This window comes from Streptomyces sp. NPDC030893, assembly GCF_055571535.1.
In genome coordinates this window covers 113362-169576 of record NZ_JBVIFC010000014.1, presented here as the reverse complement: position 1 = coordinate 169576, position 56215 = coordinate 113362, and the positions used below count along the sequence as shown (strand labels likewise).

Sequence of the window (56215 nt, the reverse complement as noted above, 5' to 3'; positions counted from 1 at the left end):
GCCAAGGCCGGTGACGAACTGGCCCAGCAGCTCGACCGCGCGCCGACGGTGGCCGAGCTGGCGGAGCGCCTGGGCATCACCGAGGACGAGGTCGTCGAGGGCATGGCGGCGTCGAACGCGTACACCGCCTCCTCGCTGGACGCCCAGCCGGAGGAGGACGACGCCGAGGGTGCGCTCGCGGACCGGATCGGTTACGAGGACCACGGACTCGAAGGCATCGAGTACGTCGAGTCGTTGAAGCCGCTGATCGCCGAACTGCCGCCGCGCGACCGGAAGATCCTCTCCCTGCGTTTCGTCGCCGGCATGACCCAGTCGGAGATCGGCGAGGAGCTGGGCATCTCCCAGATGCACGTCTCGCGTCTGCTGTCACGGACGCTGGTGAAGCTCCGCAAGGGGCTCACCGTCGAGGAGTGACGGGCCGGACCCGTGCGACCGCGCCCCGTGCCCTGCGGGCGCCCGGTGCCCCGCGAGGGACATCGGCGCCCGCCGGGCGCGGGGCGCGCCCCGTTACCCATGGTCACCCCTTTCCCCGCGGACGTTCTTCCTCCACTATGGGCGGCCGAACTGGCCGGTAGGTCAGGAAGGCCGGGCCGGGCAGGCCCACGGGTGCCGGGAGGCTGCGGATGGCTCGGGGGGACGCGAACACGGGCGGCGACGGAGCCGGCGACGGAAGTCCGGGGACGCACTCCGCCTGGTCCGACACACGGCTGACCGAGTCGCTGCGCGGTGACACCCCGGCGGCGTACGCGGCCCTGCGGGAACTGCGCGCCCGGCACGGGCCCGCGGTCCTCGCCTACGCCCGCCGGTGCGCCACGGGTGATTCCGCCGCACGTCAACTCGGGGCGGAGGCCTTCGCGCTGGCCGCCCGTCAGACCGCCCGCGGCACCGACCCCGGGGGCCCGCTCCGCCACCATCTGCAGTTGCTGACCGTCCAGGTGGCCGCGTCCTGGGCGCAGGACGGACGGTCCGGCAGCCTCGACCCGGGGCTGCACCTCGTCCTCAGCTCCTCCGGCCCCGACGGCCCGGTCCCGACGATGCTCGCGGCCTTCCGGAAACTGCCGTACCGGGCGCAGGGCCTCCTCTGGTACGGGACCGTGGAGCGTGAACCGGCGGACCGGACGGCGGCCTTCCTGGGCATCACCCCCGGGGACGTGGCCCACGGCACGGACTCGGCGCTGCAGACGCTGGGCCAGGCCTGTCTCAGGTCACGGCTGGCCGCCTCCGACGATCCCCGCTGCGGCGACTTCCGCCGGCTCATCGAGGAGGCGGTGCGGCCGGACCACCCCCGCGACAGCGCCGATCTGCACACCCACATGGCGCGGTGCGCGCACTGCGCCGCGGCCCACGCGGAGTTGTGCGCCCTGCGGGACGATCCGCGGACCACCCTCGCCGAGGGACTGCTGCCGTGGGCCGGCACGGCCTACGCCGCCGCCGGCACGGACGTGGCCGAGCCGGACCCCCGCTTCGGAGCCGCTCCCGCCCCCTGGCCCCGGTCGCGGCGCCTGGCGCTGGCCTCGACGGCACTCGGGGTGGCCGTCGTACCGCTGCTGCTCTTCCTGCTGTCGCCGGCCGACACGCCGTCCGAGCCGGCCGCGGGCTCGACCGTTCCCTCGCCGTCCGTCCCGCCGCCGGTGACGGTGACGGCCACTCCGCCGCCGCCCTCCCCCACGGCGTCCCCGACCCGGGAGTCCCCCTCGCCCTCGCCGTCCCGGACGGCGAAGCCCCGCCCGACGCACACCCCGCGCCCCACGCCCACGCGCACCCCGCCCACGTATCCGCCGCCGGGTGCCGCCTACGCCCAGGTGGTGAACCTCGGCACGGGACTGTGCCTGGACATCGACGGCGACCTGGAGAACCGCACGGACGTCGTCACCGCCCGCTGCACCTCCTCCGCCACCCAGTTGTGGCGGGTCGACGCCGGGCGCGGGGTGCTGCAGTCCGCCGCCGATCCCGACTACTGCCTGGACAGCCGGGGCGCGGTGCACCGGGGCGTCGGCATCTGGGAGTGCGACTCGGTGGACGGGCGCAACGGACAGAACCTGCGCTTCGCCGTCGACGCGCGCGGGGTCATCCGCCCGGCCGTCGCACCGGACCACGCCGTGACACCGGGCGGTGACGGCGGACCGGTGGCGCTGGTCCGGGAGGCGGGCCGGGCGGACCAGCGCTGGCGGGCCGGGGCGAGCTGACCCACGGAGGCCGGGGCGTGACGGCGCGCGCCGGGACGGACGGCGCGCGCGTTTCACCGCCGGGCCCCGGTCCTGCGTCCCTTCTGCCAGACCGTGTCCACCAGCGGCACACCGGGACGGTAGGCCAGGTGGACATGGGACGGAGCGTCGAGGAGCAGCAGGTCCGCGTACGCGCCGGGGGTGACGCGGCCGATGTCGTCCCGGCGCAGGGCCCGGGCCCCGCCCGCGGTGGCCGCCCACACGGCCTCGTCCGGCGTCATGCCCATGTCCCGCACCGCGAGCGCGATGCAGAAGGGCAGGGAGGACGTGAAGGACGAGCCGGGGTTGCAGTCGGTGGACAGGGCGACCGTCGCCCCGGCGTCGAGCAGCCGGCGGGCGTCCGGCCACTCGGCGCGGGTGGAGAACTCGGCCCCGGGCAGCAGGGTGGCGACCGTGCGGCTGTGCGCGAGGGCGTCCACGTCGGCGTCGGTGAGATGGGTGCAGTGGTCGGCGCTGGCCGCGTCGAGCTCGACGGCGAGCTGCACGCCGGGGCCGTACGAGAGCTGGTTGGCGTGGACGCGCGGGTGCAGGCCCTTCGCCTTGCCGGCGGTGAGGATCGCGCGGGCCTGGTCGCCGTCGAAGGCGCCCTTCTCGCAGAACACGTCGATCCAGCGGGCGTGCGGCGCGCAGGCGTCCAGCATCTCGCCGGTGACCAGGTCCACGTAGGCGGCCGGGTCCTCGGCGTACTCGGGGGCGACGATGTGGGCGCCGAGGAAGGTGACCTCGTCGGTGTGGCGGGCGGCCAGGCGCAGGGCGCGGGCCTCGTCCCCGGTGGTCAGTCCGTAGCCGGACTTGGTCTCGAAGGTCGTGGTGCCCTGGCGCAGCGCCTCGGCGAGGAAACGGGTGAGGTTGGCCTCCAGTTCCGCGTCGCTCGCGGCCCGGGTGGCGGCCACCGTCGTACGGATGCCGCCCGCGCTGTAGGGGCGGCCGGACATGCGGGCGTTGAACTCCTCGGTGCGGTCGCCCGCGAAGACCAGGTGGGAGTGGGAGTCGACGAAGCCCGGCAGGAGCGTCCGGCCCGCCGCGTCGACCCGATTGTCAGTGGCGGGTGCTTTGCTTGATTCACCGGTCCACACGACGCGGTCGCCCTCGATGACGACGGCCGCGTCCCGGACCAGACCGAGGGGAGAGGTGTCACCCAGGGAGGGGTCGTTGGTGACCAGCGTGGCGATGTTGCTGATGACGGTGCTGCTCATGGTGTCCTCATGGGTGGTCGTCAGGCGCGCAGGGCTTCGACTGCCCGCGCGAGGGCTCCGGGCACATCGGGGACGAGCGTGTGCGCCCCGTCGCGTACGACGTGCCGGCCTGCCACGATCGTGTGGCGTACGTCGGCCGCGGTCGCGGCGAATACGGCCGTCTCGGCGCCGAGCCCGGGCAGCGGCCCCGCTGTTCTGACCGAGTCGAGGGCAACGGTGACGAGGTCGGCGCGCGCCCCCGCCTCGATGGTGCCGGCGCCGTCCCAGCCGAGGGCGGCGTGGCCGTCGGCGGAGGCGGCCCGCAGCAGCGCGACGGCCGTCCAGTGGCCCCGGGTGCGGGTGCGCAGCCGCTCATTCAGCTCCATCGCGCGTGCCTCTTCGAACAGGTCGATCACGGCGTGGCTGTCGGAGCCGAGGGAGAGCGGGGAGCCCTCGTTCTGCAGGGCGGCCGCGGGGCCGATGCCGTCGGCGAGGTCGCGTTCGGTCGTCGGGCACATGCAGGTGCCGGTGCCGCTGCCGCCGATGAGGGAGATGTCCTCGGCGGTGAGATGGGTGTTGTGGACGCCGGTGGTGCGTGGTCCGAGGACGCCGTGCAGGGCGAGCAGCTGGGCCGGGGTGCACCCGTGGATCTCCCGGCAGGCGTCGTTCTCCGCGGTCTGCTCGGACAGGTGCACATGGAGCGGGGCCCGCCGCTCCTCGGCCCAGCGCGCCACGGTCGCCAGCTGCTCCGCCGGTACGGCCCGGACGGAGTGGATCGCCGCCCCGATCCGCGCGTGATCCCGTTCCTTGAGAACTGAACAGCGTTCGGCCCAGGCGTCCGCGTCGCCGTCGGAGAAGCGGAGCTGAGGGGTGGTGGGCGGCTGTCCGAAGCCGGAGGAGAGGTAGGCGGTGTCGAGGAGGGTGATCCGGATGCCGGCTTCGGCGGCGGCCGCGACGAGCGCCTCCCCCATGGCGTTGGGGTCGGCGTAGGGCGTGCCGCCGGGGGCGTGGTGGACGTAGTGGAACTCGCCGACGGTGGTGATGCCGGCGAGCGCCATCTCGGCGTACACGGCCCGGGCGAGGGCGTGGTAGGTGTCCGGGGTGAGCCGGCCGGCCGTCGCGTACATGGTCTCGCGCCAGGTCCAGAAAGTACCGAAGCCCGCCTGGACGGTGGAGCGCAGGGCGCGGTGGAAGGCATGCGAGTGCGCGTTCGCCAGTCCCGGGAGGGTCAGTCCGCGCAGGACCTCGGCGCCGGGTGGCGGGGCGGGGACGTCCGGGCGGACGGTGGTGATGCGACCGTCCCGGACGTCCAGGGTCACGCCCGGCTCGACATGGGTGCCGAGCCAGGCGTGCTCCAGCCAGTACGTCCGCGGGGTGGCAGTCACGTGCGGGCCAGTCCTTCCAGTACGTCGGCGAGGGCGAGGACTCCGGCCACGCAGTCGTCCTCGGTGGCGTGCTCGGCCGGGGAGTGGGAGACGCCGGTGGGGTTGCGCACGAACAGCATGGCGGTCGGGACGCGTCCGGAGAGGATTCCGGCGTCGTGTCCGGCGCCGGTGCCGAGGACGGGCACCTTGAGGTCGGTGTCGCTGCCCAGGATGCGGGCGAGTTCGTCGCGCAGGGCGTGGTCGAACTCGACGACGGGGGTGAAGGACTCGCGTTCGACGTCGAGGGAGACGCCGTGGGCGGCCGCGTGGGCGCGGGCGGCCTTCTCCACCCCGCCGACCGCGGCGTCCAGGCGCTCCTGGTCGGCGGCGCGGGAGTCGAGCCAGCCGCGCACCAGGGAGGGGATGGCGTTGACGCCGTTCGGCTCGACGGAGATCTTGCCGAAGGTGGCGACGGCGCCGGCGAGTTCGGCCTCGCGGCGGGCGGCGAGGACGGTCTCGGCGTAGGACAGCATCGGGTCCCGGCGGTCGGCGAGCCGGGTGGTGCCGGCGTGGTTGGCCTCCCCCCGGAAGTCGAACCGCCAGCGGCCGTGCGGCCAGATGGCGGACGCGATGCCGACGCGGTCGCCGGACAGGTCCAGGGCGCGGCCCTGCTCGACGTGGAGTTCGACGAAGGCGCCGATGCGGTCGAGGCGTTCGGGGTCGGGGCCGAGGGCGTCGGGGTCGTGGCCGGCGGCCTCCATGGCCTGCGGGAGGGTGATCCCGTCGCCGTCGGTGAGCCGGTGGGCCTGTTCCACGGTGAGCGCGCCCGCGGTGAGCCGGGAGCCGACACAGGCGAGTCCGAAGCGGGCGCCCTCCTCGTCGCCGAAGTTGACGATGCCGAGGGGTTTGGCGAGCCGTACGCCTCGGCGCCGCAGTTCGTCGAGGGCGGCGAAGGCGGAGACGACTCCGAGGGGCCCGTCGAAGGCTCCGCCGTCGGGTACGGAGTCGAGGTGCGACCCGGTGACGACGGCGTCTCCCCGCGCGGGGTCCCCGAGCCAGGCCCACTGGTTCCCGTTCCGGTCGACCTCGTAGGCCAGGCCACGGCCACGTGCCTGGTCCCGGAACCAGGCCCGGCAGTCGGCGTCGGCGGGGGTCCAGGCGAACCGGCGGTAGCCGCCGGACGCGGAACTGCGCCCGATGGGCGCCAACTGCCGCCACATCTCATGAAAGGAGGCCGCACTACCCACCGGGACCGACCCGGACTGCGGGCCGCCGGTCCCACCAGGCTGTGGGCAGTCGTTCCGCAGGGCGGTGGGGGCACCTCCCATGTCTTCCGGGCCATGGGGGAGGGTGGGATCAGCCGGGCCCGCGGACGGCGACGACCCGCCCGCCCCCGCCGAGGAGTTGCCGTCCCTCACGCCGACTCACCCTCCCGCATCGGCACCCGCACGCCCCGCGAGCCCGCCACCGACTCCGCGATGTCGTACCCGGCGTCGACATGCCGGATCACGCCCATGCCGGGGTCGTTCGTCAGCACGCGCCGGATCTTCTCGCCCGCGAGCGCCGTCCCGTCGGCCACCGTCACCTGCCCGGCGTGGATCGAGCGCCCCATGCCGACACCCCCGCCGTGGTGGAGGGAGACCCACGACGCCCCCGACGCCACGTTCACCATGGCGTTCAGCAGCGGCCAGTCGGCGATCGCGTCGGACCCGTCCAGCATCGCCTCGGTCTCCCGGTAGGGGGAGGCGACCGAACCGCAGTCGAGATGGTCCCGCCCGATGACGACCGGCGCGGACAGCTCCCCGCTCGCGACCATGTCGTTGAACCGCTCGCCCGCCTTGTCGCGCTCGCCGTAGCCGAGCCAGCAGATGCGCGCCGGCAGGCCCTGGAAGTGGACCCGCTCCCCCGCCATCCTGATCCAGCGGGCCAGGGACTCGTTCTCCGGGAAGAGCTCCAGGATCGCCCGGTCGGTCCTGGCGATGTCGGCCGGGTCACCGGAGAGCGCGGCCCAGCGGAAGGGGCCCTTGCCCTCGCAGAACAGCGGGCGGATGTACGCCGGGACGAAGCCGGGGAAGGCGAAGGCGCGGTCGTACCCGGCGAGCCGGGCCTCGCCGCGGATCGAGTTGCCGTAGTCGAACACCTCGGCGCCGGCGTCCTGGAAGCCGACCATCGCCTCGACGTGCCGGGCCATGGACTCGCGGGCGCGGGTGGTGAAGCCGGCCGGGTCCTTCGCGGCGGCGTCGGCCATGTCCTCGAAGGCGATGCCGGTGGGCAGGTAGGCCAGGGGGTCGTGCGCGGAGGTCTGGTCGGTGACGATGTCGATGGGCGCGCCCGTGGCGAGCAGGTGCGGGACCAGCTCGGCGGCGTTGCCGAGCACCCCGATGGACAGGGGCTCGCGGCGGTCCCGGGCCTCGACGGCCAGCCGGAGCGCGTGGTCGAGGGAGTCGGCCTTCACGTCCAGGTACCGGTGCTCGATGCGGCGGTCGATCGCGCGCGGGTCGCAGTCGACGCAGATCACGACGCCCTCGTTCATCGTCACGGCGAGGGGCTGGGCGCCGCCCATGCCGCCGAGGCCGGCGGTGAGGGTGATGGTCCCGGCGAGAGTCCCGCCGAACTTCTTGGCGGCGACGGCGGCGAAGGTCTCGTAGGTGCCCTGGAGGATGCCCTGGGTGCCGATGTAGATCCAGGAGCCGGCGGTCATCTGCCCGTACATGGTCAGGCCGAGGGCCTCCAGGCGGCGGAACTCCTCCCAGGTGGCCCAGTCGCCGACGAGGTTGGAGTTGGCGATGAGGACGCGCGGGGCCCACTCGTGGGTCTGCATGACGCCGACGGGCCTGCCGGACTGGACGAGCATCGTCTCGTCCTGCTTGAGGGTCTTCAGGGTCCGCACCATCGCGTCGAAGGAGCGCCAGTCGCGGGCGGCCTTCCCCGTCCCGCCGTAGACGACGAGCTTGTCGGGGTGCTCGGCGACCTCGGGGTCGAGGTTGTTCTGCAGCATCCGCAGGGCTGCCTCCTGCTGCCAGCCCAGGGCGCTCGGTTCGGTGCCGCGCGGCGCTCGGACGGGGCGGGGTCCGGCCATGGTGTGCCTCCTGGGGGCTGCGGATGATTACTGCGGATATTCATATCCTCAAGCTCTGAATAGGGCTAGTCAAGACGGGGGGTGTGTCGGCACCGCCGGGAGCGGGATGTTTGGCTGGACGCATGCGCGCGAACATGGAGAACGCCGAGCGGACGGGGGACACGGTGGCTGACGACAACGGCCTGGCGGACGAGGTGGACCCGCAGGGCGCCGGACGGGCGGCCCGGCGGGACGCGGCGGTGCGGGCCGCCGTGGAGCAGGGGCTGCTCGACGACGGCACGCCCCTGGTGGGCCTGCTCGACGTGACCGGCATCCGGGAGTCGGCGGCGGGGCTGCGGGCGGCGTTCGACGCGGTGACGGCGCCCGGCACTCCCGTGCTGCACGCCTTCGCCGTGAAGGCGAGCCCGCTGGTGCCGGTGCTGCGGCTGCTGCGCGAGGAGGGCATCGGCGCGGAGGTGGCGAGCCCGGGTGAGCTGGCGCTGGCGCGTGCGGCGGGCGTGGAACCGGAGCGGACGGTCCTCGACTCGCCCGCCAAGACACCCGCGGAGCTGCGGGAGGCGCTGGCGCTGGGCATCGCGGTGAACGCGGACAACCCGCAGGAGCTGGAGCGCATCGACGCCCTGATGGCCGCCTCCGGCTCCCGCTCCCCCATCGGCATCCGGGTCAACCCGCAGGTCGGCGGCGGCTCCATCGAGGCGCTGTCCACGGCGACGGCGACCTCGAAGTTCGGGGTGGCGCTGCGCGACGAGGGGGCGCGGGAGTGGGTGGTACGGGCCTACCTGGACCGGCCGTGGCTGACCCGGCTGCACGCCCACTCCGGCTCCCAGGGCATCGCCCTGTCGATGATGACGCGGGGGATCTCGGAGACGTACGCGCTGGCGGAGGAGATCAACCGGCGTGCGGGGCGGCAGCAGGTCGACACCATCGACATCGGCGGCGGGCTGCCGGTCAACTTCGCGTCCGAGGCGAGCAGCCCGACGTACGGGGAGTACGCGCGGCTGCTGAGCGAGACGGTGCCGGGACTGTTCGACGGGCGGTACGGGCTGGTCACCGAGTTCGGCCGGTCACTGCTGGCCAAGCACGGCACGGTGGTCGCGCGCGTGGAGTACGCCAAGAGCGCGGGCGGGCGCCCGGTCGCGGTGACGCACGCGGGTGTGCAGGTGGCGACGCGGACGGTGTACGCGCCGGCGTCGTGGCCGCTGCGGATCGCCGCGTACGACGCGAAGGGGCGGCCCAAGGAGGGGCCGGCGGTGGTGCAGGACGTGGCGGGACCGGCCTGCTTCGCGGGCGACCTGCTCGCGCAGGGGCAGGAGCTGCCGCTGCTGGAGCAGGGCGACTACGCGGCGGCGCTCGACACGGGCGCGTACTACTTCGCCCACCACTACGCGTACAACTCGCTTCCCCGCCCGGCCGTCCACGGCTTCACCCCGGACGGCGAGGGGGGCGTCATCTTCGCGACCGTACGCACCGCCCAGACGATCGAGGAGATCGTCACCGAATCCGGCGCCGCCCACACCGACGCCCTGCTTTTCTGACCCTGGGAGAAGGCGCCCCGAAGGGGCGCGGGGAACTGCGCGCCCAGCCACACCCCACCCGCAGCGCCCCGCGCCCCCCACACATAGGGGCGCGGGGCACTGCGCAAACAGCCGCGACCAGCCCCGCAGGGACCCGCGGGACCCCTCAGACCGTCGCCGCGTCCCTCCGGCGGGAGCCGCCCGGCGCGGCATCCCCCGCCGCGATCCCCGTGGTGCGGTAGGCCTTGACCGCGGCCCCGGCGGGCCGTCCCGCCCCCGCGCGCAGCCAGTCGACGCGCACCCACAGCAGCGCGTCGCCGTCCTGCTCCAGCCGGCCGATCCACGCAGCCTTCAGCCACAGGCCGACCCCGCAGCCGGCGAGCAGCAGCCCGCCGGTCGCGGGTGCGGCGAACGCCGTGCCCACGGCGGCGAGGAAGGCGAGCAGCAGCCACCACCGGTGCGCCCGGCGCCAGTTGCGCACGGTCACCGCCCGGTCCTGGAGGACATCGTGCCGGCCCGCCCGCACCGCCTGGCCGGCCGGAACGCGGTACCGTCCCCGTCCCGCGTACGCCACGACGGCCGCCGTCACGAGGAACAGCGCGGCGCCCGCCAGCACACCGATCCGGCGCCCGGTCAGCCCGGGCAGCAGCGCTCCGGTGCCCGCGGCGACGACTCCCAGCCACCACAGTGGCGCGGCCCCGGCCCGTACGACGACGGCCACCCTGGCCAGCCCCTGTCCTCCGCGCGTCACGTCCAGCCTCCCGTCTCCGACGCCGATGAGGACGGGAGGGTAGCCGCACAAGGTGAGACGAGTCTGAGAACACTCCGCGGGAGCGGCCCCGCCGTCAGTCCACGAACAGCCCCCGCGCCGCCGCCTTCACGTCGAACTCCTCGAGCCGTGCCTGCGCGTCGGGCAGGTCGTCGCACATCGCCTCCAGCAGCACCCGGCCCAGCAGCATCGGCGCGCACGCCGTGTCGAAGGCCAGCCCGGTGCCGACGGCGGCGGGCAGCAGCAGGTCGGACACCTTGGCGACCGGCGTGAACGGGGAGTCGGCGACGGTGACCACGGTCAGTCCCGTCTCCTTGGCGTGGGCGAGGGCGTCGACGACCTCCCGCGGATGGCGGGGCAGCGCGAAGCAGAGCAGGGCGTCCGCCCCGGCCCGGGCGGCGGCGTCGATCCGGTCGTGGAGCACGGTGCCGCCCTCGTTGAGCAGCCGGACGTCCGGGTGGACCTTGGCGGCGAAGTAGGCGAAGCCGTGCGCCTGGGCCGCCGCGGCCCGCAGCCCCAGCACGGGCAGCGGCCGGCTGCCCGCGAGGACCCGCCCCGCCCGCCGCACGGGCCCGGCGTCGGCCAGCGCCTCCGCCAGGTGCCGCAGGTTCTCGATCTCGGCCTCGACGGCCTGCTGGTACTCGTTGTACGAGCCGGCCTCCGGCGCGGGCCCGGCGGGCGCGACCTCCCGCAGGTGCCGGCGCAGGGCGGGGTAGCCGTCGAAGCCGAGGGCGACGGCGAACCGGGTCACGGACGGCTGGCTGACCCCGGCCAGCTCCGCCAGTTCCACGCTGGACAGGAACGGCACATCGGCGGCCCGCCGCACCATGCTGTGCGCGATGCGCCGCTGCGTCGGCGTCAGCCGGTGCCCCTCGAAGAGCGCCTGGAGGCGCGCGGCAGGGCTCTCGGTGCCGCTCATGACGTGACGTCCCCCTCGGACCCCGGACCCGTCGGCCCATTCACCCATCGCAAGTTCTGCATGCCGTTATACAACCGAACGGGACATCGTGCTGCACACGCGTCGTGACGGGCGGAGATCACCCACTGTGCCCGGTCGGGGACAGATCCGGACCTCGACGATTTTGCTACGACGTCGGCGCATCCCGAACGGGCCGGATAGCGTAACGCATCGAACAATTAAGCGCCTTGAAACCCTGGCGACCCCCGCGGCCGCCCGACGGAGGACTGGTAACAAGCGTGGATGCGCCAAGTCGTGGACAGGCGGACGGGACCGATCCCGCCGATCAGTGGGTGCTCAACCCGCACACCGGTGATTACGAACTGCGACCGAACGGCGCCCCGGACCGTCCGGCCGTTCCCCGCCCGCGCGGCGGCTCCCGCCCCGCCCCCGCCGCACCCGGCCGCGTGCCCGGGCAGCGTGGCCGCGGCACCGCACCCGCTCCCACCCCCGCCCCGTCCCCCGGTCCCGATGCCGCGCCGGACTCCGGCCACCGCAGGCGCCCGCCGCGGAAGAAGCGCGGCGCCAGGAGGAAGGCGCTGATGTGGACGGGCGGCGTCCTCGGTGTGGTGCTCGTCGGCGGCTCGGCGTTCGCCTACTACTGGTACGACCGTCTGGGCGGCAACATCAACACCGTCGACATCGGTGACGTCGGCAGCGACAAGGTCCTCGCCGACGGCCCGGTCAACATCCTGGTCATCGGCAACGACGTCCGTACCGGCAAGGGCAACGAGGCCTACGGCAACCGGGACAACGTCACCGGTCACGCCGACACCACCCTGCTCTTCCACATCGCCGGGGACCGCAGCAACGCGACCGTCATGAGCATCCCCCGGGACCTGATGACCACGATCCCGGACTGCGAGACCAGGAAGCCCGACGGCTCCACCGAGGTCATCCCCGGCTCGACGCGCCCCACCAAGTTCAACGAGTCCTACGGGGTGAACGGCCGCGACCCCGGCTGCACCATGCGTACCGTCGAGGAGATCGCCGGCGTCCAGGTCGACCACTTCATGATGTTCGACTTCAACGCGGTCAAGACGCTGTCCACCGCCGTCGGTGGCGTCAAGGTGTGCCTGGAGAAGCCCCTCAAGGACCTGGAGGGCGGCACGAAGCTCGACCTCCCGGCCGGGGAGAGCACGATCGAGGGCGAGGAGGCGCTGTCCTTCCTCCGCAACCGGCACGGCCTGAAGAACGAGAGCGACCTGGACCGGATCCAGATGCAGCAGAAGTTCGTCGCGTCGATGATCCGGCAGCTCAAGGAGGACACGCTGGACAGCCCGTCGAAGATGCTCGACGTGGCGGACGCGGCCACCAAGTCCCTCACCGTGGACAAGGGCATAGGCACCCCCGCCAAACTCCTCACCCTCGCCCGGGAACTGACCAGGATCGACCTGAAGAACATCACGATGATGACGCTCCCGGTGATCGACAACCCGGCCGAACCCACACCCGTCACCGTCGTCCCGGACCCCGTCAAGGCCCCGCAGGTGCTCGGCATGCTGCGGGACGACGTCTCCTTCACCGAGGTGAAGAAGAAGGAGAAGGCCGCCAAGGACAAGCAGGCCGCGCTCCTGGAGGGCCCGCGGGCCGAGGCGTCCGCCGTGCACGTCGACGTGTTCAACGGCGGCGGCCCGCAGGGCGCCGCGCAGGAGACCCTGGCCTGGCTGCAGACCGGCGAGGGCGTGTCCCGGTCCACGAACAGGGGCAACGCCCCGGCGAAGGTCGGCAAGACCCGGCTGGAGTACGCGCCGGAACAGGCGGACCAGGCGCGCAAGCTCGCCGACCTGATGGGCCTGCCCGCCTCCGCCCTGAAGCCCGGCGGCGAGGACTCGGACGCGGCCCAGCCGATGACGCTCACCCTCGGCCCCGACTTCGTCAAGGCCGGCGTGCCCGTCGCCGCGCCGAAGAAGGTCGACGTCGGTCAGTCCCGCGCCGACGAGAAGATGTGCGCCAAGTAGCGGCGCGGCGAACCCGAATCGGAGACGGGGGTTACCCCCAGTGTCAGCGGCCGGGCGCCTGCCTACCGTGGAGCCCATGACCGGAATGGACGCGCGGGACGCCGAGCTGAAGAAGGAACTCAACGCCTCCCTGCAGGCACGCAGGGAACTGGGCGAGGAGTACGAGTCCGCGCTGGTGGACTCGTTCCTGGAGAAGGTCGACCAGCGCATCGACGGCGCGGTGGAGCGCCGGGTGCGCCGGCAGTTCGCCGAGCGGCAGCTGACGGTGGCCCGGGACGCCCGGTCGCCGAAGGTCACCGACTCCTGGGGTGAGCGTTTCGGCTTCGGGATCGTCTCGCTGGTGCTGGCGGTGCCGCTGTCCGCGATCGGCGGGGGCGTGGGCCAGCTGCCGGGCCTGCTGATCACCTGGCTGGGCATCGTCGGCGTCAACGTGGTCCAGGCGGTGCGCACCAACCCGGGCCTGTTCGGCCGCCGCACGTCCTCACGGGACGGCGACGGCGACTGGGAGGACTGAGGAGGGCCACTGGGAGGACCGACGAGGAGGTCGCGCGGGGACCGCCACACCCCCGGTGGCCCGGGGGTCGGGACGACGGCGGTCCCCGCGGGGGACGCGCGCCCGGTGAGGGGGCCGCGCGTCCGGGCGTCCATGGAGGTCCGGGAGCCGCTCCGGAGGTCCTTCGACGCCGCTGGCCGCCGGCCGGGACGGGGAACCTCCCCGGTGCCTCACGCCCGGGTGGTGGGCCACCGTCCCGCCGACACCCACCACTGTGCCGGAGCCGTGTTAAGCGAGTGCTGCGCGGACGTGACACCCTCGTACCGCTTCCGCGAAGTCCACGAAGATCACGTACGCGGCAACACCCGCCCGTTCAGCGGCGGTTCACCCCCGCTTCGCCCCGACGCGCCGTCACTTCCCGGTCCTGGCGAGGAAGGACAGCAGGTCCTGGCGGCTGACCACACCGGTCGGCTTGCCCTCGACGAGGACGATCGCCGCGTCGGCCTCGCCGAGCACGGCCATCAGGTCCGCGACCGGCTCGCCGGAGCCGACCTGCGGCAGCGGCGCGGACATGTGCTTCTCCAGCGGGTCGTCGAGCGAGGCGCTCTTGCTGAACAGCGCGTCCAGCAGCTCCCGCTCCACCACCGAGCCGACGACCTCGGCGGCCATCACGTCCGGGTGACCGGCGCCCGGCTTGACCACGGGCATCTGCGAGACGCCGTACTCGCGCAGGACCTCGATGGCCTGGCCGATCGTCTCGTCGGGGTGCATGTGGACGAGGGAGGGGATGTGGCCGCCCTCCTTGTCGTTCAGGACGTCGGCGACACGGGCGCTGGGGCCGGCGTCCTCCAGGAAGCCGTAGTCGGCCATCCACTCGTCGTTGAAGATCTTGCTGAGGTAGCCGCGTCCGCTGTCCGGCAGCAGGACGACGACCACGTCGTCCTCGCCGAGCCGCGAGGCCACCTCGAGCGCCGCCACGACCGCCATGCCGCAGGAGCCGCCGACCAGCAGGCCCTCCTCCTTGGCGAGGCGCCGGGTCATCTGGAAGGAGTCCTTGTCGGAGACGGCGACGATCTCGTCCGCGACCTCACGGTCGTAGGCGGTCGGCCAGAAGTCCTCGCCGACGCCCTCGACCAGGTACGGCCGCCCGGAGCCGCCGGAGTACACGGAGCCCTCGGGGTCGGCGCCGATCACCTTCACGCGGCCGTCGCTGGCCTCCTTGAGGTAGCGGCCGGTGCCGGAGATGGTGCCGCCGGTGCCGACGCCGGCCACGAAGTGGGTGATCCTCCCCTCGGTCTGCTCCCACAGCTCGGGGCCGGTGGAGTGGTAGTGGGAGAGGGGGTTGTGGGGGTTGGAGTACTGGTCCGGCTTCCAGGCGCCCGGCGTCTCGCGGACCAGCCGGTCGGAGACGTTGTAGTAGGAGTCGGGGTGCTCGGGCGCGACGGCGGTCGGGCAGACGACGACCTCGGCGCCGTAGGCCCGCAGTACGTTGATCTTGTCCGTGGACACCTTGTCGGGGCAGACGAAGATGCACTTGTAGCCCTTCTGCTGGGCCACGATGGCAAGACCGACACCCGTGTTGCCGCTGGTCGGCTCGACGATGGTGCCGCCCGGCTTCAGCTCCCCGCTCTTCTCCGCCGCCTCGATCATGCGCAGGGCGATGCGGTCCTTCACGGAACCGCCGGGGTTGAAGTACTCCACCTTGGCCAGGACGGTCGCCCTGATGCCCTTGGTCACGCTGTTGAGCCGCACCAGCGGGGTGTTGCCGACGAGGCTGATCATCGAGTCGTGGAATTGCACCGTTGTCTCCGGATGCTTGCAAAAGATGTGGTCGTAGTGGTGGAACCAGCCTAGGTCCTCCCGGGCCGGAACCCGCCCGGGTCGTTCACTCCCCGTTGGGATTGGACCACCGTCCGTACGGGGCAAGCACTGGGTGTACGGCTTCGAGGAGGTGGCGGCGGGCATGACGGGCATGTCGAGGGCACGGGTGGCCCGGCGGATCGCGGCCGGTGCGGCGTACGGCGGCGGGGGCATCGGCCTGGCCGGCGCGGCCACCGTGGGCCTGCTGCTGGCGGAGGCACAGCTGGCGCGGCGCCGCGTGGGCAACGGCACGAGCCCGTACGTCCCGAACGCGGACGGTCTGTACGGGGCGGCCTACACGGTGCCCGGCGAACCGGCGCTGCGGCTGACCATGCTGGGCGACTCCACGGCCGCCGGGCAGGGCGTGCACCGGGGCGGGCAGACACCGGGCGCGCTGCTGGCGTCGGGGGTGGCGGCGATCGCGGAACGTCCGGTGGGGCTGAGCACGGTCGCGGTGCCGGGGGCCCGGTCGGACGATCTGGACCGGCAGGTGACGCAGGCGCTGGCGGATCCGTCCCGGGTCCCCGACATGTGCGTGATCATGGTCGGGGCCAACGATGTGACCCATCGGATGCCGGCCACCCAGTCCGTACGTCATCTGTCCTCGGCGGTACGCCGGCTGCGGACGGCCGGCGCGGAGGTGGTGGTCGGGACCTGCCCCGACCTCGGCACGATCGAGCCGGTGCAGCAGCCGCTGCGCTGGCTGGCCCGGCGCGCCTCGCGGCAGCTGGCGGCGGCGCAGACGATCGGGGTCGTCGAGCAGGGTGGGCGGACGGTGTCGCTGGGGGATCTGCTGGGGCCGGAGTTCGCGGCGAATCCGCGGGAGCTGTTCGGGCCGGACAGCTATCACCCCTCCGCCGAGGGGTACGCCACGGCGGCGATGGCGGTGCTGCCGACGGTGTGCGCGGCGCTGGGGCTGTGGCCGGCGGAGGAGGAGCGTCCGGACGCCGCCCGCCGCGAGGGGTTCCTGCCGGTGGCCCGCGCGGCGGCGGAGGCGGCGTCGGAGGCGGGTACGGAGGTCACGGCGGCGATGCCGACGGGGCCGCGGGGGGCGTGGGCGCTGCTGAAGCGGCGCCGCCGGCGCCGGGTCCCGGAAACCGAACCGGAGCCGTCGACCCAACCGTCACGCTGACGGCACTGGGGGAGGCACGACTGCCCGCGGAGCGGCTCACCGGTGACCAAGCAAGCGCTTAGACAGTTGCGGTCGATGTCACACCGCGGGGGCCGTGACCCGGGCCATACGGCCGGGTAACTTCCCCAGGGAGCCGTGCACCAACCAGCCGGTATGCCGTCCCGTGAACGAGGCGCTGCGCGCCGCCCCTTCCTCTTGGAGCCGTGATGCCCGAAGCCGTGATCGTCTCTGCCGCCCGTTCCCCCATCGGCCGTGCCTTCAAGGGCTCCCTGAAGGACGTGCGTCCGGACGACCTGACCGCCACGATCATCCAGGCCGCCCTCGCCAAGGTCCCCGAGCTGGACCCGAGGGACATCGACGACCTGATGCTCGGCTGCGGCCTCCCCGGCGGCGAGCAGGGCAACAACCTCGGCCGCGTGGTCGCCGTGCAGATGGGGATGGACCACCTCCCCGGCTGCACCGTCACCCGCTACTGCTCGTCCTCGCTGCAGACCTCCCGCATGGCCCTGCACGCCATCAAGGCCGGTGAGGGCGACGTCTTCATCTCGGCCGGCGTCGAGACCGTCTCGCGCTTCGCCAAGGGCAACTCCGACAGCCTCCCGGACACCCGCAACCCGCTGTTCGCCGAGGCCGAGGCCCGTACCGCCGCCGTCGCCGAGTCGGAGGGCTCGACCTGGCACGACCCGCGCGAGGACGGCCTGCTGCCCGACCCCTACATTGCGATGGGCCAGACCGCCGAGAACCTGGCCCGCCTCAAGGGCATCACCCGCCAGGACATGGACGAGTTCGGCGTCCGCTCGCAGAACCTCGCCGAGGAAGCCATCAAGAACGGCTTCTGGGAGCGCGAGATCACCCCGGTGACGCTGCCCGACGGCACGGTCGTCGCCAAGGACGACGGCCCCCGCGCCGGCGTCACCCTGGAGGGCGTCCAGGGCCTCAAGCCGGTCTTCCGCCCGGACGGACTGGTCACCGCCGGCAACTGCTGCCCGCTCAACGACGGCGCCGCCGCGCTCGTCATCATGAGCGACACCAAGGCCCGCGAGCTCGGCCTCACCCCGCTCGCCCGGATCGTCTCCACCGGCGTCTCCGGCCTCTCCCCGGAGATCATGGGCCTCGGCCCGGTCGAGGCGAGCAAGCAGGCCCTCGCCCGCGCCGGCCTGACCGTCGACGACATCGACCTGGCCGAGATCAACGAGGCGTTCGCCGCCCAGGTGATCCCCTCCTACCGCGACCTCGGCATCCCGCTGGAGAAGGTGAACGTCAACGGCGGCGCCATCGCCGTCGGCCACCCCTTCGGCATGACCGGCGCCCGCATCACCGGCACGCTCATCAACTCCCTCCAGTTCCACGACAAGCAGTTCGGTCTGGAGACGATGTGCGTCGGCGGCGGCCAGGGCATGGCGATGGTCATCGAGCGCCTCAGCTGACCACCGCGGTCGTCGCGGCGACCGCACCGTAGCCGCCGCGGCACGGTGCGTGAGCCGCGGGCCCGGCACCCCGGCCGCCCCGGGGTGCCGGGCCGTTTTGTGATCCAATCTCCCCCAGGATGTGACCTATCCCTCCCGCCGGGGGGATCCCCGCAGGTCAGCGTCGCTCCCCCACCGGACCCGAAACCAAAGAGCTGTCCGTTTCGTGACGTTACGCACTGACAGAAGGTCAGTCCGCCCTTCAAGCTGATGTAGGAAGTCGGGGGTCGACTTTGAACCGGGAGTACGTCAGTGAGCGCCATGCCGATCGCCCTGTTGATCACCACGGCCGCCACCGGCGCCGTGGGCGTCGCTGTGCTGCGCAGCATCATGGTGCTGCGCCGACAGGTCGCGGCCCTGCACACCGAGCTGGCCAGGAACCGGGCGGCCGACGCGCGCCCGCACGTTCCCTCCGCCCTTGCGGCCGACGCCGACGAGATACGCGCGGCCGTGGCGGACGCGCTCGCCGAGGAGCGGGAGCGTGAGCTCGCGGAGGCGCGGGCCTTCTGGGCCGCCCAGGAGGCGCGGGACGCCTCCGACGCGCCGTCCCTGCTGGGTCTGGCCGACAGCGAGCTGTTCCTGCCCCGGCAGGCCGATTTCGCGGGGCTGGAGCCGGTGAGCGAGCCGGGCACCGACACCGAGGAGCACCCCGGGGACTCCCCCGAGCTGGCCGCGGCCCGCCGCCGTCACCCCTCGCACCCGGACTTCGTGCCGAACCCCTCGCCGGTCGTGAACGACCACGAGCGCACCGTGACCACCCTGGAGGAGCTGGCCGGCTCGCGCACCGAGCTGACCGATGTCCGCCCGGGCCCGCTGGGCACGCTGGACGTCTACGTGTTCGCCGACGGGACGACGCTGTGCATGACGCCGGGCCACCGTGAGACCGCGGAGCGCCTGGCCGCCGCCCTGCGCGCGGGCGAGGCCCCGTTCCTGCTGGGGGGCTCCGGCATCTCGGGGGCGTACACGCTGACGTTCTCCTGCGGCGAGGAGAGCGTCTACATCCTGGCGGACCGCGTCATCGCGTCCCTCTGATCCCCCGGGGACCGCGGGAAGCCCCGGGCCGGCTACACCCCGGCGCGTTCCCGCGCCTCCCGCACCAGCCGTAGGGCCTCTCCGACCTCCTCGTCGTTCTTCAGTACGAGGGCGAAGTCGTGCCCGGCGACGGTGATCTGGTCGGCGGCGGCGAACATGCCCGCGTCGGGCATCTCGCGCGGCTGGGTGCCCGGCTCCTCGGCGAGCTGGGCGCGCCGCGCCAACTCCCTGGCCAGGGCGAGCGCCTCGGCGGCCCCGCCGCGTTGCAGCCGGCTCTGCGGCGCGGCCCGCAGACGGTCGGCGAAATCATCCACGGCACGGGTGAAGGGCGTCGTATCAACCACGCGGCGAGCGTACGCGGCGCGGCAGGACTGTTGCCAACGCGGGAACGCTCGGGCACGGTGACCTGAAGGACCGGCTTACATCCCCAGCGTCCGGAGGCGCCGATGTCCCAAGTCTTCTCCGCGGAGACCCATCGCAACATGCTCGCCCGCATTCCGCACTGCACCGGTCGTGAGATCTCCGACTGGCTGCGCACCGTCGAAGAAGGACCGTCGCTCGTCCGTTTCGAGGAGAAGGTCAGCTGGCTCCGGCACGAGTACGACCTGGCGTACGGCCACGCCAAGGCGATCGTCCACGAGTACGACCTGAGAAGGGCCGCGCGCAAGCTGCTCTGAGCGGTGCCGCGCACGGCGAAGGGCCCCGGTGGGAACCGGGGCCCTTGCCTGTGCGGTCGGTGGCGTACGGGACGACGCCGGCCGGCGTCAGTCGCTGCTGTTGAAGATCGCGATCAGCCGCAGGAACTCCATGTACAGCCACACCAGCGTCAGCGTGAGGCCGAAGGCGGCGAACCAGGCCTCCTCGCGCGGCGCACCGTAGGCGATGCCGTCCTCGACCTGCTTGAAGTCCAGGGCGAGGAAGCAGGCACCGAGGATGATGCCGACGATGCCGAAGACGATGCCGAGCGGGCCGCTGCGGAAGCCGAGGCCGTCACCGCCGCCGAACACCGCGAACAGCAGGTTCACGGCCATCAGCAGGATGAAGCCGAGCGCGGCCGCCATCACGAAGCCGTAGAAACGGCGGTTGACGCGGATCCAGCCCGCCTTGTACGCCACCAGCACACCGGCGAAGACCGCCATGGTGCCGAGCACGGCCTGCATGGCCGCACCGTCGGCGATGCGGTTGTCGACGACGCTGGAGACGACGCCGAGGAAGACACCCTCGAACGCGGCGTAGGTCAGGATCAGCGCGGGCGTGGGCTTGCGCTTGAAGGACTGGACGAGCGCCAGCACCATGCCGATCAGGCCGGCACCGATGGCGATGCCATAGGACCGGCCGATGTTGGCGTCGTCGACCGGCAGCAGCGCCCAGGAGAGCGCGGCGGTCACGATCAGCAGGCCGAGCGTGCTCGCCGTGCGGACGATGACGTCGTCGACCGTCATCCGGCCGGTGGTGGCCGGAGCCTGCGGCGGTGCGCCGTACTGCAGGTCCTGCTGGGCGTAAGGGTTCTGCGCGTACGGGTTGCCCGTCGGCTGCGCGTACGGGTTGGCCTGCGTGGCGACAGCGGGACCCCCGGCCTGCGGCGCGGTGTTGAAGCCCGCGTAGCCGTTGTCGCGGCTGAACCCCCGTCGCGAGAAGACCGGGTTTCTGCTCCTCATTTCACTCCTCCATGGCCACTCAGTGCGGCCTTGGCTCAAGAGTAATAGGTAGGCAAAGGATTGACCCTAATGCTTGGGGAGGATCTTTCCCTCGTGATGCTGCGCAACACGCTACGCGGCTCGGTGATTCCCCTCACCACGGGGGACCCGGCCATGACCGACCCGGTACCTGCCCGGAACCGGCCGGAGACCATCCGCTTACCGCAGGGGGAAGCCCGTGTAGGCCTCGGCGAGGTCGGTCTCGGCGGCGCGCGAGGAGGTGAGGCGGTCCAGGCGGGCGAGCTGGAGGCGGCTGTCGAAGGCGGTGGCGTCCGGGGCGCGGTGCAGCAGGGCGGTCATGTCGTGGGAGAACCGCTCGGCCTGCCACACCCGGCGCAGGCAGTCCGCGGAGTAGGTGTCGAGCAGTGCGTCCGAACCGGTCTCCACGCGGTGCGCCAGCGCCCGCGCGAGGACCACCACGTCCCCGACGGCGAGGTTCAGCCCCTTGGCCCCGGTGGGCGGCACGATGTGGGCGGCGTCACCGGCGAGGAAGAGCCGCCCGTACCGCATGGGCTCGTGGACGAAGGAGCGCATGGGGGTGACCGACTTCCCGGTGACGGGGCCGCGCCGCAGCGTCCAGCCGTCGGCGGTCTCCAACCGCAGTTCCAGCTCGCGCCAGATCTCCTCGTCGCTCCACTCCTCCGCCCTGGTCCCCTCGGGCACCTGGAGGTAGAGGCGGGAGACGGCCGGGGTGCGCATGGACAGCAGGGCGAAGCCGCGCTCGTGGCGGGCGTAGACCAGCTCATCGTGGGAGGGCGGCACATCGGCGAGGATGCCGAGCCAGCCAAAGGGGTACGTTCGTTCGAATACGCGCCCGATCCCGGCGGGAACGGCCGGACGCGACACCCCCCAGAACCCGTCGCACCCGGCCACGTAGTCGCATGCGAGCACCTCGTCGCGCCCCCGGTGCCGGAAGCGGACGCGCGGGGACGCGGAGTCCGCCCCCTCCACGCCCACCGCCTCCGCCCCGAACAGCAGCGGCCCGCCCTCGGCGAGCTGGAGGGCGATGAGGTCCTTGCAGACCTCGGTCTGCGCGTAGACCGTCACGGACCGCCCGCCGGTGAGCCCGGGGAAGTCGATCCGGTGCCGGCGCCGGCCGAAGCGCAGCTCGATCCCGTCGTGCCGCAGGCCCTCGCGGTCCATCCGCGCCCCGGCCCCGGCGGCCCGCAGCGCCTCCACGGTCCCCTGCTCCAGCACCCCGGCCCGCTGCCGCCGCTCGACGTACGCCCGGTCCCGCGCCTCCAGGACGACGGAGTCGATCCCCGCGGTGTGCAGCAGCCGGGCGAGCAGCAGCCCGGCCGGTCCGGCCCCAATGATCCCCACGGTGGTCCGCATCGGTCGCCCCTTCACCACGCCGGAGGCGAGTTTCCAGCGGCACGTGCCCACTGTCAACGATCCCGCACCGCCGCCCGGGGAGGCGGTCACTCGGTGGTGGAGAACTTCTCGCTCAGGATCCGGGTGATCGGGACACCCGCTTCCTGGGCGACCCTCTCGACCGCGTCGATCATGCCCGGAGGGCCGCAGACATAGAGGTCGGGCAGTTCCTCGTCCCGCTCCCTCACCGCCGCCAGGTCCTCCGCCAGCGCGATCACGGGGCTGCCGCCGCGTACGTCCGTGCGCGCGCAGGGCCCGCTCACGCACCGCTGCACGGAGAAGTCCGGCAGCTGTGCGCCGACCTCGGCCAGGACGTCGTCGCCGAAGAGATCGGCCTCGCCGCCCACGCCGAGATAGAACCGCAGCGCGTGCGGCTCCTGGAACTCGGCCATCCGGCGGGCCATGGAGAACAGGGGCGACACCCCGGTGCCGCCCGCGACGAACCAGCGGGGCCGCAGCCCGGTCTCGACGAGGCCGAAGGCCCCCTGAGGGCCGTGCACGGTGAGGGTGTCGCCGGTCTTCGCCGTACGGTCCAGCCAGGTGGAGAAGTGCCCGCCCTTGCGCAGCCGGATATAGAACTCCAGTTCGCCCTCCCAGTTGGGGACGTTGGAATAGGAGTACGCGCGGGTCTCGTCCTCCCCCGGGATCTGCAACTGGGCGAACTGACCGGGTTCGAACTCGGCGGTCCCGCCGTCCTCGGCGTCGACGTCCAGCTGGAGCAGGAGGCGTACGACGTCATGCGTGCACCGGTCGACGGCCGCCACGGTGGCGGAGTACACGGAGATGCTCCCGGTCATCACGCGCGACCGCTCGTACGGCAGCGAGATCGTCAACGGGCTCCCGGCACGGGTGCAGCACAGCAGGGTCCCGCCGGCCGCCGCCCGCTCCGGGCTCAGCGCGACGTCGCTGTGGTCGCCGAGCGTGAAGTCACCGTCGACGACCGTGGCCGCGCAGGCACCGCACGACCCCTTCCGGCACAGCGCGGGCAGCAGGTACCCGGCATCGGCCGCCGCGTCGAGGACGGACCGCCCCTCGGCGGCGGTCGCCTCGATGACCTCTCCGTCGAGCGTGGTCATGGTCAGCGGGTATCCGTCGGACGCCGGGGTCAGCGGTTCGGCCGCGGACTGCTCGGCTCCGGACGGCGTGGCGGTCATCGAACCGCTCCCAGAGCGTCGGCGAGGTCCTGCTCGGCGCTCCGGCTGGTGCGCAGGCCGAAGCGCTCGGAGAGCAGGTCCCACACCGGTTCCGTGACGAAGGCGGGCACACTCGGGCCGGTGCGGACATTGCGCAGACCGAGATGGAGCACGGTGGTCAGGATCGCCAGGGCCTTCTGCTCGAACCAGGCGAGAACGAGGGTGAGCGGCAGGTCGTTGACCGTGCGGTCCATCGCCGTGGCCAGGGTCTCGGCGACCCGGATCGCGGAGTACGCGTCGTTGCACTGGCCGACGTCGAGCAGCCGGGGCAGGCCGCCCGGTGTGGTGCCGTGGGTGAGCTTGTTGAACCGGAACTTGTTGCAGCCCAGTGTGAGGATCACGGATTCCGCCGGGGTGGCCATGGCCAGTTCCGTGTAGTAGTCACGGCCGGGGGCGGTGCCGTCGCAGCCGCCGATCAGGAACATGTGCCGGATGTCGCCCGAGGCGATGGCGCCGACGATGTCGTCCCCGATCTCCAGCAGGGCCCGGCGGCCGTAGCCGATGGTGATCTCCTTCTCGGGCGCGTCCGCCAGGAAGCCGGGGGTGCCCTTGGCGGCGCGTACGACCGCCTTGAAGTCGTAGTCGTCGATGTGCCGCACACCCGGCCAGCCGACCGGACCGGTGGTGAAGGTACGGGTCCTGTATGCGGGCAGCGGTTCGATCAGGCAGTTCGAGGTCATCACGATCGGCCCGGGGAACGCCGCGAACTCCTGCTGCTGGTCCTGCCAGGCGCCGCCGTAGTTGCCGGCCAGGTGCTCGTACCTGTTCAGCTCCGGGTAGGAGTGGGCGGGCAGCATCTCGCCGTGGGTGTAGACCTTGATGCCGGTGCCCTCGGTCTGCTTGAGGATCTCGAGCAGTTCGTCGAAACCGTGGCCGCTGACGAGGACGGCCTTGCCCCGGACCGCCGAGACCTTGACCTTCGTGGGGCGCGGTGTCCCGAACGTACCGGTGTTGGCGCCGTCCAGCAGCTCCATCACCTTGAGGTTGGTGGCGCCGACCGCGAGGACCCGCTCCAGCAGTTCCTCCCGATCCCTCGGACCCTCCGCCAGATAGGCGAGATGCCCCTCGATCTCGCTGTCCACCTCGTCGCTGTGGTGGTCGACGACCCGGGCGTGATGGGCGTACGCGCACACTCCCTTGAGGGAGTAGAGGATGAACGCGCGCAGTCCCGTGATGTCGGCGCCGAGTTCCTCGTCGTCGACGAGGATCCCGGCCACGCCCGCCTGCCGCAGCAGGTCGTCGACCTTGGCGGCGGGCCGGAACGCGGCCGGACCGTCCAGCTCGGCCGGCTCCTCACCGGCCTCCCGCGCCGCCTGTTCGTGTCCGTCCCGGACCCGGTCCCGCAGCGCGGCACCCTCGTGGATCATCTTCACGAACCGGGTGGCGTTGAAGTTGACGTTGGTCAGGGTCGAGAACATGCCGTGGATGACGAAGGCGGCCGCCTCCCGGTCCGGTTCGGCCCCCCGCTCGGCGGCGGCCCGAGCATGCTGCGCAATGCCCTTGCAGACATGGATCAACAGGTCCTGCAGGGCGGCGGTGGTGGCGTCCTTGCCGCAGTTCCCCTTGACCGTGCAGCCGGCCGTACCGCCGGTACGGTCCGTCTGCTCGCACTGGTAGCAGAACATGTCATGCGCCATGGAGCTGTCTCCTCTTCGATGGTTCGCGCGGCAGACTGTGACAACCGGCCCTGGCCGCTGCCGACGCGATCAACGTAGAAAAGACGCTGCGGAGTTGCCTTGACGCAGGTCAATTCCGCTCGGATCTTCACGGACGATAGAGTCCGGAACATGCCCCTCCGACGGGAGTCTCCCCGCAGTCTGCTCCGTTCGGTACCGCTGTTCAACCAGTTGGACACGGAGAGTCTGAGTCGTCTGGCCGCGTTCACCCGGACGTTCCCGGCGGCCAAGGGACAGCCGGTGGTGGAGGCGGGCACCCAGCCGGGGGCGTTCTACTGCCTCATGACGGGACAGGTCCAGCTGGTCGTCTCGACTGCGTCCGGGGAAGAGAAGGTCATCTCGATCGTCTCCGCGGGCCAGACCTTCGGCGAGGCGCTGCTGTTCACCGACGCCCCCTACCCCGTCAGCGCGGTCACTCTCTCCGACTGCTTCCTGCTGTCCGTGCCCTTCGCGCCCGTACTCGAACTCGCCGACACCCGGCCGGGGTTCGCGCGTCAGATGGCTGCCGGGCTCGCCATCCGTCTCCAGCACCTCGTCATGGACATCGAGCAGTACGCCCTGCACAGCGGAACCGAACGCGTCCTCGACCTGCTGCGCCGGCTCGCCGAGGAGAGCGGCCAGGACCCTGCTCCGTCCCCGTCCCCGGCCGTGGTCACCCTCCCCGCCTCCAAGAACGTCGTCGCCTCCCGGCTCAGTCTCAAACCCGAGACGTTCTCCCGCATCCTGCGACGGCTGACGGACGCGGGCGCGATCCGGATGAACGGCCGCACCATCGTCCTCGTCGACCTGGACGCCCCGGGCACCGTGGGCCTGATCTGAGACGCGCGGCCCGGTCGCCGGACCGGCATCGACAGCCGTGTGCGCGAGCGCCGCGCGTCCGCGGCTCTTATGAGCGACCGCGAACACCGGCCCTCCCGGCAGGTCAGGCCGCGCAAGCGTGGTGGTGCCCGGAGCCGGACTTGAACCGGCACGCCCGCTCAGGGGCAGCGAGGTTTAAGCTCGCCGTGTCTGCATTCCACCATCCGGGCAGGCCATGGGCTCCGCTTCGCGGCTCCGAGCCTATCGGTGGCCTCCTCGCCGACGACGGCGGGATGGGCCGATCTTGTCTTATTTTATTGGCGCCTGAGGGAGCATCAGCACGTGGAACTCGCCGTCAGCACGTGCCACCAGCCTTACTGCTGACGCCCCGCCATGTATGCGGAATGACGGAATTTCACCGTCCGAACAAGGGCGCTCCACCCGTTCTCGGCCCGGCCCGGCTCAGGGTGCGCCGTCATCCTCGGGTATGACAGCGGGCCCGGGGGTCCGCCCGGAGTCGCCCCCCGGAACCGGAGCAGCGGGTGACTACACGGCGGCAAAGCGGCGGAAGGATGGACGGCGTCCCCGAGCACACGCCGTACCGACAGGAGCGTCCATCCCGTGACCACCGCACCCATCGCCGACCGGACCACCGCCGTGGCCGCGCGCGCCACGGAGCTCTCGAAGATCTACGGTCAGGGCGAGACCCAGGTGGTCGCCCTGGACCGGGTCTCCGTCGACTTCCGGCAGGCCGAGTTCACCGCGATCATGGGCCCCTCGGGCTCCGGCAAGTCCACGCTGATGCACTGCGTGGCCGGGCTCGACACCTTCTCCTCCGGTTCCGTGCGCATCGGCGAGACCGAGCTGGGCTCGCTGAAGGACAAGCAGCTGACCAAGCTGCGCCGGGACAAGATCGGCTTCATCTTCCAGGCGTTCAACCTGCTCCCGACGCTGTCCGCCCTGGAGAACATCACCCTCCCGATGGACATCGCCGGCCGGAAGCCGGACAAGCAGTGGCTGGACACCGTGATCGGGATGGTCGGACTGTCGGACCGGCTGAGCCACCGCCCCTCGCAGCTGTCCGGCGGTCAGCAGCAGCGGGTCGCCGTGGCACGGGCGCTGGCCTCCCGGCCCGAGATCATCTTCGGTGACGAGCCCACCGGCAACCTCGACTCCCGCTCCGGCGCCGAGGTGCTGGGCTTCCTGCGCAACTCCGTGCGCGAGCTGGGACAGACGGTGGTCATGGTGACGCACGACCCGGTCGCCGCCGCCTACGCGGACCGCGTGGTCTTCCTCGCGGACGGCCGGATCGTGGACGAGGTCCACGGGCCGACCGCCGACTCGGTGCTCGACCGGATGAAGCGGTTCGACGCCAAGGGCCGCACCAGCTGACCCCCCGGCCGGCCGACGGCCACCGCCGCGCCCGCGCTCCCCCGCCCTCGTACGTCTGGACCCGAGAAGACTCCCATGTTCCGTACCGCCTTGCGCAATGTGCTCGCGCACAAGGCCAGACTCCTGATGACCGTGCTCGCCGTGATGCTCGGCGTGGCCTTCGTGTCGGGGACCCTGGTCTTCACCAACACCATCTCCTCCGCCCTGCAGAAGCAGTCCGCCAAGGGCTTCGACCACGTCGACGTGTCCGTCGTCCCCGGGTGGAAGGAGGCCGAGGGCGACAAGGTCGGCGAACCGCGGGAGCTGACCCGTGCCATGGTCGACGACAGCGCCCGGGTGCCCGGCGCCGAGCGGGCCATCGGGATCGTCACCGGCTTCACCGCGATCGCCGACAAGGACGGCGAGCTGATCGGCGGCGGCTTCCAGTCGCAGGGCGGCAACTACTGGGGCACCGACGACCCCCGGTACCCGCTCGCCGAGGGGCACGCGCCCAAGGGTGAGGGCGAGATCCTCATCGACTCCGAGACCGCGAAGCGCGCCGGCTACCGGGTCGGCGACACCGTACGGATGTCGGTGGACGGTCCCGTGCTGGAGCCGGTGATCACCGGCGTCTTCACCACCGACGACGGCAACGTCGCGGCCGGCGGCAGCCTCACGCTGTTCGACACCGCGACCGCGCAGCGGCTGTTCGGCAAGGCGGACACCTTCGACGAGATCGCCGTCAAGGCGAAGGCCGGCGTCAGCGAGGCCGCCCTGAAGGCCCAGCTGGAGAAGGCGCTGCCCGCCGACGCCGTGGAGACCACCACCGGCACCCAGCTCGCCGACGACCAGGCGGAGATGATCGCCGCCTCGATGAGCGGAATGAAGCAGGGTCTGCTGGTCTTCGCCGGCATCGCGCTGTTCGTCGGTACGTTCATCATCGCCAACACCTTCACCATGCTGGTCGCCCAGCGCACCCGTGAGCTCGCGCTGATGCGCGCCGTCGGCGCCTCCCGCCGCCAGGTCACGCGGTCGGTGCTGATCGAGGCGTTCGTGGTGGGCGCGGTCGCCGCGGTCACCGGGCTGCTCGCCGGTGTCGGCATCGGCGTCGGGCTGCGCTCCCTGATGGGCACGCTGGACGCGTCCGTGCCCGACGGGCCGCTGATCGTCTCGCCCGGCACGATCGGCACCGCGTTCGCCGTCGGCATCCTGGTCACTATGCTCGCCGCGTGGCTGCCCGGCCGGCGTGCGGCGAAGATCCCGCCGGTGGCGGCGATGAGCGCCGTGCACGCCAAGGCGACCACCAAGTCGCTGGTGCTGCGCAACACCCTGGGCGCGCTGGTCTCGGCGGCCGGTGTCGCGGTGGTCCTCGCGGCCACGACGATGGACGGCTCCGACGGCCAGGCCCCCATGGGTCTCGGCGCCGTCCTGCTGATCATCGGCGTCTTCATCCTGACCCCGCTGCTGTCCCGCCCGCTGATCGCCGCCGCCGCTCCGGTCCTGCGCGTGTTCGGGGTCTCCGGCAAGCTGGCCCGGCAGAACTCGGTGCGCAACCCGCGCCGTACCGCCGCCACCGCCTCCGCGCTGATGATCGGCCTCACCCTGATCACGGGGATGACGGTGATGGCGGGCAGCCTGCAGAAGTCCATCGAGAAGATGGCGGCCGCCGCGATCGAGGCGGACTACGTGGTCTCCATGGCGAACGGCAACGCGCTGTCGCCGGACGTCGAGAAGAAGCTGAAGCGGGCCGACGGCGTCACCGCCACCAGCCCGATGCGCAACGCGGTCTCCCGCATCGACGGCCGGACCGAGTTCCTGACCGGCGTCGACGGTGCCACGTTCGGCGAGCTGACCGACTTCCCCCTCGCGCAGGGCGCGTTCGAGATCGGCGGCACGCGGGTCGTCGTGGACGAGGACACCGCGAAGTCCTACGGCTGGAAGGCCGGCTCGGACTTCACCGTCGCCTACGAGGACGGCGAGAAGCAGAAGCTCACGGTCTCCGGCGTCTACCAGGCCAACGAGATGATGCGCGGCATCATGATCGACACCGCCACGATCGCCCCGCACGACGCGGAACCCTCCGACATGATGGTCATGGTGAAGACCGCCGACGGCACGTCCGACGGGGCGAAGGACGCGCTGGAGAAGGCGCTCGGCACCAACCCGGCGATCCTGGTCCAGGACAAGCAGGACCTCTCCGACGAGATCGCGAAGATGTTCACCCTGATCCTGAACATGGTCTACGGCCTGCTGGCGATGGCGGTGATCGTGGCCGTCCTCGGCGTCATCAACACCCTGGCGATGTCGGTGTTCGAGCGTGCCCAGGAGATCGGCATGCTGCGGGCGATCGGCCTGGACCGCAAGGGCATCAAGCGGATGGTCCGGCTGGAGTCCCTGGTGATCTCGCTCTTCGGCGGGGTGCTGGGCATCGGTCTGGGCGTGTTCTTCGGCTGGGCGGCCGGTGAGCTGCTGGGCACCAGGATGGCCACGTACGAACTGGTCCTGCCGTGGGGCCGGATGGGCGTCTTCCTGCTGCTGGCCGCGGTGGTGGGTGTGCTGGCGGCGCTGTGGCCGGCACGGCGGGCGGCCCGGCTGAACATGCTCCAGGCGATCAAGGCGGAGTAGCCGGCGGGCCGGCCCTGCGGCCGTGGCACGGGCCCCGTTCCGGGTGGAACGGGGCCCGTTTCCGTGGGGCGGGTCAGTTCCAGGTGCGGGCGCGCAGCGGGAGGGCGGCGGCGCCGGCCTCGGGGGTGCGGACGGCGAGGACCTGGTTGACGCCGATGCGGTTGCGTTCGAAGGCGAGCGCGGAGGCGGCCATGTACAGCAGCCAGACGCGGGCCCGGCCGGGGCCGGCGAGGGTCACCGCGCGCTCCCAGCCGGCCTCCAGGTTCGCCACCCAGCGGCGCAGGGTGAGCCCGTAGTGCTCGCGGATCGACTCGACGTCGCGCACCTCGAAGCCGGCTTGCTCCAGCAGGGACACCGTGGTGCCGAGCGGGGCGAGTTCGCCGTCGGGGAAGACGTAGGCGTCGATGAAGTCGTCCACCCGGTAGGCGCTCTCGTCCCGCTGCGGGCGGCGGGCGATCTGGTGGTTGAGCAGCCGACCGCCCGGCCTGAGCAGGCGGTGCAGGACGGTGGCGTACTCCAGGTAGCGCTGCGATCCGACGTGCTCGGCCATGCCGATGGAGGAGATGGCGTCGTACGGCCCGTCGGTGACGTCCCGGTAGTCCTGTACGCGGATCTCGATCCGGTCGGTCAGGCCCTCGTCGGCGATGCGTTTACGGGCGTACGCGGCCTGCTCCTGGGAGAGGGTGACGCCGACGACGCTCACGCCGTGGTCGCGGGCGGCGTGGACGGCCATGGAGCCCCAGCCGCAGCCGACGTCCAGCAGGCGCTGACCGGGTGTCAGGGCGAGCTTGCGGGAGACCAGCTCCAGCTTGTCGTGCTGGGCCTGTTCGAGGGTGCCCTGCGGGGGCGGGGCGGGCCAGTAGGCGCAGGAGTACACCATCGACGGGCCGAGGACGAGCTCGTAGAAGTCGTTGCCGACGTCGTAGTGGTGGCTGATGGCGCGTCTGTCGCTGCGCTTGGTGTGCAGGCCGCGGCGGGGGCGGCGGACCTCCTCGGGCGGCGGGGCGGGCGGCAGCGGGGGTCCCGCGAGGGTGAGGAGGCCGCGGACGGCGGAGCGGACGGCGGGGTCGCGCAGGGCCCGGGTGAGGGTGCGGGTGTCCTCGCCGCGCTCCCAGACGAGGCCGGCGAGCCGGTCCAGGGCGGTGTAGAGGTCGCCCTCGATGGTGAGGTCACCGGCCACCCAGGCGCGGGCGAGACCGAGTTCGCCCGGTTTGCGGAGGAGGTGGCGCAGGGCGCGGCGGTTGCGTACGACCAGGGTCGGGGCGTCCGGGGGGCCGGCCTGGGAGCCGTCCCAGGCGCGGATGCGGACGGGGAGGGCGGTGCCGATCAGCTGCTCGAGGTTGCCTTTCAGCCGCGGGGCGGCGTCTGCCATGGTGTACACCTCCGTGACGGGGAATCCCGGAATGTCCTTCCCACGAAAACACCTGAGGGGCGCGTTGGCAGTCCCCGGCGCGCGTCATCTCCGGGCAAAACACGGAAACGTACCCGCATGGGGCTGCGCGGGCGGGGGGTGCGGTGCTGTACCGGCCCGGCGTGTGGGGGTGGCCCCTCTCGACTCCCCGCCAGGGGCTCCGCCCCTGCACCCGACCCGGCACGTGGGGCGGTCGGCCCCTCTCCACTCCCCACCAGAGGCTCCGCCCCTGCACCCGACCCGGCACGTGGGGCGGTCGGCCCCTCTCCACTCCCCACCAGAGGCTCCGCCCCAGCACCCGACCCGACGCGTGGGGCGGTCGGCCCCTCTCCACTCCCCACCAGAGGCTCCGCCCCTGCACCCGACCCGGCATGTGGGGCGGTCGGCCCCTCTCCACTCCCCACCAGAGGCTCCGCCCCCTGGACCCCCGGCCTATGCCCACCCACCACCCGACTCGGGAGTTGAGAACGCACCCCACCGGGGACCCTGCCCGGCCTCGGACGATCCGCCGCGCGAGGCCGAGGCCGCGCGGGACGCCGGAGGCTCGCCTTTCGACCCACCGGGTCGGGCGGGTGGGTGGGCAAGCCCCCCGGGGGGTGCCTCTCGAGCCACCGGGCCGGCGGGTGGGTGGGCAGGTCCCCGGGGTCTGGGGCGGAGCCCCGGGGTGTCTCTCGAGCCACCGGGGCGGGCGGGTCGGTGGGCAGGCCCCCCGGGGGGCCGGGACGGCGGAGGGGCCGCCCGCACCACGGATGGCGGGCGGCCCCTTCGGGGGTTCGGTGACCGGAGGTCAGGTGGCCTCGTGACCGGAGGTCAGGAGGCCTTCGCCTCGGTCTTCTTCGGCTCCTGCGCCGCCGCGGGCGCCGGCGCCGGCTTCGCGGCCTCGTAGAACTCCTCGCGCGGCGACTCGATCGCACCGAGCGACACGACCTCGCGCTTGAGGAACATGCCGAGGGTCCAGTCGGCGAAGACGCGGATCTTGCGGTTGAAGGTCGGCATCGCCATGCCGTGGTACGCGCGGTGCATGTACCAGGCGAGACGCCCCTTCAGCTTGATCTTCATCTTGCCGACGACGATCATCGCGACGCCCTTGTGCAGGCCGAGGCCCGCGACCGCGCCCTTGTTGGCGTGGCTGTACTCCTTCTGCGGGAAGCCCCGCATGCCGGAGACCACGTTGTCGCCGAGGACCTTGGCCTGGCGCAGCGCGTGCTGGGCGTTCGGCGGGCACCAGGCGTTCTCGTTGCCGGCCTTGCGGCCCACGAGGTCCGGGACCTGGGCGTTGTCGCCCGCGGCCCAGATGTAGTCGGTGCCGGTGACCTGGAGGGTCGGCTGGGTGTCGACGTGGCCGCGCGGGCCCAGCGGCAGGCCGAAGCGGGACAGTGCCGGGTTGGGCTTGACGCCCGCGGTCCACACGATGGTGTTGGAGTCGACCTCGAGGCCGTTCTTCAGCACCACGTGGCCGTCGACGCAGGAGTCCATCGACGTGGACAGGTAGACCTCGACGCCGCGGCTCTCGAGGTGCTCCTTGCCGTACTTGCCGAGCTTGGGACCCACCTCGGGGAGGATCTTGTCGGCGGCGTCGACCAGGATGAAGCGCATGTCCTCGCGGGACACCGTCTTGTAGTACTTGGCCGCGTCCCGGGCCATGTCCTCGACCTCACCGATGGTCTCCGCGCCGGCGAAGCCGCCGCCCACGAAGACGAAGGTGAGCGCCTTGCGCCGGATCTCCTCGTCCGTGGTGGAGTCGGCCTTGTCGAGCTGCTCGAGGACGTGGTTGCGCAGGCCGATGGCCTCCTCGACGCCCTTCATGCCGATGCCCTGCTCGGCGAGGCCGGGGATCGGGAAGGTGCGGGAGACCGCGCCGAGCGCGATCACCAGGTAGTCGAAGGGCAGCTCGTACGCCTCGCCGACCAGCGGCGCGATCGTGGCGACCTTGCGGTCCTGGTCGATGGTGGTGACCCGGCCGGTGAGGACCTCCGCCTTGGGCAGCACGCGTCGCAGCGGGACGACGACGTGTCGCGGGGAGATGTTGCCGGCGGCGGTTTCGGGCAGGAAGGGCTGGTAGGTCATGTACGACCGCGGGTCGACGACGGTGACGGTCGCCTCGCCGTAACGCATCTTCTTCTGGATGCGCCGAGCTGCGTACAGGCCTACGTACCCACCGCCTACTACGAGGATCCTGGGACGCTCCGTGGTGCTCATGCCATCGAGTATCCACCCGCCTCAGGGGGGTACCTCGTGCGCCCCTTCACAAGCTTCGACAGGGCCTGTGTTACCATCCCGCACTTCTTGATCCACATCACAGTGCGGAACGGGAACCGGAGCACCTCGTGGCGCGTTGTCAATGCCGCGTGAGCTGCCTCTCTGTCGTTCGGGGGTCGTTGTGAGGCCGGTCGGCGGGCTCGTGCGGCAGTCGTCCGCAGGGTGCCCCGTACCACCTTCTGAACGTGTTCAAAGGGGTGTTGAGGGCTCGAATGGGTCAACACGGCCCCCTTCTTCGTTCTACCGGGGCCAATTCCTTGTGAAGAACTTCACGAACATTCCCGGCGACCCCCTCCCCGAAGGGCTCCCAAGGGGCCGGGAAGGGCCCCCGGGGAGCCGCTCAGACGCTATCCCGACTGCTCAGCGGAGTGCTACTCACCAGTAGCAAAGGAGAGCTAGGCCACGGACCAGGCGATGCCGTCGAGGATGTCGTGCTCCGACACCACGACCTCCTCCGCGCCGATCCGCTCCATGATCGCGAGGAGGACCAGGGCGCCGGCACCGATCACGTCGACCCGGCCGGGGTGCATCGACGGCACGGCCGCGCGTTCGGCGTGGGTGGAGCGCAGCAGCCACTCGCTGATCTCGCGGACCCGGGCACGGGAGACGCGAGAGTGGTGGATGGCCTCCGAGTCGTACTCGGGGAGGTCCTGGGCGATCGCGGACACCGTCGTGACCGAGCCCGCCAGCCCGACGAGGGTGCGCGCCTCGCGCAGCGGCACCGTCTCCTCGGCCCGGTCGAGGGCGGCCTCGATGTCGGCGCGCATCGCCGCGACCTGCTCCGCGGTGGGCGGGTCCGTCACGGCCCCGTCGCGCACCAGGTGCCGCTCGGTCATCCGTACGCAGCCCACGTCCACCGAGCGGGCGGCGCGCACGTGGTCGTCGCCGACGACGAACTCGGTCGAGCCGCCGCCGATGTCCACGACCAGGAACGGGCGGTGCAGATCGGTCCGGCCGGTCAGCTCCCGGGTGGCGCCGGTGAAGGAGAACTCGGCCTCCTGGTCGCCGGTGATGACCTCGGGCTCCACGCCCAGGATGTCCAGCACCCCGCGCACGAACACCTCGCGGTTCTCGGCGTCGCGGGAGGCGGAGGTGGCGACGAACCGCAGCCGCTCGGCCCCGTGCCCCTTGATGATCTCCGCGTACTCGCGGCAGGCGGCGAACGTCCGCTCCAGCGCCTCGGGCGCCAGCCGGCCCGTGCGGTCGACGCCCTGGCCGAGCCGCACGATCGTCATCCGCCGGTCCAGGTCGGTGAGTTCACCCGTCACCGGGTCGGCGTCGGCGACCAGCAGCCGGATGGAGTTCGTCCCGCAGTCGATGGCGGCGACCCGGGTCATCGGCCCTCCTCCTCGCCCGGCGGCGTCACGCAGGCGCCCTTGCGCCACCACTCCGGCAGCATCGCCAGCGCCTCGTCGCCCAGCGGGTTCACCCCGGGGCCGGCGGCCAGCGAGTGGGCGACCAGGACGTGCAGGCACTTCACCCGGTCGGGCATACCGCCAGCGCTGGGGAAGTTCCTCAGCTCCTCGATCTCGTCGCGGCGCCGGATGTAGTCCTCGTGCGCCGCGCGGTACGCGGCCGCCAGCACCGGGTCGGTGGCCAGCCGCTCCGTCATCTCCTTCATCACGCCGTTCGCCTCCAGCGTGCCGATCGCCGAGTTCGCCTTCGGGCACGTCAGGTAGTACAGCGTCGGGAACGGGGTGCCGTCGGGCAGCCTCGGCGCGGTCTCCACGACGTCCGGCTGTCCGCAGGGGCAGCGGTGGGCGATGGCGCGCAGCCCGCGCGGGGGCCGTCCGAGCTGCTGCTTGAATGCCTCGACGTCCGCGTCGGTGGGCTCGGTGCGGGGGGTCGTGGGCGGAGGGGTTTCCATACTGTCTTTCTGCGGCTTCCTGTAAGGGTCACTGGTCGGCGGCGTCGGCCTTGTCGACGCCGTCCCAGACGTTCGCGTACCAGGGGCGGTCGGCGGCTGCGAGATCCGCGCGGGACTTCTCCGCCGTGCCCGGGTCGATGACGATGTAACCGGTCTCGCCCGGCATGACGTAGTGCAGCCGCCGGCGGATCTCCTGCTCGGCGTACGCGTCGTCCTGCCAGCGCGCCTTCATGTCGCGCAGCCGTTCGACCCGCTGGCGGGCCTCGTCCTGCTCCTGCTGGAGGTCGGCGATCTCCGCCCGCTGGGAGACGTACTGCCGCATGGGGTAGGCGAGGGCCACGATCAGGGAGCAGACCACCAGGGCGAGCAGCGCGGCCCGTCCGGTCAGCCGGGAGCGGCGGGCCTGGCGTTTGGTCTGCGAGCGGTAGACCCGGGCCGCGGTCTGCTCACCGATCAGCCGGATCCTGGTCGCGGTGGAGAAACGGTCCCGGTCCTTGACCGCCATGTTCCGCCTCCGGTTCGCCTTCATACGTGCGTACGTCCCCGCACACGGTACGGGACCGGGTACGGGGACGTACGTACGACGCTGCCTGCGAAAGGGCGTCAGCCCTCGGAGCGGAACCGCGGGAAGGCGCTGCGGCCGGCGTAGACCGCGGCGTCGTCGAGGATCTCCTCGATGCGCAGCAGCTGGTTGTACTTGGCGACGCGCTCGGAGCGGGCCGGGGCGCCGGTCTTGATCTGGCCGCAGTTGGTGGCGACGGCCAGGTCGGCGATGGTGACGTCCTCGGTCTCGCCGGAGCGGTGGGACATCATGCACTTGAAGCCGTTGCGCTGGGCCAGCTCGACGGCGTCGAGGGTCTCGGTCAGCGAGCCGATCTGGTTGACCTTGACCAGCAGGGCGTTGGCGGCGTTCTCCTCGATGCCGCGGGCCAGGCGCTCGGGGTTGGTGACGAACAGGTCGTCGCCGACGAGCTGGACCTTGTCACCGAGCTTGGCGGTGATGGTCTTCCAGCCCTCCCAGTCGTCCTCGAACAGCGGGTCCTCGATGGAGACCAGCGGGTACGCCTCGACGAGCTCGGCGTAGTACTCGGTCATCTCGGCCGCCGAGCGCTCCTTGCCCTCGAAGGTGTAGACGCCGTCCTTGTAGAACTCGGACGCGGCGACGTCGAGCGCCAGGGCGATCTGCTCGCCGGGGGTGTAGCCGGCCTCCTTGATGGCCTCGAGGATGAGGTCGAGGGCCTCGCGGTTGGAGCCGAGGTTCGGGGCGAAGCCGCCCTCGTCGCCGAGGCCGGTGGCCAGGCCCTTGCTCTTCAGGACCTTCTTGAGGGTGTGGTAGACCTCGGTGCCCCAGCGCAGGGCCTCGGAGAAGGACTCCGCGCCGATCGGGGCGATCATGAACTCCTGGATGTCCACGTTGGAGTCGGCGTGCGAGCCGCCGTTCAGGATGTTCATCATCGGCACCGGCAGCAGGTGCGCGTTGGGGCCGCCCAGGTAGCGGAAGAGCGGCAGGTCGGACGCCTCGGAGGCGGCGTGGGCGACGGCGAGCGAGACGCCGAGGATGGCGTTGGCGCCGAGGGAGCCCTTGTTGTCGGTGGCGTCCAGGTCGAACATGGCCTGGTCGATCAGACGCTGCTCGGTGGCGTCGTACCCGACGAGCTCCGGGCCGATCTGCTCGATGACGGCCAGGACGGCCTTCTCCACGCCCTTGCCCAGGTAACGGCCGGCATCGCCGTCACGGAGTTCGATGGCCTCGAAGGCGCCGGTGGAGGCGCCGGACGGGACGGCGGCACGACCCGTGCTGCCGTCGTCGAGGCCGACCTCGACCTCGACCGTGGGGTTGCCTCGGGAGTCCAGGATTTCCCGGGCTACGACGACGTCGATGGACGGCACGAGCATCTCCTTCTTGGATGTGACGCGAGTGAGCAGGGCCACGGCGGGTCCTGCGGGACCGAGCCTAACCGGCCCGGGGCGATCGGCAGGCGGCCGACCGTCCCGTGGACAGAACCGAGCGTAGATTGTTTCCGGACGGAACAAAAACGGTTCCGGGGACGGTGACCGGAAAGAGCCCGTACAGGCGCCCGCACAGGCGCCCGGGCGGATGGCCGCGGGGGCGTGCGGGCGGGCACCGCGGGGCGCGCGTGAAAATGCCCCGCCCCGGTGCGTACGGGGGACAACGCACCGGGGCGGGGAGCCCGTGGGGACGGGGAGGGACCTGCCGCTGCTTACTTCAGGTGCAGCTGCTGGCCCGGGTAGATGAGGTCGGCGTCCTCGACGATGTCGTCGTTGAGCTCGAAGAGCTCGGCCCAGCCGCCCTTGACGTCGTGCTCGGCGGCAATGGAGCTGAGCGTGTCGCCCTTGACGACCTCGTACTCGCCGTCGCCCTTCTCGACCTTCTTGCCGGTCGGGGTGGTGACGGTCTTCTTCTCGGCCTTCTTCTCCGCCTTCGGCTCGGCCTGCTTCTGGGCGGCCGGGCGCTCGGCGGAACGGGAGGCCTTCTGCTCGCTGTCCCGGGTCTCGGTGGAGCCGGTGCCCTGCGAGGAGCCCGAGCCGTTCGAGGAGGAGCCGGTGTAGGCGGCGTTGGACAGGCCCTTGCCGCAGACCGGCCAGGCACCCTTGCCCTGGCCCGCCAGGACCTTCTCGGCGATCTCGATCTGCTGGGCCTTGGTGGCCCGGTCGGCGGTGGCGGCGTACTTGGTGCCGCCGAAGCCGGCCCAGGTGGAGGCGGAGAACTGCAGACCGCCGTAGTAACCGTTGCCGGTGTTGATGGACCAGTTGCCGCCCGACTCGCACTGGGCGACGGCGTCCCACTCGGAGGCGGTGGCGGCGGAGGCGTTGCCGGCCGCCATCAGCGGGGCGGCGACGGCGGCGGACGCGACACCGGCGACGGCGATGGCGCGGGTGGCCTTGGACGGACGACGGTGCTTGCCCTTGCCGGAAAACAGCATGGAGGATCCCCTCACCGACGCCTGCGAGGTGAGCTGTCGGGTTCGGGCCGGTTGAGTTGCCCGGCCGCGTCCCTCACGGGAGGCGGCTTCACCCCAAGCCGGATCCGGCGTCAACTGCCCGGACACGGCACTTACCTTGGGTCCCCCGCTCCTGCCTACGGCGCATGACGCGACGACTGTTCCCGTGCTGCCACTGGCAGGATTCGGCGTGGCGGCAGCCGGGGCCCGCGGTGGCGAGCGGTCACGACCGTAGACACGTGATCCGCGGAATATCAAAGACGATCACGGCTTATGAGACCTATATCTCATGGTCTTTAAATCGGACATTCAGCGCGAATCATGACGCCAACTGCCGCCACGTTCAGGCGTTTTCGGGCGTTACTTCCGGTCCGTTCCGCCTTCGACCTCGAGCTCCTGCCCCGGCAGGATGAAGTCCGGGTCGGCGCCGATGAGCTGCTCGTTCACCGTGTACAGCGCACGCCATCCGCCGTCGTACGCAAGGGAGTCGGCGATGGACGAGAGGTTGTCCCCCTCGCGCACGGTGTAGGAGTCGCCGGACGACCCGCCGCCCCAGGCGTCGAGGCCGCGCGAGGCGTGCCGGCCGGACGCGTCGGACTCCCGGTCCTTCTCCTTGCCCTCCTCGGCGCTGGCGCCGCGGTGACGGCCGGTCCCGGCGCCCTCCGTGGCGGCGCCCGCCGAAGAGCCGCCGTTCCGCCCCGCCTTGTCCGTCTCGTCACTCTTGGGGTCGGCCGAGGCCGACGCCGAGGCGGAGGGGGAAGGGGAGGCGCCGGGGCCGGTGTCCGCGCCGTCGCCCGAGCCGGCGTCCGGCCCGGCGGTCCTGCCGGATCCGGCCGTCGGTCCGTCCGTGGCCTCGGGGGACTTCGTCTCGCCGCCCGCGCCGGACGACGGACCGGCCGTCGCCGACGGGGAGGAGGTGAGCGGACCACCGGATTCCGGTGCATCGCCGGGCGTTTCGGACGAGCCGGGCGTACCCGCGCCGGCGTCCGCCGCGGGCGCGTTCCCGCCCAGTCCCGCGAGCAGTCCGCAGGTCCGCCAGGCACCGACCCCCTGGTCGGCGAGGATCTTCTCGGCCACGGCTATCTGCTGGCCGCGACTGGCCTGGTCGGCGCTCGGCGCGTAGTCCAGACCGCCGTAGCTCTCCCAGTCGTCCTGGGTCAGCTGAAGACCGCCGTAGTAGCCGTTGCCGGTGTTCTGGCTCCAGGACCCGCCGCTCTCGCACTCGGCGACCCGGTCCCAGGCCGTGCCGTCGGCCGCGCTGGCGCTGCCGGCCCCGAGGAGCGGGATGGCGATGGCGGAGCCGGTCACTCCGGCCGCAACGAGGAGAGCCGGAGCCTGGCGGGGGCGACGGTGCCGACCGTTCCCGGAGAGCATGCGGAGACCTTTCGCAGAACAGCAATGACGGGCGCGGTGAGTGAAGCCTTGGGCACCGCACTTGATGGGTGAACGTAGCCGCAGTCGATCACTTGTCACAAGTTCATGCCGCGCAGATCACGTGAAGATCACAGAGTTGAGCGCGTGTCATGTTTGCGTTCGCCCGCTCGGGGGCATCGGAGGCGCCGCCGGTCCGTCACCTTTGGGGAGGTGTGAACTCCACCGGCAGGGTGCGCAGTCCCCGCATGATGAGCCCGCCGCGCCACCGGAGTTCGGCCGGGTCCACCGCGAGCCGCAGGTCCGGAAGGCGGGTCAGCAGGGTGGCGAGCGCGGTCCGGCCCTCCAGCCGCGCCAGCGGGGCGCCCAGGCAGTAGTGGATGCCGTGGCCGTACCCCAGATGCTGGTTGTCCCGCCGGCCCAGATCGAGCACGTCCGGGTCGTCGAATCGGTCCGGGTCCCGGTCCGCGGCGGCCAGTACGACGAGAACCGGGTCGCCCGCGGCGATGCGCTGCCCGCCGATGGTGACCGGCTCGGTGGCGAACCGCCAGGTGGCGAGCTCCACGGGTCCGTCGTAGCGCAGCAGTTCCTCCACGCCCGTCGCCAGCAGTCCGTGGTCCCCGGCGGCCAGGGCCCGCTGCAGCCGCTCGCGCTGCCCGGGGTGGGTGAGCAGGGCGTAGGTGCCGTTGCCGATCAGGTTCACGGTGGTCTCGAAACCGGCGAACAGCAGGATGAACGCCATGGCGGCGGCCTCGTTCTCGGTGAGGTGCTCGCCGTGGTCGGAGGCCCGGATGAGACCGGAGATGAGGTCCTCGCCGGGCGCGGGCTCGGCGGGCAGCGCCTCGCGCTTGCGGTGGATCAGCTCGGCGAGATAGCTCCGCATCTTCTTGACGGACCGGGCGACACCGCCGCGCGGGCCGCCGCCGTGACGGATCATCATGCCCGCCCAGTCCCGGAAGTCGTCCTGGTCCTCGCGCGGCACGCCGAGCAGGTCGCAGATCGCGTAGATGGGGAGGGGGAAGGCGAACTCGTGGATGAGGTCGGCGGAGCCGCTGTCCGCGAATTTGTCGATGAGCCCGTCGGTGAGCTCCTGCACCCGGGGCGCGAACTCGGCGACCCGGCGCGGGGTGAACGCCTTGCTGACCAGCCGCCGCAGCCGGGTGTGGTCCGGCGGGTCGATGTTCAGCAGATGCGTCATCAGGTCCGCCTGCCGCTCGCCGGGGATGCCGGTCTTGCCCTTGGCGTGCGCGGGTTCGTCGTGATGCGCGGGGTTCTTGGACAGCCGGTTGTCGGCGAGGGTCTGCCGGGCGTCGGCGTACCGCGTGACCAGCCACGCCTCCACTCCGCTGGGCAGCCGGGTCCTGCGCACGGGCTCGTGCTCACGCAGCCAGGCGTAGGCGGGGTACGGATCGGCGGCGAACTCCCAGCCGAACAACTCGGGAAGGGGTCCCTGCGGGGCGGGGGCGGGGGGCTGATCGTGCATGCGGTGACCCTAACGGGGGGTGGCTGGGGCACCGGGCGGGTGCGGGTACGTCGTGGCTTGTCGCGCAGTTCCCCGCGCCCCTTGGGGTGGCTGGAGGCATCGGGCACGTGCCGGTGCGTCGTGGCTCGTCGCGCAGTTCCCCGCGCCCCTTCGAGGGGCGCGGGGAACTGCGCAAAGGGGGTCCGGGGGCGGAGCCCCCGGGGCGGCGGGGGCGAGACCCCCTGCGGCCTCCGCCCCTCAGCCCTCACCCTCCTCCGCGGAGCGGATCGCCTCGCGGTACACCCGCGCCGCCGCGCGCAGCGCCGCCTCCGGGTCCACGCCCGCCGCCTCCGCCCGCGCCGCCAGCGCCAGCAGCTCGTAGCCGACCCCCTCCCCCGCCGGCAACGGCACGTCCAGCCCCGCCACCCGCGCCCGCGACGCCAGCTTCGCCGCCAGCGCCAGCCCCGGCTGGCCCAGCGGCACCCCCTCCGTCACCGAACTGCGGCGCTTCTCCTCCGCCTTCGTCCGCAGCCAGTGCGCCTTGACGTCCTCCGGCGTGTCCGCGGTCTCCTCACCGAAGACATGCGGGTGCCGGTGGATCAGCTTGGCCACGATGCCGCCCGCCACGTCGTCGACGGAGAACGGCTCCTCGGGGTGCTCCTCGGCGATCCGGGCGTGGAAGACGACCTGGAGCAGCACGTCCCCCAGCTCCTCGCGCAGCTCCGCCCGGTCCCCCTCCTCGATGGCCTCGACGAGCTCGTACGCCTCCTCGATGCCGTACTTCGCCAGGCCCTCGTGGGTCTGCTGGGAGGACCACGGGCACTGGGCCCTGATGCGGTCCATCACCTGCACCAGGTCGAGCAGCCGGGCGCCCGGGAGGTCGTAGGAGGCAGGCAGCAGCTCCAGCTCGGGCATCCGCACCCTGCCGGTCCCGGCCAGCCGTGCCAGCCCGTCGGTCAGCGCGGGCTCGCCCTCCCCCGTCGCCACGACGACCACCGACCGCCCGCCGGCGCAGGCGTCGACCACCTCCTGCGCCGTCGGCGAGGCCTCCTCGACGGATATGCCCGCCTCCCGCAGATACGGCAGCTGCGGATGGGCGCCGTCCGCGCACAGCACCCTGTCGGCAGCGTGCAGGAGCTGCCAGGCCGGCCAGGACAGCAGGCCGGGCGCGACGCGGTGGCTGGTGGTGAGCAGGACGACACGGCCGGGGTCGTCGGCGGGGGTCGGTGCGGGGCTGGTTGCGTTCACGATCCGAAACTAACCCAGGCAACACACCCTCGTCAGAGGGCCCGCGGAGCCCCCGACGCCGCCGTCACGTCCCGCACCCACGGAGTCTTCGCGTCCACCCGGCTGCTCTTGCGCACGTCCCAGTCGCCGTAGCGCGGGTTGAGGTCGACGTCGAGCTTCTCGCCCGCCTCGGACAGCGCCTGCCAGAACTCCGGCCGGCTGGTGTCGGTACCGAGCCGCTCGGCGAGCTTCTGGGCCTGGAGCTGGAGGCGGAGGTTCTCCTGGAGGCGCTGCGGCGGGATGCCGTACTGCTGGAGCCAGGCGGCCTCCAGCGCCTCCGCGCCGCCCGCCTGCTGCTCCAGACCGGACCGCATCTGCTGGATCTCCCGGTCGGAGACCGTCACCCCGGCGTCCTGCGCGGCACGCTCCAGCACCCGGTCCAGGACCATGCCGTGCAAGGTGTCGCGGGTCAGGCTCCCGGTGCGCGCGATGGCCTGCTGGTACTGCGCCTCGTCCGGTACGGCCGCCCGCTGGGCCGCGCGGACCTCGCCGACCCTGTTCTCCAGCTGCGACACGGTGATCCGCTCCCCGCCGACCACGGCCGCGGCACCGGGGTGCGCGTCGTTCCCGCAGGCGGTGAGCAGGGGTGCCGCCGCGGCGATCGCGGCGGTGAGGAGGAGCGCGGTGCGACGGCGGCGGTGCAAGGAGACCTCCTGAGGAGAGCTTGTGCGGCGGTGCACAAAGTCTTGCGATGATCGATGGTAGGCATCGGCCAAGCTCTGGCCAACCCATTCGACCAACGATTCACGGCGACTTCGGGCACCGCCACGGGCATCGGCGCCCCGGCTTCGCCGTCGTCCCGGGCAAGGCCGGGCGCTCCGGCGGCGCTGTTGGGAAGGAGACCACGGGGATCCCCGGGGCAAAGGGCGACGGACGCGCCGAGGAACGTGCGGCTGACTTCCCGGCCGGACCGCTTGTGCCGCCCGATGGCTTGGCCTTGTCCCCTTGCGGCGCCTTGGGGGTGAGGATGGCATGGGGCACTCGACTGCCCGCACAGAAATAACTCATTTGTTATCGTGACGGTGCACAGAACCGCATCGGGAGGACTCCATGGCCACAATCACCGTCGAGATCGACGACGACCGTCTCATCGAGATGAAGCGGCTCCTGGACACCGAGGACGACAGCGAGACCCTTGCCCGGGCCGTCGAGATCGCGGCCGGGGCCATCTACCAACGCCGGGCCGCCCGGCGTCGGCTCAGCGAACTCGCCCACGAAGGCGGAGCGTTCGGTGAGGCGCCGTCAGCGTGAGCGAGGCCTTTCTCATCGACACGAGTGCCTGCAATCGCCTGTTCCGCCTGCCGAGCGTGGAGCGGGAATGGGCCCAGGTGCTCGACGCCGGACGCGTCAACGTATGCGAGGTGACCGAACTTGAGCTGGTGCGGGCTGCCGGAGGTCGCGAAGAGCGTGCTCTCCTCGATCGCTATCTCCACGATGCCTTCGGCTGGACCACCGCTCCGGAACGCACCCTCCTGCGCGCCCGCCAGGTCCAAGAACTCCTGGTCACCTCGGGACAACACCATGGCCCGGGAGCAGTGGATCTGATGGTCGCAGCAACTGCGGAACTCTCCGGCCTGGTCCTCCTCCACTACGACGCGGACTTCGAAGCGATCACCAAGGTCACCGGACAGCCGCACTGTTGGATCGCTCCCCGCGGTTCGGTGGACTGAGGCCCCGGAGAGGCACTCTCATGCATGCCAAGACCCAACTGCGTACCGGCCCCGAAGACGTCGCCCGTTTCCTCCGGCAGCTCCGCGAAGCCCACGGCCTGAGCCAACGCGCCCTGGCCACCCGCCTCGGAGTCAGCCAGGCCCGCGTGGCTCGCCTCGAAAGCGGCGCCAACAACCCCCAGCTGGACACCCTCGCTGCCTATGTCGCCGCCCTCGGCGGAACTCTCTCGCTGCGTGCAGACTTCGACACCTGATATCCGGCGTACTCGTGCACCGGGACCGGGGCTTCCCTCCGGTTCGTTCAGGTCATCCGCGCATCCGTCCCAACCGGCCCAGCCTCCGGCGCTGCCTCCTGCCGGGCCGCGCGACTCTCTCCGGCCCGGCTCTCCCTCTGCGACACCGTGGGCGCTCCGATCCGCAACACCCCCGCCGCCCACCGCACCCGCAGCGCGGCGGATCCCTTGGTGTGCTGTACGGCGTTGGCGACCAACTCGGTCGCGAGTAGTTCGGCGGTATCGACGAGACGGATCAGGCCGTGCATGGTGAGGATCAGGCGGAGGGTCCGGCGGCTGATCGTGACGGCGCGGGGGTCGTTGGGGATGTAGAGGCAGTACTCCCAGGGGTCGGCTGTGGTGCCGGTTTCGGACGGGTCAGCTCCTGTCGTCGGGTCAGGGGTTGGGCTCTGCAGCGGTGTGCGGGCGGTGGCATCGCCGCAACCGTCATGGCAGGACGGAGCGGTGCACTTCCGGAACCCCGGGATGCCGCAACGTGTGCGTCGCGTCACCGACGGTAGATCTAAATCTAGGGACGCGGCAAGCCGGTCGCGTAATCTGACGCCGAACGAGTCGCGTCTACAAGCACGTCAGGGAGCCGGGCAATGGTGAAGAGGCGCGAACCAACGGCACGCCAGGTGCGGCTGGCAACCGAATTGCGCAGACTCCGTGAGACCGCGGGCCTCAACTCCCTCCAGGCAGCCGGACTGCTCGGTGTGAGCCCCGCCCAGATCACCCATATCGAGTCCGCACTCGCAGGCGTGAGCGAGCAGCGAATCCGCCGCCTCGCCTCCCACTACGCCTGCACCGACGAGAAGTTCATCGGCGCCCTGGCGGCGATGGCCACCGATCGGACGCGCGGCTGGTGGGAGGAGTACCGGGGCCTCCTCCCTACGTCTTTCCTGGACTTGTCCGAGTTGGAGCACCACGCCCGGTTCCTGCGTCACGTGGCGGTTCTGTACGTGCCAGGCCTGCTGCAGACGGAGCACTACGCGCGTGCCGTCTTCTCATCCAGGCTGCCGGAACTGACCGCTGAGGAAATCGAGTTGCGCATCCAGCACCGAAGGGCACGCCAGGAGTTCACCATCCCGTACGAAGCGGTGATCCATGAGGCGGCTCTCCGGATCAGAGTCAGCGACCGTGCCACCTCAAGGGCCCAGCTCACCCGACTCCTCGAACTATCCGAAGCGGACCACATCACCGTGCGCGTCATCCCCTTCGATCTGGACGACTTCGCCAGCGCCTCAGGCACGATGACGTACGTGGGCGGCTCCCTGCCCAGGCTTGACACCGTGGTCCGCGACGCGCTGCACGGCTCGGCCTTCATCGACTCCGAGGCTCAGCTCAACACCTACCGAACGAGTTTCCGTAAGGTGGAGGCCGCGTCACTTGAACCCGAACAGTCGCGTGAATTCGTCCACAGGCTGGCGAAGGAGTTGTGAGGAACCCCATGGACACCTGGCGGAAGTCGTCCTACTCGGGCCCGGGCGACGGCAACGAGTGCGTCGAGATCGCGAACTCCCCCACCCACATAGCCATCCGCGACTCAAAGGCCCCGTCCAGGGCCACCCTCACCTTCCCGGCCCGCGCCTTCAGCGGCTTCGTCCAAGCCCTCAAGGGCGAGGACCACTCGACGGGGCCCGACCTCCCTGAATTCCACGACTGATCAGTCCGACTCTGATCGCCATCGCACGCCAACGGAAGGGCATCCGCGAGACAGAAGATGCTCCCGGGCATGCCTGAGTGTCACGTCCACGGCCACCTCAAGGTCCCGGCAAAGTCGTTCTGCAGCCCTGTGACGTGGGAATTTGCGGGGCGGAAGAGGTACGCGGGCATGGTCCGGTCCGGTTGGATGGAGGTTCCTACGCCTTACCGTCCGACCAGGGGATCACCCGCGCCATGCCGTCGTCCCTCATCCCTGCGCCTGTTCGCACGCCTGCCCCGGATCATGAGCTTCTCGTCCAACTGCTTGCCGGGATACCTGATCCGCGCCGTCGGCGTGGTGTCCGGCGCCCGGTGGGTGCTCTGACCGCGGTGGCGGTGGTGCCCGGAGCCCGGGGGTTCACCGCGATCGGGGAGTGGGCCCGGGACGCGGGACGTGTCGCGCTGGAATGGCTGGGCCTGGAGCGGGACGGGGTGGACTAATCAACGCTGCGGCGCCTGTTCGCCCGCCTCGACGTGGACCGTCTCGATGCGGTGCTGGGAGCCTGGGCCCTGACCAGGACCGCACGTGTCGCGGGCCGCAGGGTGATCGCCATTGACGGCAAGACGGTCCGGGGCGCACGCGGCGGCAGCTCCGCGGCCCCGCACCTGGTCGCCGCCCTCGCGCACGGTTCCGGGGCGGTGCTCGGCCAGGTCGCGGCGGGCGAGAAGAGTCGAGTAGCCGGAGGGAATTTCACCCCCCGGCTCTCACGGAACCGTGCGTAAAGATCTCCCTTCACACGGCTCTTGCCATCCTGATCACCAGCCCAAGGACGCTGCGGTAGTCAACTGCCACTGGGCGAACATGCGGGGATACCGCTTCGCGATCCCCCTCAGCTTCCCAAGTCTTCCTGGTGTACGGGGGTTGCCGCGCCCACGCGGCGTCAAAGCTGTCGGACATGCCGCGGACGGCTGCATCGGCCGGCCAGGCTCAGCAGCCCCGGCCGCCGAGGGACGGCCGCGCGTCAGCGGTACTTCTGTACCGTCCCCACCATCGCCTCGGCTTCCCCGCGGCAGCCCGCCAGGTTCCCGGCACTGCGGATCTCCTGGTCGCTCATGCCGCACGCTACGGTGATTGCCTCGTGCAGCCCGTCGGCATTTCCAGCTTTGATCACCTTGAAAAACCACTTCAAGGCCTCGACCTTGTCCGGGCGTCCGGCAGTGCCGTCCCGGTACCAGCAGGCAGCAACATACATCGCCCCGTCATGGCCGGACTCAGCGGCCTTCAGATAACAGCGCAGCGCCTCGGCATCCTGGTCCATGGCCGCAAGCAAGTCGCCAAGGACGACATAGGCGTCGTCGACGCTTCCCTCCCCCGCCGACCGCAGCAGCTCGGCGACCATATGAGGGTCACGCTTCCCCCACCACAGCTGCGCCAGATTGAACTGCGCGTAGGCGTCCCCCTGGTCGGCAGCTTCTTTGAACAACCGTTCAGCCTCCGCGAGATCCTGCGGGACTCCCAGCCCGTTTGCATAGAGGTGCCCCAGGCTTCGCTTTCCCGTGGCACTGCCTCGGTCAGCGGCCTCCTTAAACCAGAAAGCAGCATCGGAGGGGTTCTCCTCGAATTCAAGGAGAACCCCTCCGAGTACATCCTGCGCATCCACTTCGCCCAACCCTGCCGCCGCCCTGAGCTGCGGAAGAATCTCGGCGAGCCGATCAGCAGCAGTTGGATTTCCATCCTGCGCAGAGTCCAGAAGATCCAGCGCGATTGCCGCGATACCAGAGAGTTCGTCTGCCACTCAAGCATGGTACCGCCTGCCACCCCTGCCGCAAGAGGCTGTCAGTCACCCCCGTACGGCAACACCTCTCTTCGCCCATCAAGATTATTGAGGCCATTCGGATCGGCCACCCGTTTCACTTGCTTGTCATGGTTCGCAATCCTGGAGAAGAAGTCGACGCAGTCATCACACATCTCCCGGGACACCTTATGGAGTCCGCCGGGATTCACGATCTCCGCCTGCTTCTCTGCATGAGAATTGAAATATCGACCCGGTTCCCCGAGGTCCATATTATGCTTCCGGATGGGCATTCCCATTTCCGTCCGCTTGGCCGCGACATCGGCCACGTTGACCTTCTCGAATGCCTTGGTCTTGCGCATGGACCAACCGGATAGGATGAACTTACCGCCTGAAGTGACCCCTTGAGTGCCGACACTTCCGTTTTATGCCGCGAGGCCGAGCCGCTGCCGGTAGCGGGTTCTCGCCTCATACGGCGTGATGTAGCCGATGGTCGAGTGGAGCCGCTCCCGGTTGCAATGTTCCGCGATCCATCGGAAAACGTCCTGCCGGGCCAGGGTCCTTGTCTCCCAGACCGTCGTTCCGATCTCGGCCTTGAGGATGGCGAAGAAACTCTCCGCTGCGGCATTGTCGAAACACGACCCTGTTCGGCCGACCTCTGCCTGATGTCCAACTCCGCAAGTGCGGCCCGGAATTGACGGGATGTATACCGCGACCCGCGGTCCGAATGAAAGATCGCGTTGCCGGCCGTGTGCCCGCCGACGTGGGCCATTCGGATGGCATCCTCCACGAGCTGAGCCCTCATGTGGTCAGCCATCGACCAGCCCACGACCTCACGCGTGCACAGGTCGATCACCGTCGCCGGATAGAGCCATCCCTCGGCGGTCGGCATGCAGGTGATGTCCCCGACAAGTTTCAGTCCCGGCATCGGCGCCGTGAAGTCACGCAGGACGAGATCCGGCGCGGGTGCAGCCGAGCGGTCCTGTCTCGTCAGGGACCGCGACTTTCGTCGTGTGATCCCTGCGATCTGTCTTTCCCGCATGATCCGCGCGACCCGTTTGCGGTTCACGACGTGCCCGCGACGGCGCAGTTCGCGGGTGATCCGCAGAGCACCGTAGGCGCCCCTGGAATCGGTATGGATCTCGCGGATGCGGTGCGCCAGCTCCTCTCCGGCGTCGGCTTTCTCCTCTCGGGTCTCCTTGTTCTGGTGCCAGGTGCAGTAGCCGGACCGGTCCCAGCCCAGGACGTCGCACATCCGCTTCACGCCGTGGGCGTTCCGGTGTTCGTCGACGAAACGGAAGCGGATCACCGTGTCGTCTCCCGCGCGAAGTAGGCGGCGGCCTTCCGGAGGATCTCGTTGTCCTCCTTGAGCCGGGTATTCTCCCGCCGCAGACGCCTGAGCTCTTCTTTCTCATCGGGAGTCATACCGGCATCACCCCCGCCGTCCGCGTCCTGGGTGCGGGCCCTGTCCTCGCGGACCCAGTTCCGCAGCGTCTCCAGATGGATGCCCAGGCTTCGTGCGATGTCGGTGAGCGTGCGGTCCTTCGAGGAACGCACCAGATCCACTGCATCCCGCTTGAACTCTTGGGGGTAGTTCTTCCGCTTTGCCACCATGGATCACTTCCCCTGGATGACGAAACATCCAGCGTCCAGGTGTCGGAATCTCGGGGGTCACTCCAGCCCGTCAGCAGACCCGACAGGTCTTCAGCGGCACGGTGAGCGCCAACCGGTGCGCGTGGGCGGAGCAGAACGCACTGCCTGGCATAGCCGTCAAGAGCGCGGCGAAGAGGTTCGGCTGGGTGGTGAGTCTCGAAGCACCGGGGAAGGGCCCGCACTGCCGGAAGGCACGTGGCCGTCGGGGCCTTGCGGGGTGGCCGGCCATTGACCGGTCGGTGGCCGGTGCGGTCATCCGCGTACCTGGCCGAGCCACTGCAGTGTCCGGCGGATGTCGGCGGCGAGCGGGTGGGCCGGTCCCTGGGAGCGCTCCACGTCGTGCAGCAGCCGGACCAGAACCTCGTGCGCGGCGACGCGGTCGCCGAGAGCGAGCAGGAGGTGACCGATACGGCGGCGGACGTCATGGGCGAGTTGCGTGTTGCCGCCGGCCACGTAGTGGTTCTCGTAGTACGGCAGCAGTGTCCGGTACTCGGCGAGCGCCGCCGCCGGTTCGCCGAGCTGCTCCAGGCACTGGGCGGCCTCGTAGCGGTAGCGCAGGGACTGCGGGTCGGCCTGGCCGGCCTCGGCGGCGCGTTCGTCGGCGAGGCGGCGCAGTTCGGGCAGGGCGCGCCGGTACTGGCCGTCGTCCAGGAGGGTGGCCGCGTACTGCTTGCGCAGGGTGCGTACGACCGGGGAGTGCTCGCCGTGCTGGTCGGCGGCGACGGGCAGGATCGAGCCGAGGATGTCGACGGCCTGGGTGATGCGGCCCTCGCCGAGCAGCCGCTTCACCTCGTCCACGGCGGCGGCGACGTCGGCCTTCTCGCCCGTGGGCGCGGACGGGGTGGCGGGGGCCGGCTGGGGTGCGGGGGTGCGGGCGCGGTCCGGCCAGGGGGCGTGCGGGCGCAGGAAGGGGCGGGTGGGGTCCAGGGGCGCACCGGTGGGCGTGCCCCGCGCGGGGAGCAGCAGCGCCAGGTGCTCGTAGACCTCCTGCGCGGAGTCCGGGCGGTGCTGCGGGTCCTTGGCGAGCAGCCGCAGCACCAGCGTCTCCAGGCCTTCGGGGACCTCCGGCCGTATCCGGCGCACGGGCACCGGCGGTTCGTACAGGTGCCGGTGGAGCACGCCGAGCGCCGTCGAGCCGGAGAACGGCACGTCGCCGCTGAGCAGTTCGTGCATGAGCACACCGAGCGCGTACAGGTCGGTGTACGGGCCGACCGCGCCGCCCATCGCCTGCTCGGGGGCCATGTAGGCGGGCGAGCCGATGGGGGTGCCGGTGTGGGTGAGGCGGGTGGTGTCGGCGTCCATCACGGAGGCGACACCGAGGTCGAGCACGGTGACGGTGCCGTCCTGCTTCACCATCACGTTGCGCGGCTTGAGGTCGCGGTGGACGATCGGCACGGCGTGCACGGCGCTCAGGACGGCGCACAGCTGCGCGGCCACCGCGACCGTCCACTGCCACGGGTAGGGGTCGTGTTCGGCGAGGTGGTCGCCGAGGTCGGCGCCGTCGACGTACTGCATGACGAGGAACAGTTCCTCGCCCTCGCTGCCCGCGTCGTGCACGGTGACCAGGCCGGGGTGGTCGACCTGGGCGGTCACCCGGCACTCGCGCACGAAGCGGCGGCGCAGTTCGTCGGCCTCCTGGCCGGCCACCTTGTCCGGGCGCAGCAGCTTCACCGCGACACGCCGGTCCAGCCGTTTGTCGTAGGCCGTCCAGACCTGTCCCATGCCGCCCTGTCCGATGAGCGTGGACAGTTCGTAGCGGCCGGCGACGACACGTCCCGTCGTCACGCTCACCTTCCGCCTTCGCTGGTGTCCTGCTGCCCGTCCTGCCGGCGCAGGTAGTCACTGAGTTCGTCGAGCTCGGCACGCACCTGGTCGATCCGGGCCGGCGCGGGGCGCTGCGGCGGCTGCGACTGCGCCTGCGGCGGTACGGGGGTGGGTGGCACCGGCGTGTGCGGGGGCTGCGGCTGCGGTACGGGGGTGGGCGCGTAGGGCGAGGCCTGCTGCGGGAAGGCGTAGGGGGCGTGGGGGCCCGGGGCGTGCATCGTGGTCGCGTGCGGCGACGGCTGGGCCGGGTGGGCGCCGCCGTGGCGCGGGTGGTGGAGGCGGATGTCCACGATCAGGTAGTACGCGGTGGCGGCCGCGCCGAGCAGCAGCATCGCGAACACGGCGACGTCGGCGCGGGAGTCCGACTCCGGCAGCGCACCGGCCACCGCCGCGCAGGCGATGGACAGCGGGATGCTCACCCAGGCCACCGCCCAGTCGAGCGTGCGTCTCCGCAGGAAGGCGACACGGAACAGCGGTACGCAGGCCAGCAGGCCGCAGCAGAGGATGCCGGCGGCGGCGTACAGCACGCGCTGCGTGATGACCGATGCGCCGCTGGGTGGGGGCGGCGCCGCGCCGTGGCCGTACATGACTGCTCCTGCACAGGTGTAGCCGATGGGGACTCGAAGTCCGAGCGTATAGGTCCGCGGCGACAACCGGTCCGGGATGTACCGAACCGTTGCCGTCCCGGAGCCTTCAGTCGGGGACGATCGTCCCGTCGGTCAGGCCGTCGTACATCCCGCGCACGAGCTGTTCGCCGAGCCGGCCGGCCTGTCTGAGCGCCCGTTCGAACGCGTCGAGGTCGCGGAACCGGGCGCCGTAGCGCCGCTGTTCGGCCGGTGGCAGCCGGGGCAGTTGCAGCCGGCGCACGTCGAGCCGGGTGGCGGTGGACGCGTAGCTGCTGGCCTGGCGGTTGTTGGCGGTGCCGCGCAGGAACCCGGCGAGGAACCACGGGTCGAGCGCGGCGGGATCGGGGCGCAGCAGCACGAGGTTGCGGCCGAGGGCGGCCCCTGCGGTCGCCTCGTCGACGACCCGTGCGACGGCCCCTCCGCCGAGCACGGGGACGACGACGTCGCCCGGGGCGGTGAGCACCGCTTCCTCCTCGCTCTCCGGGAGGGTGCCGGAGGGGGCGGTCCCGGCGAGGACGTCGTGGTCGGTGAGCACGGGCAGGCGCGCGTGGCCGCCGTGTCCGCCGGTGCGCAGCTCCAGGGCGCCGCCGCGGGCCAGTTCGCCGACGGTGGTCAGCGGCAGGCGGCCGGACGCGGCGGGGGGCGCGGGGTCCACGGGCGGCGGGGTCAGGTCGGCGGTCAGCCGCAGCGTCTCGCCGAGCCGGTCGCGTACGCCGGTGAGCCGGCCGGCGCCGTCCGCGGCGGCCGGGGGCGGCAGATGGCGGGCCGGGGCGAGGTCGACGTCGTCGTCGAGGAGTTCGATGACCGGTACGGAGCGGGCCAGTCCGGGCCGTTCGTCGAGTCGGCCGGCCCGGTCGAAGGCGCGCCAGGCGTCCAGGACCGTCTCCCGCACGCCCGGCCAGTCCGGTCCGCCGCGGCCCTCGGCGGCGAACCGTCCGGCGTCGGCGAGCAGGACCTCCGGCTGTGCGGGCGCCTGTTCGGGCCGGCGCAGCACCCACAGGTGGAGCGGGATGTTGTACGGGGGTGCCGCGCCGGTCGGCAGGGCGACGACGGCGCGCAGCGCGCCCCGGCGCAGCAGGTCGGCCCTGATCCGGCGTCCGGAGCGGCGGGACGCGGCGGCGGGCGGCATCAGCAGCACGGCGGTGCCGCCGTCGCGGAGCCGGGCGAGCGCGTGCTGCACCCAGGCGAGTTCGGACTCGGTGCGGGCCGGGAAGCCGTACTCCCAGCGCGGGTCGTAGGCGAGTTCGTCGTGGCCCCAGTTGCGTTCGTTGAACGGCGGGTGGCACAGGACGGCGTCGGCCCGCAGGTCCGGGTGGGCGTCGGCGCGCAGGGCGTCGCCGGCGGCGGTGTGCACACGGGCGCGGGTGTGCAGGGCGAGGCGGAGCGCGGTGAGGGCGGCGAGTTCGGGGCTGCTGTCCTGGGCGTGGAGCCGCTGGTCGGGGCGGGGGGTGACGGCGCGGAGCAGGGCGCCGGTGCCGCAGGCGGGGTCGAGGACGGTGCGGGGGGTGCCGGCGAGGGCCGCCATGAGGCGGGCGAGGTCGGCGGGGGTGAGCGTGTACTGGCGCGGGTTGGCGTCGAGGTGCCGGCCGAGCAGGAATTCGAAGGTCTGCCGGGCGCCGAGTTCGGCGGCGAGTTCGGCGGCGCCGCGCAGGAGGGGGACGGAGGGGAGCAGCTGAGGGCCGGTCGGGGGTTCGACGAGGGTGTGCACGGGGGCCGGGGGGGTTCACAGCGCCCGGGGAGTTCACACGTGAGCCGTCCGGTTCGCCGGGAGCGGGCCCGGTGGTGAGCACCTGTTCCAGTGCTGTGGGCAGCAGGGCGGCGAGCCGCTCGTCGGAGCCGGAGCTCACGTCCAGCCAGACCGGGGAGCGCTCGTGGATCAGCAGCAGCCCGCAGCCGGCGTGAATGAGGGCGGTGACCGGTCCCGCGGGGTGGCCGGCGAGTTGCTGCCAGACCCGCTCCCTGAGCGGGACCTCGGCGAGTTTGCGGTGCCTGCGCAGCCAGTCCTCGACCTCGGCGAGGGCGAAGGAGGGGCTGGTCTCGGTGCCGCCGACCGGTTTGGGGAAGTCGGCGTGGCGCCGGCGCCAGTTGCTGACGGCCGCGCGCCCCACGCCGGCCAGCCGTGCGATTCCGGCGGCGGTCACTTCTGTCGCGTTGTCCTGCATCCCCGGCATCCGCCCCCGCTTCCCTCTGTTCGTATGTGATGAAGATCCTACCGGCATGCGTCGGCGCGAACGCTTCACGGCCGTGCACTACCCACTTCAAGTGAACCGCGTTGACTCGGTTCACAGTATCTGCTGTCATTGACCCCGCGAACAGAGCGACCGCCGAAAGGTGGCGGGCGCCGCCGTTGGGAGGGGACACAGTCATGGGCATGAAGACGAAGATCGTGCTGGGTGCCGTCGTGGGCATCGTCGTCATCGGCGCCGTCTCGGCGAACTCGGGCGACTCGGAGGACGGATCCACCGGCACCGGATCGTCCGCGTCGGCGCAGCAGCAGTCGGGCGGGGAGAAGTCGGACGGCAAGGGCGACGCGAAGTCCGCCGACGACAAGGGCGCCGAGAAGGCCTCCCAGGCCGAGCAGTTCAAGGCGTTCGTGGAGAAGAACGGCACGCCGCAGGAGAAGGAAGCCGTCTCCCACGTCACCAAGGTGCAGGGCGCCGAAGAGCAGAACGACATCCTCGACGCCGCCGACGTCTACACCGACTTCACCGGCGGCATCATGGGCGAGGGCACGGGCCCCGCCAAGCTCATCGCCTCCGCGTTCGCCGACTGGAAGCAGAGCGACAACGGCCTCGTCACCGTCTACGACGCCGAGGGCGAGCTGCTCGGCAACGGCAAGTTCTGACCGGCGCCCAGCGCCCGCTCACAGCGCGTGCCGCATCCAGACGTTCGGCTCGACGTACACCGCGTACCCGTGCCGCGCCTCGCAGTGCACCGGCACCAGGGCGCCGGGCACCTCGACGGCGCCCTCGGTGTCGAAGGGCAGGCCCGTCCAGCGGCGCCAGTCCTCCAGCGCGGCGGACACGGTCATGGAGGCCGGTGCCACGGACGCGATCGTGGCGCCGGCCCGGGCGTGGACGCGCAGCCACGGGTCCCGCGGCAGGCCGTCGGGGCGCACCCGGCGGACGTACTCCTCGATGGGGGTGCGCGGTTCCAGGTGCTTGGCGCTGGGGCGGACGGGGGCCACGACCTCGCAAAAGCCCCGGTGGCGGGCGTTGTCCCGCATCGCGGAGATCATCAGCGCGGACAGTCCGCGGCCCTGGGCGTGCGGGGCGACGGAGACCGAGATCGCGCTGACGGTGTCGGGACGCACTCCGCGCCGCAGGTCCGCGAACGCCCACCTGAGGACCTCGTCCCAGCCACGCGCGGGCAGTTCGCCCCGGCCGGGGGCGCCGAGGGCGAACGGCACGCTGTGGGCGGTGGCGACGACCTCGCCCCGGTCGTCCTCGGCGAACAGCACGTACTCCGGCAGCTCCGCGGCGATGCGCGGGAAATACACGGTGCCCATGAGGTCCTCGATCACGAACCGCGGCCACGAGTCCGCCATGTCGCCCACGGGCCGGGCCATGGCGGGGCGGTCGGCGAGGTTCGAGATCTTGACGTCCATGGCGCCACCCTAGACAGGCGCCCGCGCACGGGAAACCGGGTTTCCGCGGGCCGGCGCCCGTGCCGGTCAGCCGCCGCACTGCTTCAGCATCGTCGCCTTGTCGGCCGCCGTCACCGGCATCTCGTACCTGAGGGCGACCTGCGCGAACCGCACCGCGTATGCGCAGCGGACCTCCTTGTGCGGCGGCAGCCAGGACGCGGGGCCGGAGTCGGACTTGGCCGAGTTGGCCCGGCCCTCCACCGGAAGCAGGTTGAGCGTGTCGTTCGCGAGCTGCTCGCGCTTGCTCTCCGTCCACCGGGCGGCGCCCATCTGCCAGCCGTAGGACAGCGGGACCACATGGTCGATCTGCACCTCGGCCGCCTCCGCCTTCTTCCAGGCGATGTCCTTGCCGGTGTACGGGTCGTACAGGTTCATCGAGACGACCACGCAGTCCGAGCCGGACCGGAACCGGACGTCCCGGCCGTGGAGCTTCAGCAGATCGTTGCGCGTGTCGCAGCCGTTCCTCGCGAACGGCACCCCGTCGGCCGTGTCCATCCAGGCGTAGCCGAACTCCTCGCGGTCGTACCCCGTCTTGGGGCCGCGGCCCTTCGTGGTCACCTTCTCGATGAGGGAGACGGCCTCGGCGCGGTCCTCGTCGCCGGTCACGGGCGCGAGGCCCGGTTCGGTGCCGTCCGGGTTGTCCAGCGGGCTGACGCCGTGCCCGCCGGACGCGGGCTCACCGCTCCCCCCGCCGGCCGGGGAATC

At 71.7% G+C, this 56215-nt stretch carries 50 protein-coding genes, 1 tRNA gene, 3 pseudogenes and 1 riboswitch (2 of these 55 running past the window's edge); of the genes and pseudogenes, 19 read left to right on the top strand and 35 right to left on the bottom strand.

The window, feature by feature from the left end:
* Both ACZ434_RS24965 and ACZ434_RS24960 read left to right on the top strand, forming a co-directional pair.
* A protein-coding gene (locus ACZ434_RS24965) for an RNA polymerase sigma factor SigF (RefSeq protein WP_468459555.1) crosses the window boundary here: on the top strand, nt 1–414 show its 3' portion. The gene continues 501 nt to the left of window position 1, outside the view; the window shows 414 of its 915 coding nt (coding positions 502–915); the start codon falls outside the window, past its left edge; the stop codon is at nt 412–414.
* A gap of 209 nt (nt 415–623) precedes the next feature.
* Nucleotides 624–2186 carry a ricin-type beta-trefoil lectin domain protein gene (locus tag ACZ434_RS24960; RefSeq protein ID WP_468459447.1) on the top strand — a complete coding sequence of 521 codons (1563 nt, stop codon included), beginning with the start codon at nt 624–626 and terminating at the stop codon, nt 2184–2186.
* Nucleotides 2187–2239: 53 nt separating this feature from the next.
* Here ACZ434_RS24960 and hutI read toward each other — a convergent pair whose 3' ends face one another.
* From hutI to hutU, 4 genes are all read right to left on the bottom strand, one after another.
* Nucleotides 2240–3421 (bottom strand): imidazolonepropionase, encoded by a 1182-nt coding sequence (gene hutI, locus ACZ434_RS24955; protein ID WP_468459445.1) that lies wholly within the window; start codon nt 3419–3421, stop codon nt 2240–2242.
* Between the two features lie 20 nt (nt 3422–3441).
* Nucleotides 3442–4785, bottom strand: a complete 1344-nt coding sequence (locus ACZ434_RS24950; RefSeq protein ID WP_468459443.1) for a formimidoylglutamate deiminase — start codon at nt 4783–4785, stop codon at nt 3442–3444.
* The gene (locus ACZ434_RS24945) at nt 4782–5984 is read right to left on the bottom strand and encodes an allantoate amidohydrolase (protein ID WP_468459441.1); all 1203 of its coding nucleotides are present in this window, start codon (nt 5982–5984) and stop codon (nt 4782–4784) included. The genes ACZ434_RS24950 and ACZ434_RS24945 overlap by 4 nt, the downstream gene beginning before the upstream one ends.
* A gap of 194 nt (nt 5985–6178) precedes the next feature.
* Nucleotides 6179–7843, bottom strand: a complete 1665-nt coding sequence (hutU, locus tag ACZ434_RS24940) for a urocanate hydratase (RefSeq protein ID WP_468459439.1) — start codon at nt 7841–7843, stop codon at nt 6179–6181.
* Nucleotides 7844–7965: 122 nt separating this feature from the next.
* Here hutU and ACZ434_RS24935 point away from each other — a divergent pair, with 122 nt between their 5' ends.
* Nucleotides 7966–9378, top strand: coding sequence for a diaminopimelate decarboxylase (locus ACZ434_RS24935; protein ID WP_468459437.1), 1413 nt, complete (start codon nt 7966–7968; stop codon nt 9376–9378).
* Between the two features lie 145 nt (nt 9379–9523).
* On the opposite strand, the gene ACZ434_RS24930 is transcribed toward ACZ434_RS24935, so the two are convergent.
* The gene (locus tag ACZ434_RS24930) at nt 9524–10108 is read right to left on the bottom strand and encodes a hypothetical protein (RefSeq protein ID WP_468459435.1); all 585 of its coding nucleotides are present in this window, start codon (nt 10106–10108) and stop codon (nt 9524–9526) included.
* Between the two features lie 94 nt (nt 10109–10202).
* Entirely contained in the window at nt 10203–11045 is an 843-nt protein-coding gene (locus tag ACZ434_RS24925) for a MurR/RpiR family transcriptional regulator (RefSeq protein ID WP_468459434.1), read from the bottom strand.
* A gap of 278 nt (nt 11046–11323) precedes the next feature.
* On the opposite strand from ACZ434_RS24925, the gene ACZ434_RS24920 reads away from it, so the two are divergent.
* Both ACZ434_RS24920 and ACZ434_RS24915 read left to right on the top strand, forming a co-directional pair.
* Nucleotides 11324–13045, top strand: a complete 1722-nt coding sequence (locus ACZ434_RS24920) for an LCP family protein (RefSeq protein WP_468459431.1) — start codon at nt 11324–11326, stop codon at nt 13043–13045.
* A gap of 85 nt (nt 13046–13130) precedes the next feature.
* On the top strand, nt 13131–13559 hold the full coding sequence (locus ACZ434_RS24915; protein ID WP_468459553.1) for a hypothetical protein: 429 nt from the start codon (nt 13131–13133) through the stop codon (nt 13557–13559).
* Nucleotides 13560–13949: 390 nt separating this feature from the next.
* Here the strand turns inward: ACZ434_RS24915 and ACZ434_RS24910 are convergent, their stop codons facing one another.
* Entirely contained in the window at nt 13950–15338 is a 1389-nt protein-coding gene (locus ACZ434_RS24910; RefSeq protein ID WP_468459429.1) for a cystathionine beta-synthase, read from the bottom strand.
* A gap of 163 nt (nt 15339–15501) precedes the next feature.
* Here ACZ434_RS24910 and ACZ434_RS24905 point away from each other — a divergent pair, with 163 nt between their 5' ends.
* The 3 genes from ACZ434_RS24905 (at nt 15502) to ACZ434_RS24895 (ending at nt 19028) form a co-directional block, all read left to right on the top strand.
* Nucleotides 15502–16530, top strand: a complete 1029-nt coding sequence (locus tag ACZ434_RS24905) for an SGNH/GDSL hydrolase family protein (RefSeq protein ID WP_468459551.1) — start codon at nt 15502–15504, stop codon at nt 16528–16530.
* A gap of 206 nt (nt 16531–16736) precedes the next feature.
* A complete protein-coding gene (locus tag ACZ434_RS24900) occupies nt 16737–17957 on the top strand; it encodes an acetyl-CoA C-acetyltransferase (RefSeq protein WP_468459427.1) in 1221 nt (406 codons plus the stop codon).
* A gap of 291 nt (nt 17958–18248) precedes the next feature.
* The gene (locus ACZ434_RS24895; RefSeq protein ID WP_468459425.1) at nt 18249–19028 is read left to right on the top strand and encodes a hypothetical protein; all 780 of its coding nucleotides are present in this window, start codon (nt 18249–18251) and stop codon (nt 19026–19028) included.
* A gap of 32 nt (nt 19029–19060) precedes the next feature.
* On the opposite strand, the gene ACZ434_RS24890 is transcribed toward ACZ434_RS24895, so the two are convergent.
* A complete protein-coding gene (locus tag ACZ434_RS24890) occupies nt 19061–19372 on the bottom strand; it encodes a hypothetical protein (RefSeq protein ID WP_468459423.1) in 312 nt (103 codons plus the stop codon).
* A 102-nt stretch (nt 19373–19474) separates the two neighbouring features.
* Here ACZ434_RS24890 and ACZ434_RS24885 point away from each other — a divergent pair, with 102 nt between their 5' ends.
* The gene (locus tag ACZ434_RS24885) at nt 19475–19705 is read left to right on the top strand and encodes a DUF4287 domain-containing protein (protein ID WP_468459421.1); all 231 of its coding nucleotides are present in this window, start codon (nt 19475–19477) and stop codon (nt 19703–19705) included.
* An 87-nt stretch (nt 19706–19792) separates the two neighbouring features.
* Here the strand turns inward: ACZ434_RS24885 and ACZ434_RS24880 are convergent, their stop codons facing one another.
* The 4 genes from ACZ434_RS24880 to hcp all read right to left on the bottom strand — a co-directional run bounded on the left by ACZ434_RS24880 (nt 19793) and on the right by hcp (nt 24929).
* A complete protein-coding gene (locus ACZ434_RS24880; RefSeq protein ID WP_468459419.1) occupies nt 19793–20686 on the bottom strand; it encodes a Bax inhibitor-1/YccA family protein in 894 nt (297 codons plus the stop codon).
* A 198-nt stretch (nt 20687–20884) separates the two neighbouring features.
* A complete protein-coding gene (locus ACZ434_RS24875) occupies nt 20885–22060 on the bottom strand; it encodes a 4-hydroxybenzoate 3-monooxygenase (protein WP_468459417.1) in 1176 nt (391 codons plus the stop codon).
* Nucleotides 22061–22146: 86 nt separating this feature from the next.
* A complete protein-coding gene (locus tag ACZ434_RS24870) occupies nt 22147–23253 on the bottom strand; it encodes a 2Fe-2S iron-sulfur cluster-binding protein (protein ID WP_468459415.1) in 1107 nt (368 codons plus the stop codon).
* Complete coding sequence (gene hcp / locus ACZ434_RS24865; protein ID WP_468459413.1) at nt 23250–24929, bottom strand: hydroxylamine reductase; 1680 nt, start codon at nt 24927–24929, stop codon at nt 23250–23252. The genes ACZ434_RS24870 and hcp overlap by 4 nt, the downstream gene beginning before the upstream one ends.
* A 150-nt stretch (nt 24930–25079) precedes the next feature.
* Here hcp and ACZ434_RS24860 point away from each other — a divergent pair, with 150 nt between their 5' ends.
* Nucleotides 25080–25787, top strand: coding sequence for a Crp/Fnr family transcriptional regulator (locus tag ACZ434_RS24860; protein WP_468459411.1), 708 nt, complete (start codon nt 25080–25082; stop codon nt 25785–25787).
* A 122-nt stretch (nt 25788–25909) separates the two neighbouring features.
* Here ACZ434_RS24860 and ACZ434_RS24855 read toward each other — a convergent pair.
* Nucleotides 25910–25996: transfer RNA gene (locus tag ACZ434_RS24855), tRNA-Leu, on the bottom strand.
* 391 nt (nt 25997–26387) lie between these two features.
* Here ACZ434_RS24855 and ACZ434_RS24850 point away from each other — a divergent pair.
* Both ACZ434_RS24850 and ACZ434_RS24845 read left to right on the top strand, forming a co-directional pair.
* Nucleotides 26388–27158, top strand: coding sequence for an ABC transporter ATP-binding protein (locus ACZ434_RS24850; RefSeq protein WP_468459409.1), 771 nt, complete (start codon nt 26388–26390; stop codon nt 27156–27158).
* 75 nt (nt 27159–27233) lie between these two features.
* Complete coding sequence (locus tag ACZ434_RS24845) at nt 27234–29762, top strand: ABC transporter permease (protein WP_468459407.1); 2529 nt, start codon at nt 27234–27236, stop codon at nt 29760–29762.
* A 73-nt stretch (nt 29763–29835) separates the two neighbouring features.
* Here ACZ434_RS24845 and ACZ434_RS24840 read toward each other — a convergent pair whose 3' ends face one another.
* From ACZ434_RS24840 to ACZ434_RS24790, 11 genes are all read right to left on the bottom strand, one after another.
* Nucleotides 29836–31134, bottom strand: coding sequence for a class I SAM-dependent methyltransferase (locus ACZ434_RS24840; RefSeq protein WP_468459404.1), 1299 nt, complete (start codon nt 31132–31134; stop codon nt 29836–29838).
* Nucleotides 31135–31983: 849 nt separating this feature from the next.
* The gene (locus ACZ434_RS24835; protein ID WP_468459402.1) at nt 31984–33372 is read right to left on the bottom strand and encodes an NAD(P)/FAD-dependent oxidoreductase; all 1389 of its coding nucleotides are present in this window, start codon (nt 33370–33372) and stop codon (nt 31984–31986) included.
* Between the two features lie 455 nt (nt 33373–33827).
* Nucleotides 33828–34769, bottom strand: a complete 942-nt coding sequence (locus ACZ434_RS24830) for a Ppx/GppA phosphatase family protein (RefSeq protein WP_468459400.1) — start codon at nt 34767–34769, stop codon at nt 33828–33830.
* On the bottom strand, nt 34766–35299 hold the full coding sequence (locus tag ACZ434_RS24825; RefSeq protein WP_468459398.1) for a DUF501 domain-containing protein: 534 nt from the start codon (nt 35297–35299) through the stop codon (nt 34766–34768). The genes ACZ434_RS24830 and ACZ434_RS24825 overlap by 4 nt, the downstream gene beginning before the upstream one ends.
* Nucleotides 35300–35327: 28 nt before the next feature.
* Entirely contained in the window at nt 35328–35804 is a 477-nt protein-coding gene (locus ACZ434_RS24820; protein WP_468459396.1) for an FtsB family cell division protein, read from the bottom strand.
* Between the two features lie 98 nt (nt 35805–35902).
* Nucleotides 35903–37189 carry a phosphopyruvate hydratase gene (gene eno / locus ACZ434_RS24815; RefSeq protein WP_468459549.1) on the bottom strand — a complete coding sequence of 429 codons (1287 nt, stop codon included), beginning with the start codon at nt 37187–37189 and terminating at the stop codon, nt 35903–35905.
* Nucleotides 37190–37521: 332 nt separating this feature from the next.
* Nucleotides 37522–38244: a transglycosylase family protein gene (locus ACZ434_RS24810; protein ID WP_468459394.1), complete on the bottom strand. Its 723-nt coding sequence runs from the start codon at nt 38242–38244 to the stop codon at nt 37522–37524.
* Nucleotides 38245–38247: 3 nt separating this feature from the next.
* Nucleotides 38248–38417: riboswitch (cyclic di-AMP (ydaO/yuaA leader) on the bottom strand.
* A 205-nt stretch (nt 38418–38622) separates the two neighbouring features.
* Nucleotides 38623–39570: a transglycosylase family protein gene (locus ACZ434_RS24805; RefSeq protein ID WP_468459392.1), complete on the bottom strand. Its 948-nt coding sequence runs from the start codon at nt 39568–39570 to the stop codon at nt 38623–38625.
* Nucleotides 39571–39832: 262 nt separating this feature from the next.
* Nucleotides 39833–41116 carry a cytochrome P450 family protein gene (locus ACZ434_RS24800; protein ID WP_468459390.1) on the bottom strand — a complete coding sequence of 428 codons (1284 nt, stop codon included), beginning with the start codon at nt 41114–41116 and terminating at the stop codon, nt 39833–39835.
* A 237-nt stretch (nt 41117–41353) separates the two neighbouring features.
* The gene (locus ACZ434_RS24795; RefSeq protein WP_468459388.1) at nt 41354–42343 is read right to left on the bottom strand and encodes a nucleoside triphosphate pyrophosphohydrolase; all 990 of its coding nucleotides are present in this window, start codon (nt 42341–42343) and stop codon (nt 41354–41356) included.
* A 32-nt stretch (nt 42344–42375) separates the two neighbouring features.
* Nucleotides 42376–43026 carry a SurA N-terminal domain-containing protein gene (locus ACZ434_RS24790; RefSeq protein WP_468459386.1) on the bottom strand — a complete coding sequence of 217 codons (651 nt, stop codon included), beginning with the start codon at nt 43024–43026 and terminating at the stop codon, nt 42376–42378.
* A gap of 406 nt (nt 43027–43432) precedes the next feature.
* Between ACZ434_RS24790 and ACZ434_RS24785 the strand changes: the two genes are divergently transcribed.
* The 3 genes from ACZ434_RS24785 to ACZ434_RS24775 are packed head-to-tail and all read left to right on the top strand — an operon-like array spanning nt 43433 to nt 44306.
* On the top strand, nt 43433–43633 hold the full coding sequence (locus tag ACZ434_RS24785; protein WP_468459384.1) for a hypothetical protein: 201 nt from the start codon (nt 43433–43435) through the stop codon (nt 43631–43633).
* Nucleotides 43630–44052 carry a PIN domain-containing protein gene (locus ACZ434_RS24780; protein ID WP_468459381.1) on the top strand — a complete coding sequence of 141 codons (423 nt, stop codon included), beginning with the start codon at nt 43630–43632 and terminating at the stop codon, nt 44050–44052. The genes ACZ434_RS24785 and ACZ434_RS24780 overlap by 4 nt, the downstream gene beginning before the upstream one ends.
* A 20-nt stretch (nt 44053–44072) precedes the next feature.
* Nucleotides 44073–44306 (top strand): helix-turn-helix domain-containing protein, encoded by a 234-nt coding sequence (locus ACZ434_RS24775; RefSeq protein ID WP_468459379.1) that lies wholly within the window; start codon nt 44073–44075, stop codon nt 44304–44306.
* 152 nt (nt 44307–44458) lie between these two features.
* On the opposite strand, the pseudogene ACZ434_RS24770 reads toward ACZ434_RS24775, so the two are convergent.
* Nucleotides 44459–44653: pseudogene (locus ACZ434_RS24770) on the bottom strand (ATP-binding protein); the annotation flags it as partial.
* A gap of 276 nt (nt 44654–44929) precedes the next feature.
* On the opposite strand from ACZ434_RS24770, the gene ACZ434_RS24765 reads away from it, so the two are divergent.
* The 3 genes from ACZ434_RS24765 to ACZ434_RS24755 all read left to right on the top strand — a co-directional run bounded on the left by ACZ434_RS24765 (nt 44930) and on the right by ACZ434_RS24755 (nt 46469).
* Nucleotides 44930–45766, top strand: a complete 837-nt coding sequence (locus ACZ434_RS24765) for a helix-turn-helix domain-containing protein (RefSeq protein ID WP_468459377.1) — start codon at nt 44930–44932, stop codon at nt 45764–45766.
* Between the two features lie 8 nt (nt 45767–45774).
* Complete coding sequence (locus ACZ434_RS24760) at nt 45775–45990, top strand: DUF397 domain-containing protein (RefSeq protein WP_468459375.1); 216 nt, start codon at nt 45775–45777, stop codon at nt 45988–45990.
* Between the two features lie 350 nt (nt 45991–46340).
* On the top strand, nt 46341–46469 hold the full coding sequence (locus tag ACZ434_RS24755; protein WP_468459373.1) for a hypothetical protein: 129 nt from the start codon (nt 46341–46343) through the stop codon (nt 46467–46469).
* Nucleotides 46470–46990: 521 nt separating this feature from the next.
* Here the strand turns inward: ACZ434_RS24755 and ACZ434_RS24750 are convergent.
* From ACZ434_RS24750 to ACZ434_RS24715, 8 genes and pseudogenes are all read right to left on the bottom strand, one after another.
* Nucleotides 46991–47764: a tetratricopeptide repeat protein gene (locus tag ACZ434_RS24750; protein ID WP_468459371.1), complete on the bottom strand. Its 774-nt coding sequence runs from the start codon at nt 47762–47764 to the stop codon at nt 46991–46993.
* 41 nt (nt 47765–47805) lie between these two features.
* Nucleotides 47806–48141, bottom strand: a complete 336-nt coding sequence (locus ACZ434_RS24745) for a hypothetical protein (RefSeq protein WP_468459547.1) — start codon at nt 48139–48141, stop codon at nt 47806–47808.
* Nucleotides 48142–48186: 45 nt separating this feature from the next.
* Nucleotides 48187–48456 carry an integrase core domain-containing protein gene (locus tag ACZ434_RS24740; RefSeq protein ID WP_468459545.1) on the bottom strand — a complete coding sequence of 90 codons (270 nt, stop codon included), beginning with the start codon at nt 48454–48456 and terminating at the stop codon, nt 48187–48189.
* Nucleotides 48417–49070: pseudogene (locus ACZ434_RS24735) on the bottom strand (IS3 family transposase); the annotation flags it as partial. The pseudogene ACZ434_RS24735 and the gene ACZ434_RS24740, both read right to left, overlap by 40 nt.
* Nucleotides 49067–49375, bottom strand: coding sequence for a transposase (locus tag ACZ434_RS24730; protein ID WP_468459369.1), 309 nt, complete (start codon nt 49373–49375; stop codon nt 49067–49069). The gene ACZ434_RS24730 and the pseudogene ACZ434_RS24735, both read right to left, overlap by 4 nt.
* Nucleotides 49376–49666: 291 nt before the next feature.
* A complete protein-coding gene (locus ACZ434_RS24725) occupies nt 49667–51163 on the bottom strand; it encodes a protein kinase domain-containing protein (RefSeq protein WP_468459543.1) in 1497 nt (498 codons plus the stop codon).
* A gap of 38 nt (nt 51164–51201) precedes the next feature.
* Nucleotides 51202–51825 (bottom strand): hypothetical protein, encoded by a 624-nt coding sequence (locus ACZ434_RS24720; protein WP_468459367.1) that lies wholly within the window; start codon nt 51823–51825, stop codon nt 51202–51204.
* A 106-nt stretch (nt 51826–51931) separates the two neighbouring features.
* Nucleotides 51932–54026 (bottom strand): annotated as a pseudogene (locus tag ACZ434_RS24715) (N-6 DNA methylase).
* Nucleotides 54027–54229: 203 nt separating this feature from the next.
* On the opposite strand from ACZ434_RS24715, the gene ACZ434_RS24710 reads away from it, so the two are divergent.
* The gene (locus ACZ434_RS24710; RefSeq protein WP_468459365.1) at nt 54230–54709 is read left to right on the top strand and encodes a hypothetical protein; all 480 of its coding nucleotides are present in this window, start codon (nt 54230–54232) and stop codon (nt 54707–54709) included.
* An 18-nt stretch (nt 54710–54727) separates the two neighbouring features.
* Here the strand turns inward: ACZ434_RS24710 and ACZ434_RS24705 are convergent, their stop codons facing one another.
* Entirely contained in the window at nt 54728–55471 is a 744-nt protein-coding gene (locus ACZ434_RS24705) for an N-acetyltransferase (protein WP_468459363.1), read from the bottom strand.
* 66 nt (nt 55472–55537) lie between these two features.
* Nucleotides 55538–56215: the 3' portion of an HNH endonuclease family protein gene (locus ACZ434_RS24700; protein ID WP_468459361.1), read on the bottom strand. 102 nt of this gene lie beyond the right edge of the window; only the last 678 of its 780 coding nucleotides appear in the window; the start codon falls outside the window, past its right edge — the gene reads right to left on this strand; the stop codon is at nt 55538–55540.

Bases quoted from the DNA above. Each gene is read 5' to 3' on its own strand.
- ACZ434_RS24960 (WP_468459447.1), top strand. From the start codon at position 624: ATGGCTCGGGGGGACGCGAACACGGGCGGCGACGGAGCCGGCGACGGA.
- hutI (WP_468459445.1), bottom strand. From the start codon at position 3,421: ATGAGCAGCACCGTCATCAGCAACATCGCCACGCTGGTCACCAACGAC.
- ACZ434_RS24945 (WP_468459441.1), bottom strand. From the start codon at position 5,984: ATGTGGCGGCAGTTGGCGCCCATCGGGCGCAGTTCCGCGTCCGGCGGC.
- hutU (WP_468459439.1), bottom strand. From the start codon at position 7,843: ATGGCCGGACCCCGCCCCGTCCGAGCGCCGCGCGGCACCGAACCGAGC.
- ACZ434_RS24935 (WP_468459437.1), top strand. From the start codon at position 7,966: ATGCGCGCGAACATGGAGAACGCCGAGCGGACGGGGGACACGGTGGCT.
- ACZ434_RS24925 (WP_468459434.1), bottom strand. From the start codon at position 11,045: ATGAGCGGCACCGAGAGCCCTGCCGCGCGCCTCCAGGCGCTCTTCGAG.
- ACZ434_RS24915 (WP_468459553.1), top strand. From the start codon at position 13,131: ATGGACGCGCGGGACGCCGAGCTGAAGAAGGAACTCAACGCCTCCCTG.
- ACZ434_RS24905 (WP_468459551.1), top strand. From the start codon at position 15,502: ATGACGGGCATGTCGAGGGCACGGGTGGCCCGGCGGATCGCGGCCGGT.
- ACZ434_RS24900 (WP_468459427.1), top strand. From the start codon at position 16,737: ATGCCCGAAGCCGTGATCGTCTCTGCCGCCCGTTCCCCCATCGGCCGT.
- ACZ434_RS24885 (WP_468459421.1), top strand. From the start codon at position 19,475: ATGTCCCAAGTCTTCTCCGCGGAGACCCATCGCAACATGCTCGCCCGC.
- ACZ434_RS24880 (WP_468459419.1), bottom strand. From the start codon at position 20,686: ATGAGGAGCAGAAACCCGGTCTTCTCGCGACGGGGGTTCAGCCGCGAC.
- ACZ434_RS24875 (WP_468459417.1), bottom strand. From the start codon at position 22,060: ATGCGGACCACCGTGGGGATCATTGGGGCCGGACCGGCCGGGCTGCTG.
- ACZ434_RS24870 (WP_468459415.1), bottom strand. From the start codon at position 23,253: ATGACCGCCACGCCGTCCGGAGCCGAGCAGTCCGCGGCCGAACCGCTG.
- hcp (WP_468459413.1), bottom strand. From the start codon at position 24,929: ATGGCGCATGACATGTTCTGCTACCAGTGCGAGCAGACGGACCGTACC.
- ACZ434_RS24860 (WP_468459411.1), top strand. From the start codon at position 25,080: ATGCCCCTCCGACGGGAGTCTCCCCGCAGTCTGCTCCGTTCGGTACCG.
- ACZ434_RS24845 (WP_468459407.1), top strand. From the start codon at position 27,234: ATGTTCCGTACCGCCTTGCGCAATGTGCTCGCGCACAAGGCCAGACTC.
- ACZ434_RS24840 (WP_468459404.1), bottom strand. From the start codon at position 31,134: ATGGCAGACGCCGCCCCGCGGCTGAAAGGCAACCTCGAGCAGCTGATC.
- ACZ434_RS24835 (WP_468459402.1), bottom strand. From the start codon at position 33,372: ATGAGCACCACGGAGCGTCCCAGGATCCTCGTAGTAGGCGGTGGGTAC.
- ACZ434_RS24830 (WP_468459400.1), bottom strand. From the start codon at position 34,769: ATGACCCGGGTCGCCGCCATCGACTGCGGGACGAACTCCATCCGGCTG.
- ACZ434_RS24825 (WP_468459398.1), bottom strand. From the start codon at position 35,299: ATGGAAACCCCTCCGCCCACGACCCCCCGCACCGAGCCCACCGACGCG.
- ACZ434_RS24820 (WP_468459396.1), bottom strand. From the start codon at position 35,804: ATGGCGGTCAAGGACCGGGACCGTTTCTCCACCGCGACCAGGATCCGG.
- ACZ434_RS24810 (WP_468459394.1), bottom strand. From the start codon at position 38,244: ATGCTGTTTTCCGGCAAGGGCAAGCACCGTCGTCCGTCCAAGGCCACC.
- ACZ434_RS24800 (WP_468459390.1), bottom strand. From the start codon at position 41,116: ATGCACGATCAGCCCCCCGCCCCCGCCCCGCAGGGACCCCTTCCCGAG.
- ACZ434_RS24785 (WP_468459384.1), top strand. From the start codon at position 43,433: ATGGCCACAATCACCGTCGAGATCGACGACGACCGTCTCATCGAGATG.
- ACZ434_RS24775 (WP_468459379.1), top strand. From the start codon at position 44,073: ATGCATGCCAAGACCCAACTGCGTACCGGCCCCGAAGACGTCGCCCGT.
- ACZ434_RS24765 (WP_468459377.1), top strand. From the start codon at position 44,930: ATGGTGAAGAGGCGCGAACCAACGGCACGCCAGGTGCGGCTGGCAACC.
- ACZ434_RS24760 (WP_468459375.1), top strand. From the start codon at position 45,775: ATGGACACCTGGCGGAAGTCGTCCTACTCGGGCCCGGGCGACGGCAAC.
- ACZ434_RS24730 (WP_468459369.1), bottom strand. From the start codon at position 49,375: ATGGTGGCAAAGCGGAAGAACTACCCCCAAGAGTTCAAGCGGGATGCA.
- ACZ434_RS24720 (WP_468459367.1), bottom strand. From the start codon at position 51,825: ATGTACGGCCACGGCGCGGCGCCGCCCCCACCCAGCGGCGCATCGGTC.
- ACZ434_RS24710 (WP_468459365.1), top strand. From the start codon at position 54,230: ATGGGCATGAAGACGAAGATCGTGCTGGGTGCCGTCGTGGGCATCGTC.
- ACZ434_RS24705 (WP_468459363.1), bottom strand. From the start codon at position 55,471: ATGGACGTCAAGATCTCGAACCTCGCCGACCGCCCCGCCATGGCCCGG.